The following is a 57671-nucleotide window of genomic DNA, read 5'->3' as shown; positions in this document are numbered from 1 at the left end:
GTTATATCTCCAACACCAATATTATCTCCAATTTTTATCGGCCTTTCAAAGAAAAGAATTATACCGGATATTGCATTAGAAAAAAAATTCTGTCCGGCAATACCAACAACTATTGCCATTAAACCACCGGTTACAAAGATAGCAGACAAATCAATCTTTAAATAAGGAAGAGCAAGTAAAATACCAACTACAATTATTATAAGCGAAATTACTTTTGACAGACTTTCCTTGTCACTTTCAGGCATCCGGTCAGATATGCGACGTTTTAAATTAACAGAAATTACTTTTGCAATTATTAATGAGGATAACAGTATTAAAAAGAAAATTATCAAATCTGCTGTAGTAAGACCACTTTCTGTTAAAGGATGATAAAATATAGCTGTAACATTAATGCTCAATCAAATCCCCATTCCATCATATAATTTTTTTTCATCACAGAAATATTTCTGGTCATGTAAAGCTCTATTGATTTTTCCATATCAGGAAGTATTGGAAGATTTAAAAATTCTGTTGTGGCGTTATTCTTCTGATATATCTTCATGTGGGCAATCATTGAAACAAGATCTTCTCCATAATACATTTTCATACCATATCCGTCAAACACAGCTTTTGAAACAGAATGAATACTGCTGTCATTGTTAATTATATTAAATTCAAGGACACCTTCCTTTAAAATATCAATTTCAGGGAGTTCCTTGTAAATACTGCTTTTGCTATATCTGACTATATTACCGTCTGTAGGCGTTCCATACAAAGAATATTTAGGATCAGTTCTGGTAAATAAATCAACTATCTCTATATCATTACCGGATTCTAAAAATACGCCTATTTCGATTGGAAAAGTCAGATATAACTTTTCTTCAGTATTTGGAGCAATCAATATTCTGTCAATATCAATTTCCAGAAATCTTGTGATATTTTGTGGAAGATTTACAGGTTCTACAGGATTTATATGTATTTTTCCCTTGTCTGCGGCGATAAGGGTTTTAAATTTTTTTCCGCAACATTCCCGGATATAATTGTAAATTCCATTTTTTTCTGTGACATCAATAGTTATCCCTTCCATTTCAATGTGAAAAGGATAGCTGTATAATCCATACATTGCAAAAAAAGTAGATTTAGATAGATAATAAACTTTGGTAGAGATGAAGAAAAAGTTTAAAAAAATATTGAAATTTATAAGAAATCTAATATAAATAATTGAAATACTGAAAAAAGATAAATATTTCACATTTTTTTTTATAAATAAACTTTCACAAAAAAACTTCCAAGGATAAAAACTTCCCGGTAGAACATAAAAGATGAAACTAAAGCAAAATAGAACTTTAAACATAAAAAAACTAACAAAAAAGACTTTCTCTTTCAAGAACAATTGCAGCGTTAGATGTTTTCCGAGAACTCGCGTATCTCAGTACCGCATCTGACGTAAACGGGCTTAACTGCCGGGTTCGGAATGAGTCCGGGTGTTGCCCCGTTGCTGTGGCCGCAATTGAAAACCGGAAGTAAGGACTGAACCTTACGATTCTTATATTTTTTCCGGTGACGGATAAGTATACAACACAATCTAGATTTCGTCTGAATTTTAGCGGTTTTAACCGTATATTACTGAATTATCGGACGTTAGTACCTGTGGACTGAACACGTCGTTGCCTTCGTGCGTACATCCCAGGCCTATCAAGCGGGTCTTTTACCCGTGTCCTTTAGCGGAGTCTCTTTTTAGGCTGGATTTCAAGCTTAGATGCTTTCAGCTTTTACCCCTTATCGCGTAGCCACCCGGCATTGCCCTGTCGGACAACCGGTCTACCAGTGGCGACGACGGAAAGTTCCTCTCGTACTATTTCCGTCTTGCCTTCAGACTCCCAACACTCCATATAGATAGTAACCGACCTGTCTCACGACGGTCTAAACCCAGCTCACGATCCCCTTTAATAGGCGAACAACCTCACCCTTGGCTGCTGCTGCACAGCCAGGATGGAAAGAACCGACATCGAGGTAGCAAGCCGCCGGGTCGATATGTGCTCTTGCCGGCGACGACTCTGTTATCCCCGGGGTAGCTTTTCTGTCGTCAATAGCACTCATCAAAAGCGCGTATTGGTTCGTTAGACCCGAGTTTCCTCTCGCAGATACTTGCTATGCGTATCAGCGTCAGGCCAACTTTTGCTCTTGACACTCTCCTGTGAGTTTCTGACTCACATGAGTTGACCTTGGGGCACCCTTGATATTTTTTCGAGGGTGTGGCGCCCCACCCAAACTGCCTACCTACCGATGTCCTCTCAGAAGAGAGTTAGTGTTACAATAAACCAAGGATGGTGTCTCAGATTGCGACTAACCGTTCCCCACGAGGAACGGATCAACGTCTCCCATCTACTCTGCGCAAGGAATATCGTAACACAACGACAGGCTGCAGTAAAGCTCCACGGGGTCTTCACTTCCCATATGGAGGCCCTAGCCTCTGCACTAGGATAAAATCTTCAACGGACTTGTGTTTGGGACAGTAGGACTCTCGTTAATCCATTCATGCAAGTCGCCAATTAAGCGACAAGGTACTACGCTACCTTAAGAGGGTCATAGTTACCCCCGCCGTTTACAGGTCCTTCGTCCGGTTGTACCCGGTTTTCAGATACCTGCACTGGGCAGGAATCACAGACTATACTAGTCGTTTCCGAGTTGCAGTCTGCTATGTTGTTATTAGACAGTCGGAGTCCCCTGGTCACTGCGACCTGCCCAATCGCTGGGCAGGCACCCCTTATTCCAAAGTTACGGGGCTATTTTGCCGAATTCCCTAAACACAATTAAACCGACACGCCTTAGCCTTCTCAGCTAGGGGCACCTGTGTCAGATCTCGGTACGGTCATCTTGTCCCCTTTTCACGGGTTCCGGGAGTTTGCTTAATTACTTCATCACGCTTTCTCCTAATTCTCACCATTACGGTTCTCCAAAGGATTATACGCTTGAACAGGGCGACAGCCCTGCTAAACATATCCTGAAACGTCAGGATGATTGACAGATGGTACAGGAATATTAACCTGTTTCCCTTTCGCTGTACTCGAATTACGGTACAACTTAGGACCGACTAACCCTCGACTGACGAACATTGTCGAGGAAACCTAGCCCCTTCGGCGGTTGGGATTCTCACCCAACTTTGCTTCTACTAATGCCAGAATTCTCATTTCTACACGGTCCACAGGAGCTTACACCCCTGCTTCTGCCCATGCAGAACGCCTCTCTACGCCATCACATTGCTGTGGTCCGTGGTATCTGTGGTAGGTTTGAGCCCCGTCCATTTTCTGCGCCCTAAATCTCGACTGGTAAGCTGTTACGCACTTTTTAAAGGATAGCTGCTTCTGAGCTCACCTTCCAGTTGTCTTTGACCTAGGACCTCATTTAGTGTTTACACTTAACCTACACTGAGGGACATTAACCACGGTCTGGGTTGTCTCCCTTACGCATTACAAGCTTACCCCGTAATGCGGACTTCCAAGCTTCTACGACGACGGGGAATTCGGAGTTTGACAGCAGGGTAAGGAATTTCTCCCCCAACTCCCACAATCAGTGCTCTACCTCACCGTCTATCTCTGCTCAGGTCATGCTACGGCATGTTTCGAGAGGAACCAGCGGATGCCCGGTTCGATTGGCCTTTCACCCCTATACGCAGGTCACACGAATGATTTGCATATCAATACCGCTTCGGCCCTCCACGCAACTTTCGTCACCCTTCAGCCTGCCCACGCATAGATCACCGGGCTTCGGGTCTTATCCTGCTGACTTCGCGCACTTTTAATACGCCGTCCCATGTATAAACTACGGACTTGTCGCTTTCGCTTCGGCTTCCCGTAAGGTTAACCTCGCCAACAGAATAAACTCTCTGGCCCGTTCTTCAAAACGTAAGTTATGACGCTGGCAATGCACCCCATACTAAAGCCTCGCGACTTGTTCTTTCGGTGCAAAGATCCTTTAACGCCATAACACACAATCACCTGCCAGTTTCAGGCACTTTTAACCACCTTTCCAGGGTTACTTTTCAGCTTTCGCTCACGCTACTATTGCGCTATCGGTTTCGAGGAGTATTTAGTTTTGGAGGTTGATGACCCCCGATTTCACGCGAGAATTCCAACCCGCGCTACTCAGGACTTCACTTATCTAAAGATTGTTATATGTACGGGACTGTCACCCTCTATGGTTTGACGTTTCAGAAAAAATTCCACTTCGAATCTTTAGACGAACAGTGAGCCTATAACACCACATCTCCCGCGTAAGCGGGATTCAGTTTGAACTCTGTCGTTTTCGATCGCCTTTACTAACGACATCTCGTTTGATTTCTCTTCCTCTCCCTACTAAGATGTTTCAATTCGGGAGGTTACCGATTGTTACCAATCATGCCATTAAGGCATAGGATGTCCCATTCGGGGATCTCCGGATCATAGAACCCTTGCGTCTTCCCGGAGCTTATCGCAGCTTGGCACGCCCTTCATCGGCACTCGAACCGAGCCATTCACTGACAGGCTTAATGTAATTCAGCAATTTTTTGTATCGGTTTAACCGCTAAAATCCATTTAACGTCTAGTGTGTTGTATACCTGTGCATGTCGTCAACGAGTCAGTTGCGTCGCGTGCTGACTCTCAGACCTTCCCCGGTAATTCACATTTCCGGGTGCATCGTAAAGCTGAATCGGTTAAAATTCAGCTTAAGTGGACCCAGGGGGATTTGAACCCCCGGCCTCGGCGTTGCAAACGCCGCGCTCTTCCAGCTGAGCTATGAGCCCCTGAACTTTATTCTCTATTTCTGTTGGCATCGACAATTTTACGGTCTATTTAGTAACCAGCTAATGTGTGATCTGTCGTTAGGAGGTGATCCAGCCGCAGATTCCCCTACGGCTACCTTGTTACGACTTAACCCTCCTTGCGAAACCTAGATTCGACTGTAGCAATAACTACAGCCTCATCCAAACCTCACTAAGATGGTTTGACGGGCGGTGTGTGCAAGGAGCAGGGACTTATTCACCGCGCTGTTTTGAAGCGCGATTACTACGGATTCCAGCTTCATGTGGGCGAGTTGCAGCCCACAATCCGAACTTGGGACAGGTTTAGGAGATTAACTACACTTTTCAGTGCCGTTTCTCATTGTCCTGACCATTGTAGCCCGCGTGTAGCCCGGATAATTCGGGGCATGCTGACCTACCGTTGCCCATTCCTTCCTCCTCTTTAGCAGAGGCGGTCCCAACAGTGTCCCCATCATTCCGGAGAACATGCTGGCAACTGTTGGCGTGGGTCTCGCTCGTTGCCTGACTAAACAGGATGCTTCACAGTACGAACTGACGACGGCCATGCACCTCCTCTCAGCTGGTCAAGCAAGGTCTTCAGCCAGGCTATCATTCCGCTGTCTTATCCGGTGAGATTTCCGGCGTTGAGTCCAATTAAACCGCAGGCTCCACCCGTTGTGGTGCTCCCCCGCCAATTCCTTTAAGTTTCAGCCTTGCGACCGTACTTCCCAGGCGGCACGTTTCACGGTTTCCCTTCGGCACCCCAGTGACTCGTGGTCACCAGTACACCTAACGCGCATCGTTTACGGCTGGGACTACCGGGGTATCTAATCCCGTTCGCTCCCCCAGCTTTCGTTCCTCACTGTCGAAGCCGTTCTGGTAAGATGCCTTCGCCATCGGTGGTCCCTCGAGGATTACAGAATTTCACTTCTACCCCCGAAGTACCTCTTACCTCTCCCGGTTCCTAGACTCCCAGTATCTCTTAAACGCCCCACGGTTGAGCCGCGGGATTTCCCAAGAGACTTAAGAGTCCAGCTACGAACGCTTTAAGCCCAATAAAAGTGGTCACCACTCGAGCCGCCGGTATTACCGCGGCGGCTGGCACCGGTCTTGCCCGGCCCTTTCTTCAGATGCTTTTTATACACCCGGACAGCCCGCGTATACGGGCACTCGGGGTTCCCTTATCACAGTTTCCTGCATTGTAAAGTTTTCGCGCCTGCTGCGCCCCGTAGGGCCTGGAATCGTGTCTCAGATTCCATCTCCGGGCTCTTGCTCCCACAACCCGTACCGATTACAGGCTTGTTGGGCCGTTACCCCAACAACTACCTAATCGGCCGCAGATCCATCCTAAGGCGCCGGAACTTTTGATTAAAGAACATTCCAGTATCTCTAACCTATGGAGTATTATCCCCAGTTTCCCGGGGTTATGCTCCACCTTAGGGCAGGTTATCCACGTGTTACTGAGCAGTCCGCCGAGGGTCTGAACCCTCTCGACTCGCATGGCTTAATCGAACCCCGATAGCAGTGACCTCTGGCAGGATCAACCAGAATTAATTATTATTGAAGATACTTTTCACTTCGGCACACTTGTTCTATCGACTTGTATAAACCTGTAAGCTATAAGCTCACATTATTTCAGTTTTTTAAAATCACAAAGGAATTAGCGGTTACTAAATAGATTTCCGCATTGTCAATGCCAACGTCAGAACCGACGCCCCCATCCGGGCGGTTTCGGCTCCCCATCAAGAATTGTGAGATAACATATTGGCGTTATTAGATTATAAAGCCTGTTGTTTGTCTCGCATAAAGTCAGGAAACTCGTAACAGATGACTGAGTCATCTGAACAGTCCACATACTTAATTTATTTTCCGTATATTCGGCGTTTTTTACTTTCAGGCAATTTTAGAGCCTTTTTCACCAGAATACTTCGGCTTTACAAAGTGGTATTTTGTCACATATAAACCTTGTTAAGTTATGGCAGATTTTGTGCGTTTTGGTCACTTCAGGGTGGTGTCAAAAACGCTGATTCGGTCTTTTTCTGGTTCTTTTTATAGGTACGCGCAAATGAGGGTGAAAAAATCTGTTAAAAAAATGAGTCAAAATCCTTCCACCCACAAAAAAATAAAGATAAAAGTCAGAACATTTTGATGTTTAAGAACAAAAAACCGGATATAAATCCTGATGAATTTTTAATTTAAAATTCTTTTCTTTTCAAAAAAGGTTTAAACTGATAATCAAACAATAAATCAGATTGATTTTTTAAGACACTGTTATTTCAAAAAATAATTTAAACCAAAAAGTGATGATAAGTTTATCAGGAATTTTGATTTTTATAGCAAATCAGAGATTTTCTCAGGCCCCTTTACCAAAACACTTACAATATATTAATTAGAAGGGGTATATCAGATGTCATTAAAAGTATTTTACAGGAGAGATAATTGTGAATGAATCAACAGACAACAATTCCTCTGAAAAAGTAATGGTGGAGATAAAAAACCTCACCAAAATATTTGGATCAAAACCTGAAAAGGCAGATAAATACATAAAAGAAGGGCTTTCAAAAAAAGAGATCTTTGAAAAAACCGGTCAGAATGTAGCTTTAAAAGATTTAAATTTTGAAGTTTACTCCGGAGATATTTTTGTTTTAATGGGTCTTTCAGGATGCGGAAAATCAACTCTTCTAAGATGTATAAACCGACTGATAACGCCCGAACATGGACAGATTATAATTGACGGAAATGACATCTCTAAAATCGAAGGAGAGGAACTTTTGAATCTTCGCCGCTATAAAATTGCAATGATTTTTCAAAGCTTTGCACTTCTCCCCCACAAAAGCATCATTGACAATGTTGCATTCGGACTTGAAATTCAGGGTGTTTCTGATGAGGAAAAATATAAAAAAGCAAAAGATGCAATAAAACTTGTCGGCCTTGACGGATATGAAGAAAGCCGGCCATCTGAACTTTCAGGAGGAATGCAGCAAAGAGTCGGGCTTGCAAGAGCGCTTGCATCAGATCCTGACATCTTATTAATGGATGAAGCATTCAGTGCATTAGACCCACTGATACGAGGCGATATGCAGGATGAACTCCTTACGCTTCAGGAAAATCTTCAAAAAACCATTATTTTTGTAACCCACGACCTTGACGAGGCGCTAAAACTTGGAACAAGAATAGCACTCATGAAAGACGGAGAAATTCTTCAGATTGGAAACGCCGAAGAAATTTTGACAAACCCTGCCAACAAATTCGTTGAGAAATTTGTAGAAGGCGTCGATATGGTAAAAGTTCTTTGTGCATCTGATGTCATGAAAAAACCAGAACCACTAATATCCATAGACTCCGGCCCGAACAACGCCCTTCACTTCATGGAAGAATTTGGAATATCCAGTGTATTTGTAGTATCAAAAGGCAGAAAGTATGAAGGACTAATTCTTGCAGAAGATGCGACAAAAGCAAAAAAAGAGGGGAATAAACTTGCAGACATTATCAAAACAGACATTCCGGTTGTAAAAACAACAACCTCCATTGCAGACATAATACCAGTAATGGCAGATTCTCCATACCCTATTGCTGTTCTTGACGAAAACGACAAAATGAAGGGAATCATAATAAAAGGATCTCTTCTGGCAGCACTTGCACGAATGGAGGTGATCTGATATGACAGGTACAGGAATTATTCCTAAAATTCCGCTGGGAGACGGAGTAGAGGCATTAGTTGACGGAATAGACACATATTTCGGATGGCTCCTTGACGCAATAAGCGGATTTATAGACATTTTCATAAAAAGTCTTCAGGCAGTTCTTTTATTCATACCTCCCCTTCTTATGATTCTTATAATTGCGGCATTAGGATGGTATGTTTCCAGGAAAAATAACATCTCAGGAATTCTGATTGCCGCAGGACTTTTTTTAATTTTGAATCTGAATCTCTGGAATGAATCAATGCAGACTCTGGCATTAGTAATTACAGCTTCAATTATAGCTTTAATAATTGGAATTCCCGTAGGAATATGGGCTTCTTCAAGTGATATTGCAAACAGCATAACAAGACCATTTTTAGATTTAATGCAGACAATGCCTTCTTTTGTCTACCTTATTCCTGCGGTTATATTCTTCGGACTTGGAAATGTTCCGGGTGTTATTGCAACCATTATATTTGCAATGCCTCCGGCTATACGCTTAACTAACCTTGGAATCAGACAGGTACCTCTGGAACTAAATGAGGTTGCAGATTCGTTTGGTGCAACATCAAGGCAGAAGCTTTTCAAAGTCCAGCTTCCTGTAGCACTTCCTACAATAATGACAGGAGTAAATCAGTGTATTCTTCTGGCACTTTCAATGACAGTTATTGCCTCAATGATTGGAGCGGCAGGTCTTGGCTTAAATGTTCTTTACGGCATTCAAAGAGTAGATATTGGAGGAGGATTTGAAGCTGGTCTGGCAATTGTAATAATCGCGATTATACTTGACCGAATTACACAAAACCTCATAAAATCTTAGATTTTTCAAATCAGTTATTACTAAATAAAGTCAGGGACATAGGAAAAGGCAGGACAGGATACTTTAATTTCCTGTTCTGCTAAACCGGCATTTTAAGCATAATTATTTATAATAGAATTACTTTAATTGCCAAAATGGACGTGATATAATGACTGAAAAAAGACAAAAATTATTTACAGCAGGAATTGCTCTTCTTTTATCTTTTGTCCTGATTGCAGGATGTACAGGAACAGGAGATGCCCCTGCCGGACAGACTCCAACTGATGCAACACCTACTCAACAGCAATCCTTAGGCGATGTTAAAATCGGATATGTATTATGGGATTCTGAAATTGCAAGTACAAACGTTTTAAAACAAATTTATGAAAAAGCAGGATACGATGTTGAACTTGTAGCAGTGGATGCAGGACCTTTGTATCAGGCAGTTGCTGACGGCAACCTTGATCTGACAATATCCGCATGGCTTCCGGCAACACAGGCAAGCTACTGGGAGAAATACGGAGACAGTATTGATCTTGTAGGACACAACCTGGACGGAGCAAAAATCGGTCTTGTTGTTCCAACATATGTCACAATTGATTCAATTGAAGAGATGAACTCAGTTGCTGATAAATTTGGCAATACTATCACAGGAATAGAGCCTGGTGCCGGAATTATGTCAAACACTGACGATGCAATCGAAGAATATGGTCTGGATTATACAATTCTTTCAAGCAGTAGTGCAGGAATGGCAGCAGAGCTTTCTAAAGCAGTGAAGGATGAAAAATGGATTGTTGTTACCGGCTGGACACCACACTGGAAATTTGCAAGATTTGATCTCAAATATCTTGAAGATCCAAAAGGTGTTTACGGCGGAGAGGAGTTCATTGGCTCACTTGCAAGAACCGGTCTTAATGAAGACAAACCAGGAGTTTATGCAATACTTGAGCGCTTCTACTGGGATGCATCTGACATGGAATCAATAATGTACGATGTTGAATCAGGAATACCTGTAGAAGAGGCTGCTTCAAAATGGATTGAAAACAACCCTGAAAAAGTAGCAGAAATTATTGGATAAAAAAAACAAAACCTTAAAAATCAGACAATCTGATTTTTTTAAGTTTTTTCTCATTTTTTTATCATTTTTTAGAGAGCAATTACGTTTTTTAAAATCAATACAGACCAGGTAATTTAGAATTATTAATTCCGGTTTATTGATTTGGATTTTACAAATTTTAAATTACCATTCCCAGTTTATTGATTTGGATATGCAAATCTGAAATTACTTATTTTGAAAAAAAAGTGTTATTATTGATTTACTAATCCTGTTTTCATCCGGATTTTTATCCGGCTTTACTTGTGCCTTCTTTCAAGTTCGGCTATGACATCTGAAAATTCAACATCAATTGCCTTTAACGCAAGCATAAGGTGGAAAAACAGATCTGCTGCTTCATAGACCTGATTATCATAATCATTATTTTTGGCGGCAAGTATGAATTCTGTTGCCTCTTCACCCACCTTTTCAAGTGATTTGTCAATTCCCTTTCTGTGTGTTAGAATATCAACCACATAACTCTTCTCAGGAGGATTTTCAATACGGGAACAGATTGTCTTCCAGACCTCCTCAAAAACTGATGTATTCATTAATTTACACTTCCCTCAGAATATATAATCTCTCCTATCTCCCTGCCAAAGTGTTTTTGAACAAGAATTCTGGCTTTTTCAATATTGCATCCGCTCTTTCCTATCGCAATTCCAAGATCTGATCTACTTTTAACAAAGATATTGAGCTTTTTGGATTCTTCATCCTCAGCCACATCCACTATATGCGCAGGTTTGAAGATATTTTCGATGAAAGCAAAAAGTTCACCATTCTCCTCAACCATCTCAACTCTTCTGCCAAGAACTTTTTGCATTTTTTTGATATTTACTCCTTCTTTTCCAATTGCAAACCCCATATCACCCTTTTTTATCACATAGATTATCCGATCAAAAGAATCATCTATAATACAGTCCAGAGCGGTGGATTTTGTTACAATTCTAAGCTCTTCTATATATCTTCTCTCTTTAAATCCCATTGTTGAAAGCATTCAAATATCCAGTATTATGGTTAATGTTTGTTTCATTAAATCACTTGGCATATCATCCTCGGGATCTAAAAATAAATTTTGAATTATAAAAAGATGTATTATTAAATACAATATTAGTTACAAACAAAGATCAGCTGAAATTGTGTGTAACCCCTGCGCCCCCCTCCCTGAAATTATCAGGATAAGACTCTTTTATCTCATCAAGCCTTTTTGTGCAGTGTGAAGGGGCAAGATACGGAATTTTTGATAAAGATTTAATGTCTTCATCAGAGACATCATGTAGTCCGCCAATTAAACCGGACACATCTCCTCTTTCTCTTACAAAAGACAATATATTCTTAATATGCGGATGTGAACAGCCGGCTATCACAACAAATCCGCTATCTTTTTTTATAGCAAGTGACTGCTCAATTATATCATCACCTAAAGGCCCTGTTGAAAAAAAGCCCGGCATTATCTCCTCCCATCCGGAAACAATATTTAAATCTGTATTTTTGGAGAGCAAATCAAGAGTTTCATCTGAAAAAGACTCTAAAGCATATGATTTGATACTTGAAGACAAACCTTTCAAAATACCTGCCCCTCCGTTATGATCCCAGTGATCATGGGACAAAAACACCGCCTTTATTTCATCCGGATTTATGCCAAGAAGCGACATATTTTTCCTCAAAACATCCTCTTTTGCACCGGTGTCAAACAAAATACCCGCCTCTTTTATGAAACAGGCAAAACCAAAATCAAAAATAACATCCGGCTTGTTCCCGGCATTGTTGTACACTTCTGTTACAGTAAACATCATGATATATTTGCTGTTTAATTAAGCATTATTGCTGTGATGTTTACAAAAAAACAAAAATTATACAGTAAAAAAGAAGTATAAAGTAAAAAAAATAAAATACAGATGCGTTCTAAAAAAAATCGTGCTCCGTTAAAAAAACATAAGAATCCTTTTTTTTAGGATTTTGAATTTTATTTTCATTTTTTTATTTGTTGTAATTATTTCTTATATTCTTTAGAGTTTTTAGTTTTTAGTTTTTAGTCTTTATTTACTGTTGTCCGGTCTTTATTTAATCAGAAACTATTCTGCCGCCTCTGAAATTTCAAGCTTGTCACAAATTATATCTAAAATCCCGTTTTTGATATTGCTGACGCTTTGGCCTGCCTGGACCATGCACGGAAGTCTGATTGAATTTTCACTTTCATCAAAACATATACGTACAAACTCGGGCTGGATATCAATGTAAGGCTTTGTGATTACATCCGAAGGCAGTTCTACTGTCACATAAACCTTCTCAGGACCTTCCATCACCTCATATTCCAGATCATCCTCATTGCCTGACTGGCCGTCCATCTGGAAAATACGCGGCTCTTCGCCATGTCCTGAAATAATTGTGCACCCTACAAAACGTGCGTTCTCATCAAGAGGGAGACTGCTGATTATATCTTCCATCACTTTTGCAAGGTTTTTAAATACGTCGTCGTTTGGTTCATTTGCCATATAATTCACACACCCTGTAAAGGTTGCCTGTTCGCTCCACAATACCTTTGGCTGTTAAGCCTTCCAAAACATCAAAAAGCTCCTTTCCGGGAACTTCTAAGAACTCTTCAAGAGAGACAATATCCATCTCATAACTTGCAAGCGCAAGTACCAGATTTACCTCTGTCTCACTATCTAATAGTCCTTTGCAGGAGACTTTTAATTCCCTTATTTTTTTGTCGATGTCTCTTTCTAAATACTCAAGATCAGATATAAGATTTGCCCTTGAATCCATCAATTCCTGAATGCTTTTTATCTTATCTACTGTGCGCCCGATTATATCGGTATTCTGGAGAATTTCAGATGGTATTTTAGCTCTTACACTTTCAAGATCAATCATTATCCGAAAATCTTTTGAAAGATAGTAATACTTCCTTCTGTTGATATCACTCCTGAATTCTAAAATGTCTTCCCTCTCCATCATTGAGAGATGCTCAATAACAGCTTTAGGGCTAAGCATAAGTCTGTCTGATATTTCAGTAACAAAACAGGGTTTTTGCCTTAAAAGCTGTATTATTCTGCGGCGATTTTTATTTCCGAGAATGTCAAGCAGGCGGGAGACATCATCACCCTCCAGCATATATACCTAAAGTTAGTATATATCTTATAAAAAGATATTTAATTGGACAGCCTGTAATTAGGCGCCTCATCAGTTATCAGAATATCATGCGGGTGGCTTTCCACCTGTCCTGCAGATGTTATTCTGATAAACTTTGCTTTTTCTTTCATATCCGCAATTGTTGAAGATCCTGTATAGCCCATAGCTGATTTAAGGCCGCCGACAAGCTGATATATGACCTCAGAAACTGATCCGACATAAGGTGTTGCACCCTCAATTCCCTCAGGAACATATTTATTCTGCCCAATGTCCTTCTGGAAGTATCTGTCGCTTGAATGACCTCCTGTCATTACTCCAAGTGATCCCATTCCGCGATACTGCTTGTATCTTCGACCTTTGATAGCAATTACACGTCCTGGTGCCTCATCTGTTCCTGCAAACAAACTTCCCATCATAACACAGTCTGCACCAGCGGCAATTGCTTTTGCAACATCACCGCTGTATCTTATGCCGCCGTCTGCAATTACAGGTATATCCATCTTTGACGCAACTTCAGCAACTGATGTAATAGCTGTAATCTGTGGAACACCAACACCCGCAACAACCCTTGTTGTGCATATTGACCCAGGCCCGATTCCAACCTTTACTCCGTCAACAAAATCACAAAGCTCTGCCGCCGCTTCACCGGTTGCAATATTTCCTGCAATAACATCGCAGGAGACAGTCTCCTTCATCTTTTTAACTGATTTTACAACATTGAGATTATGCCCGTGTGCACAGTCTGCAACAAGTGCATTGCATCCTGCCTTATCAAGCATCCGGGCTCTTTTGATGTCAAACGGACCTACTGCCGCTGCAACCATCAGATTGCCATTTTTATCCAGATTTGCGTTTGGATACTGTTGTCTTTCCAGGAGATCCTGCATTGTAATGATTCCTATAAGACTGTTTTTAGAATCAACAACAGGAAGACGCTCGACCTTATTTGCATACATAACCTCAAGCGCATCCTCAATTTTAATTGAATCATCAACTGTAATCGGGCTTTTTGTCATTACATTTCTGATATTTTCAGAAGAACGCGAAGGAGCAATACCACGGAGATCACGGCGTGAGACAATTCCGATGATTTTGCCGTCATCCATAACCGGAAGTCCGCCAATATTTCTCTCCTTCATCATATAATCGACATCAGAAACGGTTGCATCAGATTTTACTGTTAAAACATCTCTTTCTATAAAGTCTCCTGCCTGCTTGACAAGTGTTATCTCCTCAACTTCGCGTTCAGGAGAAAGATTTCTATGGATGACTCCGATACTGCCGGCGCGTGCAAGTGCAATTGCCATTCCAGACTCTGTGACAGTATCCATTGCGGCAGATACGAGAGGAATTGATAATCTGATATTCCTTGAAAAACGTGAATAGACATTGGCCTCACTCGGCTCAACGGACGATGCAGCCGGAACTAGCAAAACATCATCAAAGGTGTAACCGGTTATCATGTCCAGTTTTTCTTTATACATATAGTATATTCACCTGACCAGAGTCATAGCCTTTTGCACAAGACTCTCTTTTATAACCGCACTCCTGTCGCCTCCGCAGACCATCCCTCTGACACCAATTATCTCAGGATCTATCTTTTTTAGCAATTCAAGGTCGTCAAACTTAAGAGAACCTGCAAGCGCGGTTTTAAGACCCAGTTCACGGTTTTTGTTTGTGAATGCAGTAAGCTCATCTTCGTTTAAAAAGTCAAAAAGTCCTTTTCCATCCTTTACTGCAGTATCAATCATTGCAATATCAGCGCCGGCCTTCTGTGCAAGCGGTGCCATATCAAAAGGAGAGATTGAGTCAACCCTGTCATAATCCGCATAGGTTGCAATAACAACTGTCTTTTCAGGGAACTTCCACTTAACAGCTTTAGTAACAGCTTTTATGAATTCAAGAGCATTATCATCCCCTTTGAACATCAGGCCTACTTTTACAAAATCAGCACCGGCACATGCCGCGCCAAAAGCACCCTGTGATGCACTTCCGGGAAGAAAACTATAATCACCAATTGCAGCGCTGACAGGCTTTTCTGTCATGCTTTTTATCTCAGAAATAACCCAGGGGAAATTTGCTCCAAGAGAGCCTTCAGAGGGTTTTTTCACATCAATTATGTCAGCGGAAAGCGCAGATTTTGCTTCCTCAACGCTTGCCGGACTAACTAACAAATCCATACTTATTTTTTGTCATTTCACATAATTAGTGATTATTATATCAACACTAAATCTGCTGAAGACAAAAAAACCACATATTTCACCCAGATTTCAAATTTAGATACATCTCCACTTTTTTCTTTGTTTTTATAGTGTCTGATAAAAAAAGTCTGTAAGAATTAAAAAACTGCGCAGAAAAATGTGCGGCTGACAGGCATTAAAGCAGTTTTAGTAGTTGTCATTTTGACAGATAATCATTACATAATTGTCTATCGTTAGAGAATATCACTAAAAAAGCGCAAATTTTGGAGTAAATATGAAAAAAAGAACACGGATACAGATCCGCAATTATTAGTACTTATCAGGAAGAGATCTATAATAGAGAAAAAATAATACAACAATTACGGTGTTTATTTTATGAAAATTTTTCTTGCTGTTGATATTCTAAAAGGAAACGTAGTCCATGGATATAAAGGCCTGAGAAATGATTACCGGCCGCTGGACTGGGGAATTGCCAGTTCAACAGTCCCCTGTGAATATCTAAAAGAGATGAAGGCAAAGAATGTTTATTTAGCCGACCTCGACAGAATTGAAGGAACAGGCGATAACGATAAAGAAATTTTAGCATGCAGGGGAACTGCAGAATCTGCAATTCTGAACAGGGGTGCAAAAAGACCTGAAGATGCAATGCACGAAGACTGGATAAAAAATGTCATAAGCACCGAAACATGCCCAAAAAACCAGCAGGATTTTCCTTTTGAGTATTTCAGCATAGTAATAAAGGACAATCTTACATATCCTGACAAAAAATCCCCGGTTGAATCTTTTCTTGCCTGCAGTGACTGGGATTTTGAAGGAGCAATTGTCATGAATCTCTCAAGTGTCGGATCTGAAGACAGGATGGGCGGACTTGACATTGAAAAAATTAGAAAAGTCTATCCAAAAACACTAATCTACGGCGGCGGCGTCTCGGATATGTCTGATCTAAAAAGACTTTATGAGGCAGGATATGATGGCGCAATTATTGCAACAGCAGTTCATAAAGGCAAAGTTCCTGTTGAAATCCTGGAGGATGGAGAAGTATGCTGGTAACAATAGAAGGAATTGACGGAAGCGGAAAGTCAACCCTTATAAAAGGTCTTATTGAAGAATTAAGTGACATAAGTCCTGTTTTTACACGAGAGCCCGGCGCAACATGGATAGGTGCCCAGGTCAGACGCGGAATAAAGGAAAAAATAGATCCGGTTGCAGAAGCCCTTTTGTTTGTCGCAGACCACGCCGCACATCTGGATACGGTAATCAGGCCTGCATTGAAAGATAAAAAAATAGTCATATCTGACAGATATACAGATTCGAGATATGCCTACCAGTCAGAGACATTAAAAGGTCATCTAAAAGACCCGAAAAAATGGCTTTCTGACATTCACAACGACTGGACAATAATTCCGGACATCACTTTTCTTCTTGTTTTGCCTGTTGATGAATCACTAAAACGAATACAGGCAGAAAGAACAGACAGTGAACACTTTGAATGCAAAAGCGTTTTGGAAAATGTTCAGAAAAACTACCTTGAACAATCAGAAAAAGATCCGGTGCGTTTTGTAATTATAGACGCATCAAAAGACAAAGATGAGATATTGAAGTTTGTATCAGAAATCATCCGTCAAAAATTATCTAATTAAATCCAAATTTCAGGACAAATTATTAAAGAGTTGTTTTTCAATGGCTAAAGAAAAAATACTAATTACCGATGATGAAGTATCAAATGCAATTAAAATCAGAAATCTGCTTAGGAATAATAATTACGAAATTTCAGGCCTTAGCGTTGACGCCTTTGATACTATTCAGCAGGCAGGCGCAAACAAACCCGACCTTGTAATAATGCGGATAGGAATCTCAGGAAGTGCAGGAATAATTGATGCGGCGTCAAAAATCATTGAAAACTACAAAATACCTGTCCTTTTCATCATTGGTGAGAGTGACCTTGAGGTTTTGGAGATCGTTAAAAAACTAAACAACCCTGTTGTAGTTTTAAAGCCCTTCACAGACGAACAGATACTAAAATCAATAGATTTAGCAATAAACAGGCATAAGGCAGAGGAAAAATCGCGTATAAACAAGACTTCTGCAAACACAGATCCAGCTGAAACCGGCCTTATGGAAATTCCTGCGGCGGCAATTACTATAAACAAAAGGGGAGCTGTCACAAGAATAAATAAAGAGATGGAGTTTTTAACAGGCTTTAACAGAAACAAACTTATTGGGAGGAAATTTTTATCTCTAATTGATACTGAGGATGAATCTGAAAGAGAGGATGATGAAGTCTGTGTCTGGCCGGATAAAGTGCTCTTAAAAAAAGCTGACGGGAATTCACAAAAAGTATCTGTCCTCTCAGGATTCATAAAATCTTATGGTGATAATTTCGATGAGCAAATTCTGATTTTTAAAAAGGAAACAGGAGAGGTAAGTTTTGCCTCAAAAGATATCGATGTGATTTTTACCAAGGTTTTAAATTCACTTGATGACATCGTGTTTGTAATAAGCAATAAAATGGAGATTACTCATTACAACCAGAAATTCTTTTCATTTGCAAGGCGTCTTTCAATCAGCAAACTTCAGCTTACAAAACCTGCCTATGAAATTCCCCAGTTTTCAAAAATTGCAAGTGTAAATATTTATGAAGAGCTTTTTAAGAATGGAAAAGAGGTTAAGCACATCAGAAAATACGGCAATGATAAAGAAACCACATACATGCTCTTCCATTTCATTCCGCTTGAGACTGACGGCATTATTTCTCATATGATAACTGTTATGCGAGACATTACCGAAATTGAAGAGTCAAGACAAAAATCAGGTGCTATTCATGATGAATTTCTGAAAAACAGTACACTTATGAAGAATATTCAGTCATCCATGTCTGATATAAGGACAGCTCTATATCAGATTGTCAAATTTGTTGAAAAGAACCCTGAAAAATTAAGAGATCCGGCATTCAAGCAGGTTGCTGTTCTATCCAAAAATGCCGAGAAGAAGCTTATTATCTTCGACAGACTCTGGTCCAGATACGAAACACAGCTTAATATGATTCAGATGAATGTAAAATATAAATTCAACAAAAAATAAAATCCGGATTGTTTATACTAATCCCGTCTGAACTAATTTACCATGAAAACCAAATTATGATTTTCATGAAACAGTGCATGAAAACTTTTTTTTCATGAACGTTTTTTTCAATAATTGACTGAATAAAATTATCCGAATCAATAAATCTCTGAATTATTAAAAATTTGTGAATTATTTAGAAATTCTGACAGTTTTAATTATTCCATCTCGGAAGTGTTGTAAGATAGCTTTCAACCATCACTTTTGCCTTATCAAGAGGCATTTTCAGGTGTTCTGCCATCATCGGTGCATATTTTGACACTGCCTCCTCTTTGGTAAGTTCCGGCTCTGTGAACTCACCCTCCTGGTAGCAGTATGTGCAGTATCTTGTCGATTTTGACCCGTCATTTTCAGTTCCAAACTCGCTTTCCTCCTTCATCGGCATTCCACAGCTTTCGCATGACGGAATTTCAAGTCCGGCCCATCTTTTGAGGACAAATAGTTGCTCCTTTGCGAAGTTTACTGCATTTTCAGAAGGTATCTCAAACATCTGAGACATAATGGCGCCGCCCTTTTTCGCCATCTCATCAATTGTTATTTCAGGTTCTGTATATGCACCATTCTGGTAGCAGTATGTGCAGTAATCCTCTGATCTAGAACCGTCTTTTTCAGTTCCAAAGTCGCTTTCCTTTGCCATCGGCATACCACAGCTCTGGCATGTTTTTGCTTTTTCCATATTATTTCACCTTTAATATTATCAGCAGAAATCATATCTGCCGTATTTTTACTATTTTCATTTAGGGTATTATTAATTCTCTGCGCAGGGTGTGAAAGTAAATTTTCTCTCACACAGATTCCCAAATTTCCGGAGTCCATGCAGGATCTGTGATGCTCAGGATTTTTGCAGTTTTCTCACCGGAATTTCTATAGCCTTTGCTTTGGTTTGCGGGAATGTATGCTGCATTACCGGCTGTAACACTTACAGGAATTCCGCCAGGTGCGTAAACCTCAATTTCACCTTCAATTACGCAGATTAATTCACTTGATCCTCTGAGATAATTTTCTTCCGCAACTCCGCCGGGGAGAAGTTCTGCATAGGCAACGCTGTATTCAAAAGGCAAATTCATATAGGGCATTAATGCAGGATTTGCAATTGAATAAATCATCATATCTGAGCCGATGTCCCATTCAATGCCTTTTTTCGGGTTTTCTATTACAATAGGGACTTCGTTTGTTGTGACATCAATATTCAATAGTTTATCACCGGTTATTTCAGATTTACCTGAATATGCAGGATCTATAAGAGTAATATATACCAGCTCTTCATTTCCTGATGATTTTACGGACTGTAATACATTTTTTGGAAGAATGACAGATTCTCCGGCTTTTATAGAAACGGTTGTGCTGTCACATAAAATCTCAGCTGTGCCTTTTGTTACAAAGATGTACTCAGATCTGTTCATCTGTCTGTGAAGAGGTGTCATATTGCCAGGGGAGATTGTCATATAACCGATGCTATAGCTCATAACAATATCTTCAGGGTGATATTCTCCTTTTAACTCTCGGAAATTAACCTGGGAATCATAGCATAGCCTGCCCTCATCTTGTGACATCGGATATACTGCCATAAAAGTTCTATGATATTCTGAATAATCACAGCCGGAGTCATCACCGCTTATTTTATCAGCATTTTCGTATTCAGCTTCTTCCTGTGAAATCTGCGTTGTACACCCGGCTGTAATGCAGATCAAAACCAAAATTAAGGAGAGAAATTTATACATTTGTATTATTTTCTCCATGAATGAAAATAAAGAAGATTGTCTGAAAGGGTTTAGTCGTTAATTGTTATCATCAGCTGGTTTTGAAATTTGACTATATCTGAATCAAATATCAGAACTGACAACTCAAAATTAAGCTAATTATTTTCTTTTTATTGAGTTTAATAAATCTTCATCTATTACATATCTTTCATCGACCGCCTGAAGTAATCCATCGTGAATAGACTTTTTTGAATAATAAAGAGAGGTTATAACGCCTGCATCCTTTGCAGCCTCAACTGCCGGAACGAAGTCGCTGTGTCTCCTGTAACAAGAATTGCATGGCCTATCTGATGAGCCCAAGCTTAGCCTGACCCGCTCCACAGCAAGCAGGATATCTACTCTTTTCTGCTCAAAACTTCCATCGCTCTTTTTACTCAGTTTTCCAAACCGCATCTGAAATCCCGGCTGTTTTTCTACAGAATCTCTAAACCTGCAATAATTGGCATATCTCTTTTTATCCTCATTAGTAGGCGGCTCGCTCTGGTAAGGCATACAATCATAAAAATATGTCCTGAGGCGCTCTCTATCCTCACATGCAAGATCGCAAAATTTCATGAAATCTATCTTTGTTCCATTGAGAACAATCTTGGATATATACCCGTTATCTGTAAAAACAGCTACACGGTCTTTCATCTAAATAAATAATATACAAACACAAAAGAAGAAACTATCGTCCCGTTTTCACAGAACGATAGCGAATATAACAATATAGGTAAATAATCGCCGCCAAAATAATCTATTAACCAAATTTGCCAGTTAGAGTTCAATTACCCTAAAGATACTGTCCACTATTTCTACTCGATTTTTTCAAATTTTTGTCAGGAAATGGAATTTGACAGTTGGCCATTTTACTACTTTAAAATCATGAAATACCCCACTCATAGAGTAAAATCTTGGTATTTATGGAGTCAAAATTCGAGTGAATGTACTTTTTTGTCTTTCTTTTTCACAAATCAATGATAACTGTCAAATTTGATAATGATTTACCATGAAAGACCTAATACAAATCGAGAGCAGTCATATCATCATCAATATCATCAGGATATTTCAGGCTGATTACTTCTGAGCCGTCAGAAAGGATATCTCCAATCTCAAGCCACATATCATCACGAAACTCTGCCTTTTCAATCTTTCCGCCGGGACGTTTTAGTGTTACAAGCATTTTTCCTCTTTCTTCTTTTAATAATCTCTCATATCAATATGTGCAGGGATAATTTTTTTGGTGATTATAACGATGATCTGGAAGATAAATAGCATTGTCTGAAATATTCCCCTTTTTTTTGATTATTTTTTTGCCGTTTGCAAATTCACTTCAGGCCGCCGAATCAATATTGGTAAATAATCGCCGCCAAAATAATCTATTAACATATGGCGACGAACAACAACGAGATTGAGACCCGGCTATGGGCGGCTGCGGACCAGCTCTGGGCCAACTCGGATCTGAGACCTTCGGAATACTCAATACCTGTTCTCGGACTTATCTTCCTGCGGTATGCGGATCTTAAGTTCACTCTTGCAAAGGATGAGATTGAAAAAGAAAGTAAGGGTTCAGGACGCCGTACTATCGGAAAACAAAACTATCATTCAAAGGGCGTCCTTTTCGTTCCGGAAACGGCACGCTTCTCATATCTTCAGAAACTCCCCGAGGGCGAGGACCTGGGCACTGCCATAAACGCGGCGATGAAACAGATAGAGACTGAAAACGAAGAGTTAAAGGACGTTCTTCCAAAGAGCTACAACAGAATTGAAAATACAACACTTGTCGAACTCTTAAGAATCCTCTCTACAATTCCGGCGATGGAGGGAGATGCGTTTGGTAAAATATACGAGTATTTCCTCGGCAAGTTCGCGATGAAAGAGGGGCAGAAGGGCGGGGAGTTCTTCACGCCAACAAGCCTTGTAAGACTGATTGTAAACATTCTTCAGCCATATCACGGAAGGATATTTGACCCGGCTTCAGGCAGCGGCGGAATGTTTGTTCAGAGCGCCAGATTCGTTAAAAACCACAAGCACGATCCCGGAAAGGAACTCTCTGTCTTCGGTCAGGAGAGAGGGGCGGAGACAATACGACTTGCCAAGATGAACCTTGCAGTCCACGGACTCTCGGGCGACATCAAACAGGGCAACACCTACTATGAGGACTTGCACAAGAGTTTCGGACGCTTCGATTTCGTGATGGCAAATCCGCCTTTCAACGTCTCCGGTGTTGACAAGGAGAGGATAAAGGACGACCCGAGGTTTTCGCTTGGAACACCTTCGACTGACAACGCAAACTATCTCTGGATTCAGCTATTTTACCACTCGCTGAATGAGAAGGGAAGAACAGGGTTTGTGTTGGCAAACTCCGCTGCCGATGCACGCGGCGCAGAACTTGAGATAAGAAAGAAGATTATTGAGTCAGGAGCGGTTGATGCGATGGTTGCGATATCGCCAAACTTCTTCTACACCGTAACACTGCCATGCACCCTCTGGTTCTTTGACTGCTCAAAGACGGACACAGAAAGAAAGGACAAAGTCCTCTTCATCGACGCAAGACACACATTTGTTCAGGTTGACCGGGCACATCGTGAGTTTTCACCGGAGCAGATTGAATTTCTGGCAAACATAGCAAGACTCTCACGCGGTGAGAAACCCGAATACATTCAGGGCAGCGAAGACTTAACAAAAGAGCACTTCCCTGACGAAAAATACCATGACATCCCCGGACTGTGCAAAATAGCGACAATCACAGACATAAAAGAGCAGGGCTGGAGTTTAAATCCCGGACGGTATGTAGGAATCGCCGCAAGAGAGGATGACGGTTTTGACTTCAAAGTGCGCCTTGAGGAGTTAAACGAGGAGTTTGAGGTTTTAAATACAGAGGCGGGGGAGCTTGAGGCGAGGATTTCAGAGAATGTGGCAAAGCTTCTGGAGATCTGATACAGATTTGTGAAGGATATTAAGGGGGATAATAATGACAAAGAAGATGCCTGACACAGAAATAACAACGGCGGGGAACATTTCACAGGAATCACCTGCCCTTATTGACGATCTCAGAAGGATTATTGATGAGGCAAGAGGCCGTGTTGCAGTTGCGGTAAACTCTGCCATGACTCTTCTTTACTGGCAGATTGGAAAGCGGATTAATGAAGAAATTTTAAAGGGAAACCGTGCTGATTACGGTGAGAAAATTGTTGCCACACTGTCACTGCAATTGATGGCAGAATACGGACGCGGGTTTTCACAGAAAAGCCTCAGGCATATGATCAGGTTTGCCGAAGTCTTCCCTGATGAAAAGAATGTCTCAGCACTGATGAGACAATTGATTATATAATTGCAAATTTTTTTTTTAGATTGTCAAAAGTACAAAGGTGAATTGTGGAAAAGAAAATTCAGGACAAATGGATTCCTCAAAAACTTGAGGAACTTGGATATGTTAGCCGAGGAAGATCCAAAAATCGTCCAAGAAATGATCCAAAATTATATGAGGGCAAGTATCCTTTTTTTCAAACAGGAGATATAAAGAGAGCCAATCTGTATCTAAGCGAATATTCTCAAACATATAATGAAAAAGGATTAGCTCAAAGCAAACTTTGGCAACCTGGAACTCTATGTATTACTATCGCAGCAAATATCGCTGAAACTGCAATTCTAAAAATAGAAGGATGTTTTCCAGATAGTGTTGTTGGCTTTATTCCGGACGAGAAAAAAGCAGATATTCACTATATAAAATATTATCTTGACACGATTAAACTTCAAATTCAAAATGTTTCAAAAGGTACAACACAAGACAATCTCAGTTTAGAAAAATTAAGAATTTTTGACATTCTCACCCCACCACTCCCAACCCAGAAAAAAATCGCTGCAATCCTCTCCGCCTACGACAACTTAATCGAGAACAACACCCGGCGCATTAAAATCCTTGAGGAGATGGCGCAGGCGTTATACCGGGAATGGTTTGTGGAGTTTCGTTTCCCCGGGCATGAGGATGTTGAAATGGTTGATGATGGTTGCGGGAGGATGATTCCGGAGGGGTGGGAATACTCAAAACTCGAAGATGTCTGTACAATCATCATGGGTCAGTCCCCCAAATCAGAGTATTACAATGAAACTGGTGAGGGATTACCTTTTCATCAGGGAGTTACAAATTTTGGGCCAAGATATCCTTCAGACAAAATTTATTGCACCATTTTGAAAAGAATTGCCAAAAAAGGTGACATACTATTTAGTGTTCGTGCTCCTGTTGGAAGACTGAATATTGCAAATAATAGGATAATTCTTGGAAGAGGTCTTAGTGCCATTAGGAATAAAAACGGAAACCAGATTTTCACTTATTATCAATTAAAAGAGATATTCAAAGAGGAGGATATTATTGGTGGAGGCACTATTTTCAAGGCTGTTACAAAAGAAGAAATCCAAAATGTAAAATTCCTTCAGCCATCGAATATTATTCTCAACAAATTTGAAAGAATTGTGAGCCCTATTGATTCAATGTTGGATTCACTTTATTCTAAGAATCACAATCTTACTCAAACCCGCGATCTTCTCCTACCCCGGCTTATTGAAGGTGAGGTTGATGTCTCAGAACTTGATATTGCAGTTGCAGAAAACAACGGTGAATAAACGAATAAAATCACCACATTTATATAATCCTGAACAAATCTCTTTTTAACTTTATAAACTCCCTGATAATCCGCGAATTAAGGAAAACAAGTTATCTAAAAAAATGCCTGCCACACCCAGCTACTCCGAAGACTCACTCGTCGAAAAACCGGCAATAAAATTACTCGAAGAGCTCGGCTGGCAGTCGGAGAACTGTTTTGATGAAACTTTCTCACCCAAAGGGGGAAGCTTAGGGCGTGAGACAAAATCAGAGGTCATCCTTACAAAAAGGCTCATTCCCGCACTTGAAAAACTAAACCCGAAGCTTTCAAAAGAGGCACTCTCTCTTGCAGTTGAGGAGATTGTCCGCGACAGGGAAAAGATGAGTCCTGTTGCCGCTAACAGGGAAGTATACGAACTCTTAAAAAACGGAATCAAGGTTACTTTCAGGGATGATAAGGACGGTTATGCAACAGAAACTGTAAAAATAATCGACTGGAAAGAGCCTTCAAACAACGACTACTTCCTCGCATCACAGTTCTGGATAACAGGCAGTCTCTACACACGACGAACCGACCTTTTAGGGTTTGTAAACGGAATCCCGCTTGTCTTCATAGAACTAAAGGCAAGCCATAAAAATTTAAAATCCGCATTTGACGGAAACTTAACCGACTATAAGACAGCGATACCGCAGCTCTTCTGGTATAACGCTTTAATAATACTCTCAAACGGCAGCGAGAGCAGAATCGGAAGCATAACCTCGGCATGGGAGCACTTCTCCGACTGGAAACGGATAAACTCGGAAGGTGAGACAGGCATTATCTCACTTGAGACCATGATTCGCGGAACCTGCGATCATGAAAGACTCCTTGACATAACAGAAAACTTCACGCTTTTTACAGATGTCCGCGGCGGAGTCGTAAAAATACTTGGAAAAAACCACCAGTATTTAGGGGTCAACAACGCCATAGAATCCCTCGGCAAAACTCGGGAGAACAAAGGAAGGCTCGGCGTATTCTGGCACACGCAGGGGTCCGGTAAAAGCATCTCGATGATCTTTTTTACGCAAAAGATTCTTAGGACTGTTCCCGGCAACTGGACGTTTCTGGTTGTCACCGACCGCCAGGAACTCGACAATCAGATATACAAAAATTTTGTGAACTCCGGCGCAATAACAGAAAAAGAGGCGCAGGCATCAAGCGGCGAAAACCTGAAGACTCTTCTCTCAGAAGATCACCGCTATGTGTTCACCCTAATTCAGAAATTCAGGACAGAGAAAGGTGCAGTCTACCAGAAGATATCAGACCGCGATGACATAATCGTGATAACAGACGAAGCCCACCGCTCCCAGTATGACACATTCGCACTTAATATGCGAAACGCCATTCCAAACGCTGCTTTCATCGGTTTTACAGGAACACCGCTTTTAGTCGGCGAAGAGAAGACACGCGAGGTATTCGGCGACTACGTAAGCGTCTATGACTTCAGGCAGTCCATAGAAGACGGAGCAACAGTTCCCCTCTACTACGAAAACCGCCGCCCCGAACTTCAGTTAATAAACCCCGATCTCAATGAGCAGATGTCAGCAATCATCGACGGGGCTGACCTTGATGAGGAACAGGAAAAGAAACTTGAGCGGGAATTCGCAAGGGAATACCATCTCATAACAAGAGACGACCGGCTTGAGAAGGTCGCCGAAGATCTGGTTGATCACTTCATGGGCCGCGGCATCCGCACAAAGGCGATGGTCATCTCAATTGACAAGGCAACCGCAGTCAGAATGTATGACAAGGTGAAAAAATACTGGAATCTCTACATTGACAAGCTAAAAGTAAAAGCCAAAACATCAGACGGTGAAGAGCTCGCAGGACTTCTTGACACCATATCATACATGGAAAAAACCGACATGGCTGTTGTTGTCTCACAGTCGCAGAATGAAATCCCCGAGATGCAGAAGAAAGGAATCGACATAATTCCCCACCGTAAAAGAATGGTGAACGAGGATCTCGATAAGAAGTTCAAGGATCCAAAAGATCCCTTTTCCATCGTATTCGTCTGCGCAATGTGGATTACCGGATTTGACGTCCCGTCATGCTCAACAATCTATCTTGACAAACCGATGCAAAATCACACCTTAATGCAGACTATCGCAAGGGCAAACCGCGTCTTTCCGGACAAGGAGAACGGTCTGATAGTCGACTACATCGGAATATTCAGAAACCTGCAAAAAGCCCTTGCAATCTATGCACCCGGACGGGGTGAAGGCGGCGAACTCCCTATTGGTGATAAAACAATTCTTGTCGAAAAACTAAGGGAGGCAATCGCAAAAACCCGCTCTTTCTGTAAAGATCTGGGTATCGACATTGATTCGGCAATCAGAAATGACGAATTCAATCTTATCAAAACACTGGATGAGAGTGTGGATAAGATCTTAATTAATGACGAATCAAAAAACCAGTATCTCTCCCACGCCGGCACAGTATCCCGGCTGTTTAAGGCGATAAAACCTGACCCCGCAGTAGGTGAACTTCAGCCGGTCTGCAACTTCATTCTTGTACTTGCCGAAAAGATAAGATCACTAAAACCCATCGCAGATATCTCGGAAGTTATGGAGAAAGTCGAAAAACTTCTCGACAAATCAACATCTGCAAAAGGATATGAGATAAGAGAGGGAAAGGCGGTTTATCTTGCAAATCTCAATGTTGAGGAGCTGCAAAAACGGTTTAAAAAAGCTCAGCATAAGCGAACAGAGGCGGAAATTCTGAAAAATATCCTTGAACAAAAGACCAGGGATATGATCCGGTTAAACCGGACAAGAATGGATTTTCTCAGAAAATTAATGGAGATGATTGACGCCTACAATAACGGCAGTAAAAATGTTGAGGAATTCTTCGATGACCTCTGCAAATTTACGGAAGAGTTAAACGAAGAAGAGCAGAGGAGCACACGCGAAAACCTCTCGGAAGAAGAGCTGACAGTCTTTGACCTTCTTATAAAACCGGAGATGAAACTTTCCAAAAAGGAAGAGGCTGAGGTTAAAAAAGTCGCAAAAGACCTCCTCCTGACAATTAAACAGAACAAACTTGTTCTTGACTGGCGAAAACGTCAGCAGTCACGGGCCGAAGTCAGGGTATGTATAGATGAGATTCTTGATAATCTGCCACGGGCATACACTCCCGAAATCTACACACAAAAATGCGACATAATCTATCAGCACGTTTTTGACTCATACTCCGGTGAAGGAACACTTATTTACCAATAAAACCTCATCACTGCCCTAAAACAAAAACCCTGCGGCAAGAGGGAATGTCAGCATGCTGAGCAGATATGTCGCAATCACAATTCCTGCGCCAAGGCTCCCGTCACAGCCGTACCTGTCAGCATATACAAGAGCAATAGCACCAGAAGGCGCCAGGGCCAAAAGGAGGAGAATCCCGCAGGAAACTTCAGAAAAACCTGCAAGACCCGCCCCAAATATCACAAACAAAGGCTGCAGAATCATCTTTACGCTGAAGACCAGCAGGGTTAAAGAGAGAATCTCCCTCAATCCCTGAGGTTTTAGCATAAATGCAAGAGACGCCAGGATAAGAAGCTCAAGTGACTCCCCGATAACCGAAAATACACCTACAAAAAGACCGTCAAATATTGCTTTTGCCTCAGGAAAGGCAACGGGCAGAATTACTGAGATAATAATGCCAAGAAGAAGTGCAATCAATACAGGACTTATGAGAAATTTTTTAAAGACATCATAAAAGCTCTCGCAGCTCCCCTCATCCCTTCCAAAATAAGCAGCCACCAATATTCCAAATAATGAAAAAGGTACAGCAACGCCAACAAGCCCCTCAATCATTACCTCAGAAAATGCCATACTCTGTGTGCCATAATAAGCGCCGACCAAAGGCGCTGAAAATGTCGTTGTGCTTCCAAAAGAGGAAATAAGAACAATTGTACCGGTTTTTTTTCTTGAAAGCCCTAAAAGGCGGCACCCCGCATATGCAATGATGCCGCACAGAAAAATTGCCACCATCAGTATTGCAGACTGAAAAATCCATTCAAAACTAAAATCCCTTGTTAAAAGTCCGGAAAAGATGACTACAGGAAACACAAGCTCAGTCACAAGCCTGTCAAACACTTCCCTGTAATCATCAGAAAAGACACCTTTTTTCTTTAAATACAGGATTAAGAGCACAATTGCCAGAAAAATCAGAATTAGCTGAATATGCAGCATGACAATATCTGTCATAAGAGACTCTCCCACAAACTCCGGTCTGTCTTGCATTTGTCATCAGTCGTTATCGTCAGCATTTTTTTCTCCTCAGGATACCTCAGCTCAATCAAACAAGCAACATAATAATTACAGGAATTGTAGCGAGACTTATCAGATACGTTGCTATCACCATGACAGATGCCACATTTCCGTCGCATCCATACCTGTCTGCAAGAACCGCCGCAATAGCGCCGGCAGGCATAGAAGCTTCAATTACAAGAACTTCAAGGGGAATTCCATTAAGACCTGCCGCTCCTGATCCAAAAAATACAATGAGAGGCTGAATAATAAGTTTTAAAACTCCAACCATCAGAAGAACCGGAAGAATAAGGCGCAGTTTAACCGGCCTGAGCATAAGACCAACAGATATTGCAACCATCATTTCAAGACCGCTGATAAAATAACCCGACAGTGTCCCTACAAACCATGAACCCATAATACCGGAAAAAAAACTTACCTGTGAGAAGACAATGCCTAAAACAAAGGCAATAAACATAGGCATTTTTAAAAGATTTTTTATGACCGGCACAAGATCATGCCGGTTCATCTTTTCGCTGCTGCCAAAATATATCAGCACCAATACGCCGACCGTAATTGTCGGAACAACAACTCCAAGCTCACCTGCCATAATTCCAAAGGACATTGCTTCGCTGTCCATACCGTAGGTCTGACTAATAAGAGGATATGCAAGTGTGGATGTGCACCCTACACCGGATATTACAACAACAGCACCGGTAAGCTTATCAGAAAAACCAAGTAGCCGGCAGAATATATAGCTTATAAGCCAGCAGACAAGGGCTGAAAAAAACATTACTACAGCTGCAATAATATGATCTATGTGTATTGTGCTTACAGCAAGCGTTGAGAATATTGTTACGGGAAGTATAAGCTCTGTTATAAATCTGTTGAATATCTTCTGGTGTGAATCATCAAAAACACCCTGTCTTTTAAGAAACTGGACAAGAATTACAAGGAGAAAAAAGACAGCAACAGACTGAAGAAAAAGACCCAGATTTTCGATTAGCTTTTCTCCCCCCAAAAATAATTAATAAAGAATCATTATACCAAATAATAAATATTTTTAAATTATCCTGAAAATGCATCATATTATCCGCACATTTATCCCTAAATATGAATCCTCTGTTTTCTAAATTTTAAGAATAATTTCATCATAAAGTGACCACATCTGTCTTTTCCCCCCGCAAAACTGTAAAATACAGGAAATCAAATGGTTTTTTTTAACCAGTACAGGAGGATATTCTTCTCATTTTTTTTCTTGAAATTTTTCTCTTACATAACCATACTCCCTTTCAGGAAGAAACCCGCTCTGCGTCACTCCGGGTCATTTCAGCCCTCCTTATATCCCCCAAATTATTCTGCGCCGGATTTATGAGCAAGGCAGATACGGCGCAGTCACCGGCTTTACTTCAGAGTTAAGTGGCCCGTTCTCACATGCCTGAGATTGACATTATTATTTTTACAGCCGGCGCGTCGCATAGCCTGCCACAGGGAAAAATTAAGGGTTAAATTAAACTTTTTCAGGAAAAATTTATTTTAAAAACAGCGCCTTTCACCGCCAGCCTTCATGATAAAGGCATTTTAGCCAATATATCCTGATTCATTTGAATTCTCTCAGGAAATGGTAATAAAAAAAAAGTAGAATTATTTAATAAGAAGCTCACTTTATCTTTTTCTCAAGCTTCTTTAATTTCTTTTTTGCCGCCTTACTACCCTCTGAAGCCTGCTGTGAGAGTACTTCTGCTTTTGCTTTCTTTACTTTGTTTAGCTTTCCCAATTGTTTTTTACTTGCCGCCGACATTTTATTTAATCTCGCTAGCCTCAAGGCTGTTTCACTTATCTTTATTCCTTCCTATAAAAACCCGCCTATAGTAATTCCGGACGAAAAAAATTGAAATTTTTATATCTTTTTCTGGACTGTGACGATTACATCGTCTGAAATAGTTAAAACATCAACAGTCTCTCCTGCAACACTGTATGAAAACACAGGCTCATAGGAGTTTTCCAAAACATCTGCCTCTGAACCGTCAACCAAAACAGTCTTTGGAGGATTTATCTTCTCATCATCAGAGAGTGCCCTTATTGCATTCATATAAGAATTTGCCTGTTTTCTGAATACAGGACCGATTATGCCGAAATTGAACTTTACATCAGATACAGATTTGATAAGCTTTGGCTTTTCGCACTTCCATTCAAGATTTGCATTAAGCGCCGATGCCGCATCTCCGCCGTCATTTATCTCATACGGAGTATATACAACAACATGTCCAAGCAAAGCGTTTAATGCAAGCCCCTCATCGTGTTTATAACGGCGCACTTCAGAGACAACCTTTACCAAAAGCTCACCCTGCAAACGTGCATCCTCATCCTCATACTCAAAATCAACCCAGGATTCTGAGTGAACACTTTTTCCTGTAAGAATTGTGTAGCATTCTTCTGAAAAGTAAGGTGTAAACGGAGAAAGCATCCTGCAAAGAGCATCAATTGAAGTTCTAAGGGCAAAAAGAGCACTGCCGCGTCCTGTTCCGTCACCGTAGAGGCGTCCCTTTACAAGTTCAATGTAATTGTCAGCGAAAATCTCCCTTGCAAACTCACGGATACTAAGAATTGCACCTGCAAAGTTATATGAATCCATACACTCAGTAACTGTTTTTTCGGTTGATGAAAGTTTGTCCATCAACCATCTGTCTGCGAGAACAGATGCCGAATCATCCTCAGGTTCGCCTTTTTCAAGCTGCATTAAAACAAAGCGGCAGATATTCCACATCTTTGTCTGGAAACGTGCCGCCGCAATAACATCATTCCAGCTAAATACAATATCCTGGCCTGTTGCCGCACCGGACGCACTCCACTGGCGGAATGCATCAGCACCGTGCTTTGCAATGACTTCTTCAGGAGAGATGATATTTCCACGGCTCTTTGACATCTTAAAACCATCATCACCAAGAACCATACCATTGACCAAAATCTCATCCCAGGGTTTTTCTCCTGTGATTGCGCCTGCGCGAAGAATTGTATAAAATGCCCATGTTCTGATAATATCATGACCCTGCGGACGAATCTGTGCAGGGAAAAGCGGAGGAACACCTGAGCCGTCCCAGCCGGTGATGTTTAAAACTGAAATCGATGAATCCATCCAGGTATCAAGGACATCCTTCTCGCCTGTAAATTCGGTTGAACCACACTTTGGACACGGATTTTCAGGCATATCTGATGTCGGGTCAACCGGAAGTAAAGACTCATCCGGAAGAATAACCTCACCACATTTATTGCAGAACCATACCGGAATCGGAGTTGCAAAAATTCTCTGCCTTGAGATGCACCAGTCCCACTCCATCTGGGATGCCCAGTTTTCAAGGCGTGATTTCATGTGCTCAGGTGTCCAGTTAATCTTGTTTGCATTCTCTAAAATATCGTCATTGTGAACTTTTACAAACCACTGGCGCTCTGATAAAATTTCAATTGGTGTTTTACATCTCCAGCATGTACCAACACGCTGTTCCAGAGGCTCCTGGCGCTTTAGTATGCCCTCATTTTCCATATCAGACAAAATAGCCGCACGACAATCGGTTGAACTCATACCTGCGTATTTACCGGCAATTTCTGTCATTTTGCCTGTAAGTGTAATTGCACATCTAAGATCCAGTTTGTGCTTTACCCACCAGTGAACATCCTGCTTATCACCAAAGGTACAGATCATTACAGCACCGCTTCCAAAAGACGGATCAACAGCCTCATCTTTTATGATTCTTACATCGTGCCCGAAGAGTGGGACCTTCAGGGTTTTTCCTGAGAGGTTTTTGTATCTCTCGTCATCAGGATGAACTGCAACCGCAACACATGCCGCTAAAAGCTCAGGGCGTGATGTTGCAATCTCAACACCGTCAAAATCAAAGAAATTTAGTTTGGTAGTTCTGTCTTCGTATGATACTTCTGCAAAAGCAATCGCAGTCTCACAGCGTGTACAGAAATTTACCGGATGCTCACTCTGGTAAATATCGCCTTTTTTATACATCCGAAGAAATGACAACTGGGTCTTTTTGTAATACTCAGGCATCATTGTTATGTATTCATTAGACCAGTCGTTTGAAAAACCACAGCGCCACATGGTTTTTCTCATTTTTTCGATGTTTTGAAGAGTAAGTTCACGGCACATCTTCCGAAACTCATCTCTTGGAACATCGTTTTTGGTAATATTGTTTAATTCTTCAACCTTAACTTCGGTTGGAAGACCATGGCAGTCCCAGCCCTGCGGAAACATGACATTAAAGCCACACATTCTTTTATAGCGCGCAATAAAGTCAATATAACACCAGTTAAACGCATTTCCGATATGGAAATTTCCTGTAGGATAAGGCGGCGGGGTATCAATTATAAACTGCGGTTTTTTGGAGCTTCTGTCAAAATAATAAGACTCCTTCTTCCACGTATTCATCCACCGCTCTTCAACCTCTATTGGATCATAAGTTTTTGGGATTTCCTTTGGCTGAGACATATTCCCTTAAATTTTGTCTCTTTTAAGACATATAATTGATTGAAAAAAACATGAAAATGTGACCTGTAAATTAACAGAGATATATAAGGAAAAATAAGCCATTAAAAGTTAGAAAAAACATCCATCTGCTTTTACCGGAGTGAAAAAAACTTTATTTCAGCCACATATGGTTTAAATTAATTATTATGAAGTTACATAAACTAATCTGAATTAATATGATATTCCGGAGAGACATGTGGATTGTTCTTGCTATTTCAGTAGCGGCAGTAATTATCTCTCCATATATTCAGCCGCCATGGCTTCTTGCAGTTATTACAATTCTTATAAGTGCTCTTTTCTACGCAATAAGAGATGCAAAATACCCCGCAATAGGAATGAGCATTGTTGCAATATTATACGGGGCAGGACTTGTCTCCCTGATGGTCTTTTTGGGAACAATAACTATTGTGATGATGGGAGAGGCGGCCTCGCGGATTATGGCTGACAATAAATACAGGATATATGTTCATATTCTGGTAGCTTCGGTCTCTTCTGTTATCGTAATGCTCTATTTAAACTACACAAATATTTTGATTCCACTTACAGGTCTGATTGTAGCTTTGATGCTCAAATCAGTTCTTAAAAAAAGAGAGGATTCAATAATGCTTGAGTGCATCGGCGCTTCAATGACGATGTATTTGTTTGAAGACATAAGCTACACTGCGAATACAAATCTCATAATTCTTGCAATAATCATTTCATTTGCTTTTGGAATTTTATCTTACAAGATGAAAGCCGCAGATATGTCCGGCCTTTTCAGTGCCGCACTTATGGGTATCTTAATTATTGTCTTCTCTGACATCACATGGTTTTTTGTGATGCTTGCATTTTTCATACTGGGTTCAGGATTTACAAAGTTTAAGTATGAAAAGAAAAAAAGAGAAGGTGTTGCTGAGTCACGCGGAGGTGTACGCGGATTTTTAAATGTTTTTGCAAATGGTCTTGTCTCTCTTTGCGCCGCAATTTTATTTGGAATCTACCAGGACCCTCTCTTTTCTGCAATGTTTATTGGCAGCATTTCTTCAGCGATGGCTGATACAACAGCAAGCGAACTTGGAATGCTTGGAAAAACACCACGCCTGATTACTACATTTAAAAAAGTTCCAAAAGGAACAGATGGAGGAGTCACTCTTTTTGGCGAAGCCGCGGCAACAATATCGGCATTTATTTTGTGTATGGTTGCGTACGCACTTGGAGTTGTAACCTTTGAAATAGCACTATTTGGTGTTCTTGCAGGGTTTGTCGGAACAAATGTTGACAGTTTTATCGGTGCAACTCTTGAAAGAAAAGGGCTGATTCACAACACCGGAACAAACTTCCTCTGCACTCTGTCCGGAGGAATCTTTGCAATGCTTCTCTATATTCTCTGATTCTTAATTCTTTTTCCTTCTTTTTCTGATCCTCAATTTATGATTTTCATTTTCAGATTCTTCTGTCTTACATAAAAACGTCCATGATAATTTTTTTCATGTAAAACCCCCATGATGAGCTTTTTTCATCACACAAAAAAGTGATGATAAGTCTATCAGGAATTTTAGACTTTCATAACAAATGAAGACATGATTTGCATGAAACTTAATCAGGAAAAATTGTTTAATTAACGTCATTGTTTCGTTAACGTCATTAATAAAATTATAAAAAAAGAAAATTATAAAAAGAAAAAATGAATGAAAATTGAATGTAACGTTCAATTATTCATTTTTGAAAAAAAATCTCAAAATTTGCTATGCAGATAAAAATCTGTTATGAAAAAAAATGGATGATAACCTGACTTTGCCAGTTGGTCTTTCAAAGTGCATTATTCCCCAAAATATCAAAAATAATCGTTATTGAATTTAACAGTTGGGACATATTTGCATGCAAAACATCAACTTTATTTTTATAATGCCAAAGTCATTTAGAATTTAAGCTCAGAATGATGCTATTTTTGGTAACATTTTCAAAAATTCCTGGAACTGTCAAATTTAATTCTTGCACAATACAATGAATTTGAGTGATGTGGCAAACTTAGGATGATAAAAAAATGGATGATAAAAAATTAGTATTTATACCATCTTCCCTTCTCATCGTATTCTCCCAAAGGCTCTTTAGAAACAGGAGTGATTTTAGAGTCTTTTAGATGATCACGATAAAATACGGCTTTATACGGAAGGAAAAAGACTGTAAATACAAATGCTCCAAAAAATGTCATAACAGCGGTAATTAAAACCCCATACTCGCCAAGCATTTCCCTGACTGCATCAGGATTGGTCGCAAAATTGTTGATCTCCTCCTCACTCATCGAAAGTAAAGGTTCGAACTGACTTGCAAGTATTCCTGACCACAACAGCGAAAAGCCTGTGAATAAGATGAACAATATCAGCACTGTTAAAAGATAAAATCCAAAAATCGGAACTGTTCTTGAATATGAAACCTCAAAACTTCTTCTAATGCATTCAAATACCTTTTTATCCTCAAATATAGCCGCGGTATCATAAAAAAATACAAACAAAAGAACCGGTATCAGGATAACAATAAATGAAACTGACATTAAAAGCATGCCTGACGCTCCTGACATTGTACCGGGCAGTGCAAGCACTAAAATAAACACAAAAAAAACTGCTGTTATAATAACTGTTGGCAAAAGAACACGGAAATATCCTGAAATCCCCTCTTTCAAATAATTCTTAAAAGAGTAGTCTTCACCTTTTATTGAGCCGTATGTTGCCGCTAAAAAAAAAGGCAACATAAGCAGTCCAAATACCAAAAGCCTTTCAGCATAAAATGCACCAGCTGTACCTAAAAATGCAAGATAAACTAAAGAAGCGCAAAATAAACCTGAAAATACTCCTGAAAGCCACATAACAGGATGTCTGAGCAGTAAAAGCGCTTTATGAAGTGATTGAAATCCCATTTCTAACGATTCCTCGGCATAGCTACAATTTCACGCACCTGAAGAGAGAAATATGATGCCGTGTGCGATGGTTTTATGACACAGACGGTATCACACCCTTCAGCTGTTCCACCGGCGGCAATAATTTCCTCTTCAGGAGAGACAATTCCCTGATCTGCGGCAATAAGAGTGCATTCGACCGCAACCTTAAGGCCAATTGCAACTGTCCTTCTAAGAGTTTCTGCAACAACTTCAGTCCTTGATGACCCGCCAAGCTTTGCATTTCTGGAGATTGCTCTTTCAAGTCCTGAAAGTGCGTGAGTACCTTTGATAATCCTGACACCTTCGGATTCCATCCTTTCTGCCAGGTCTTTTGGAAATTCCCATACTCCGGGCTGTGTAAATCCGACAACGTGAGTTACAACAATTAATTCAATGTCTGTACCGGAAATACTCTTTTGAAACTCAAGCGCTGTTTTTCCACTCGAACTTGCTACAACAACCTTTTTTATTCCAAGCTCCTCCGCCCTCTCAATTGCAAATAATGCCGCATCAGAGGTGTTTTCAGGCCCGGGATTATCAAAATAATATGTGGTCTTTTTCGTATAACTCATGTGTATTTTATTTATACACAGGATTTGATTTAATTATCTGTGAATGTAGGATAAATTATAATGCAAATCATTTATGACTCACATACCAAATAAGAAAACAGACTTTCTAATTTAACACCGGAGGATTACTGTCATGATTAATTTAGCAATAGCCGGAAAACCAAACTGCGGCAAGTCAACATTTTTTGCCGCCGCAACTATGGCTCCTGCAGAGATTGCCAACTATCCGTTTACAACGATAGATGCAAATAACGCAGTTGCATATGTGCGCATAAACTGTGCATGCAAAGAGCTTGGAATTAAAAACTGCCCTGCCTGCAAAGACGGAGTCAGGTTTATACAGATTGGTTTAATAGATGTTGCAGGACTTGTTCCCGATGCCCATAAAGGACGCGGACTTGGAAACAAATTCTTAGATAACCTAAGAGAAGCAGATGCAATAATTCACATAATCGACGCAAGCGGTTCAACAGACGAAGAGGGAAATCCTGTTGATATGGGATCGCATGATCCCACAACTGACATCGGATTTGTTGAGTCTGAGATGAAAATGTGGGTTTATGGTCTGATTGAGAAGAACTGGAGTAAAATTCAGCGCTCGGCACAGCAAAAAACCTATTCAATCGAGGATGCTATTGCCGAACAGTTAGGCGGTCTTGCAATAACTCCTGAACATGTAACTGACGCAGTCAGAATAACGGACATAAATTTGAAAACATGTACAGAAGAAGAGTTAATTGAATTCTGCGGGGCTCTTGTGGAGATTTCAAAACCATTTAGAGTTGTTGCAAACAAAGCCGACTTCGCGCCAAAAGAGCTTATTGAGAAATTAAAGGGAAAAGAGATCTCTTTTTCAAGTGCCGCAGGGGAACTGGCACTTAAAAAAGCCGCAGAAGCAGGTCTTGTCAGTTATGTTGCAGGAGATGCGGATTTTACAATAAATGAACCTGAAAAATTAAACAGTGCCCAAAACGCAGGTCTTGAGGCTATAAGAAAAGTAATGAAGGAGTTTGGCGGCACCGGCGTTCAGCAGACGATAAACGAAATAGTCTTCGATCTTTTGGATATGATTGTAGTATTTCCGGTTGAAGACGAAAATAAGTTCTGTGACGGAAACGACAGGATTTTGCCTGATGCCTTTTTGATGAAGCGCGGTTCAACCCCGCACGATCTTGCATATCAGGTTCACTCGGATATTGGGGATGCATTTTTGTATGCAGTTGATGCAAAGACAAAGATGAGAATTAAAGAGAGCCACGAACTTAAATCAGGAGATGTTATAAAAATCGTCTCCACAAAAAAATAATTATTATCCAACAGGGAAATTTTAAAAATCCTTTTATAAATCCGTTCTAAATTCTTTTTAAATCCTTTCTTTTTGCCTGTCAGCTCCATGTCAGACGTTTTTTTAGCAAAAAACTTTATACGATCCTAATCTAATAATTCACTATCATGGGTGCAGAGATATATCAGGCACAGGTTATCAAAAATTTCTTTGACACAATAACCGGTACCGACAGGAATCTCACCCGAATTTATATGTGCATAGTAAGTCTTGCAAAACTTCGCATGGAAACGCCTGAAAAGGTAGCGTTTCTAACAGATCAGATGCGAAAGAGCAAGCAGAAAAGAGAACTTTCAATAGATATTATTGATTATGTCTGCACATGCGCCGCGGAAATTGATATTCACCATGTCCAGACTGCATTTGGAGTGTCAGAGATTGCCGATATGGCAGACACATTCAGCTCAATCAGTCTGGATTCACTATAACCCGGAACATTTCAAAGCCTATAATCCGGATTTGTGTCAAATCCGTCATATAACTTAATTATTTTTTGTCTTTTTTTGACTTTTTTCTAATTTCCTATTTCTTTTTAAAAAATTGTTGTTCTAATTTTTTCCTGAATATTCCACACTAATTTTTTTCCAGATTTTTTTCTTTTAACCTGCATCAAACTTCATCAATCATATACACATTTATTTTGAAAATGACAAACTACATTATGAATAAAATGAAGACAAAAGCAGTCATTCTCACATTTTCAGTGTTATTAACACTGGTTTTTCTCTCAGGATGTATAGCATCAGATGATACAGGTAAAAGTGCAGAGTCGCTGATTACCGGAAAATGGGTTTCAGATAAGCCTGTTGACACCGCCTCTCTTTCCTATGCCATATCAGACGATCTTAAAAATAACCTTTCATTTACAGAACTCTGGTCATATGAGGGTAACTGGTCATACAACGGAACAACTGATGACGGATATGATGAATACATTGCCGCATACAAAAACGGAGATACATGCAGTTTCTTCACCTCTGATTTAGCTCCCGGACTTTTTGATATAGACGGATATACATACACAAAAGTAAATGAGTCTGAAGTTTCAGGAGATGAGCCAATAACAGGAATATGGATTGATGAAAATTCAGAATATGATTACAAGGCCACATTAGTATTCAATGAAGATAAAACGATGAAAGAAAACTGGGAATACTACGGTTTTGTTGAATATCTGGAACTTTTGGAAAACGGCGATTACAAATATAACCTAACTTACGCGCATGAAGACTGGAATTCAAATGTTTGCGTATCTAAAGCCGGAGATGTCTTTACTGACTCTGAAGGAAACAAATTCCATAAAATCTAATATTTTAAAAATTAAAAAAATCTGATTTTTTCAGATTCTATAAAAACGTTCATGAAATTATCATTTCATGCTAAATGTTTCATGTAAGTTACGAATTAATTTTCATGCAAATTTAATTTTTCAGAGGTAATTGTGGCATATCTACAATAATTGTATCACAACCCCTTAATTTAGAAAGTGCTGATGAAAGACTCTCAGAAAGTTGAGGGTATTCTTCAGATATTTCATTTTGTCTTTCAATTAAAGATGAGATTTTTTTGTTTTTCATAGCACTTTCTTCATTTAGTTTTTCCATTTTCGCTTTTAATGAAGAGAGTTTTTCTGCACTCTGCGACTTTGAAACCGTGTCTTTTAAAGCGGAAATCTCATCTTTAACCTGATTGTATGTATTGCACAACTCTGAAATGCGGATTTTGAAAGCATCAGAATCGGAGAAGAAAAATTCTTCAGACTTGTTCTTTAAAAATCCGGGGTTTTTTCTAATATATTCCTCAATTTTTGGATACAGACCAGAATAAATTTTGTTTATTTTTCCGGCATCCTTAATTTCTCCTGATAAAAGGTATGAATCAAAATCAAACAAAGATTTTGAAAAATCAGATTCTCCTTCCCTTTCAGACGCATAAATTATTTTTCTGAAAACATTTGAAACATCTGCAACTGCGGCTCTGTAGCTGTCTGAAAGTTCACTTTTCTCCTCTTCAAGAACCTTAATTCTCTCAATCTGCCCTTCATACTCCAAAAAATCAGGAGATTTTCTGCAGAGTGTTATTTCTTCAATTATTTTTTCAATTTCATCTTCATTTGATGAAATCTCTGATTTTAATTCATTTATAGTATCAACAGAAGACGAGTATTCAGATACTAAAGACTCAGTTTTTAAAAGTTCTCCTCTAACTGAGACCACATTTGCCTTCTTATCCATTACCGGTTTTAATTCATTATTCAGATTATTTATGGCACGCCCTATTACATCAACAGAGGCTTTAATGTCCTTCATCTCAGCCGGAAATACGATATGTATATATTTCCCCTGACCTCTCATACATTTGCTTACTGCCTGAATAGTTTCAACAAGAGAGGCATAATATTCCTCAGGGTTTTCCGGAAGATTTTGAGGCATTGCTTTTAAAAGGGATGCTGAAAAATTCGGAAGAGACTTTTCTACAACTGTTCTGACTCGGGGGGCAACAACTGAATCATCGGGAATCTTTGCACCGGATATTGAGTCAGCCTTTATTTTAAGATCTTCGATTGCCGTTAGCACCTCTTTCTTCGATTTTTGCGATGCTGCCTCTAATTTTTCTAAATCCTCTTTTTCAAGGTTTTTCAGATACCCTGCGATTTCAGAAAAATCCATCGCAGGCGGTGTTTCTTCCTCTTTTGAAAAGAGTTTCTTAAAAAATCCTGCCATTTTTACCTCAACTAATCTGATTTTAATTTATTTGTTTAATTATATCTATTATGAATACCAAAACAGGCACAGAGCATCATCTTTTTTTCTTTTTATGCGTTTTATGCTTTTTAATCAGTGCCTGAAATTCTGCAGAGACGCTCTACCCCTTTTATCTCCTCTATTACATCAACAACCTGGAGTGGAACAAGTTTCTGCCAGTCTTCACCTTTTAGCATTCTTCTTCTTATCTCAGTCCCGCTATGCGATTCACGCTCATACATATCAGGTGATTCAACAACAATTCCACTTTCAGAGAATAACTGCATAACAAGAGGGTTGCTTGAAAAAACTCTTTTAAAAGGAGGCGCCATGGATGTTACATGTGCAACCCACAAAGAGTTTCTCCTTAAATCCTCAATTGGAATTACATAATAACGACAGGGCAAGTCTTCTAACGATCTTGTAATCATCATAACCCTCTCACCCGCCGTGAAGGGATTGTTAACATCATGACTTAACTGGGCGCTTCCAATACCAATTATTATCTCATCAACCTGACCTGCTATTCTTTCAAGAACTGACTGATGCCCCTTATGATAAGGCTGAAATCTGCCAATGTAAAGCCCTCTTTCTATCTTCATTTATTACCGCCTGCCATGTTTGCAATTAAAGCCGCATAAGCGCCTGCCGTAAATCCGGCATCAATATTTACAACCGTTAAAACCGCACATGACTGAAGCATACTTGCAAGCGCCGCTTCGCCGCCTCCCATGAAACCATAGCCAACGCTTACAGGAACGCCAATTACAGGTCTGTCAACAAGTCCTGCGATGATTGTCGGAAGTGTTCCCTCGCGCCCTGCGCATACTACAAAGGAATGCGCATCCAAAAGATCTTTTACCGCCGGAAAAAGCCTGTGTATTCCTGCCGCACCTGCATCATATGCTGTTTTTACAACACACCCCATCTCTTCGGCAATCACTTTTGCCTCCTCTGCAACACGAATATCTGATGTGCCTGCTGTAATTATTGCGACAACTCCGCCGGTCTTTTCAGGAGGTGGCACATTTGATATAACAACCATCCTGCCTTCACTGTTATATTCATATGAAAACCCTGATTTTTGAGAGAATTCTTTTAAGGCATCAGCCTGTTCCGGCTGAACTCTTGATGCAATGCATCTTCCGGATGATTTTGTTATCTTTTCAACGATTGCCAAAAGATGTTTCATGTCTTTATTTTCAGCAAGGACTACTTCTGGAATTCCGCAACGGATATTTCTTCCAGTATCAATTTTTGCGCACTCGCCAATCATATCAAGGCGGATTCCGCCAACCTTCTCCTCGGCCTCATCAATAGTTATCTCACCGTTTTTGAAACTTAAAAGGACACTTTTAAGTGTTTTGTTTTTACTCATAACAGATAACTAACATATGGTCAGGAGTTGAATAATAATTATTGTCATGGCATACAGTTTTTTTATTTATATAGCCCTTTTTGGAGTGGCCACTGTTTTGTACTTGTGGCTTCGTGATGCAAGAATCTTTTACAGGACCGGATTTAAGGGATACAGAAAGGCGGCCTACTATGGCGTATTTTATACAACACTTTCATTGCTCGGCCTTTTATTTGAATTCCGCGGATATGAACTGGTCGGACTGGGACTGATTCTTCTTGCACTCTACCTTCAGGGAAGAATAGAAAGAGAAAGAACAAAAGTCTGGTCAAAAGATTCAACAACAGCAGACAGGATTCTCGGAAAGGCAGTACTGCATAATACAACAGATGATGATAAAATTTAACAATTTAAAAAATCAGGCATTCCAAATAAAAACCAATAAGAAATAACTGACAAAAACGCAAAAAATACTGTACAAAATAAAGTTACAAAAAATAAAAATACAAAAAATACAAAATGAAGTGAAAAATGAATTGAAAAATATTACAAAATTAATTCCAAAATACAATTTAGAAATTTATCCGGAGAAATACTGATGCTTCAAAAACCAAGAGGAACAAGAGACTTTCTGCCTGAAGAGATGGAACAGAGAAGAGAAATTGAGATGCGCATGAGAAGCGTTGCACAAAACTGGGGCTACCGCGAAATATGCACACCTACCTTTGAAACCCAGGAACTTTATACAATCCGTTCAGGAGAGGGCATAATAAATGAGATGTACGTCTTTGAAGACAAGGGCGGGCGAAAACTTGCATTAAGGCCGGAAGGAACCGCGGCTGTTCTTCGAATGTATGTCAATGAAGCGAAAGTTCTCTCAAAGCCTGTCAGATGGTGCTATCTTTCAGACTGCTATCGTTATGAACGCCCGCAAAAGGGTCGTTACAGACAGTTCTGGCAGTTTGGCGCAGAGCAGATAGGCGCTGACACTCCCGCCGGTGAGGCTGAGATAATACTTCTTGCATATGAAATACTAAAAGCCACAGGTGTCAGATTTACTTTTCATATAGGACACCTTGCACCGATGAAGCATCTTTTATCAGATCTTTCAGATGTACACAGAAAAGATATAATGGCGCTTTTGGATAAGAAGAATTTTGACGGACTTCAAAAATATCTTGAGGAAATAAACGCTGAAAGTCTCTTTGCCTCTTTAAAATCGCTTTTGGAATGCAGAACAATAGATGAGGCACTAAAAATCTGCGGGGATATGCCGGATAAAGAGAGGATGTGTGAACTTATTAAAATCCTTGACAGCCAGAATATTGAATACAGGCTTAATCTTGGTATTGTAAGAGGTCTTGATTACTACACAGGAATGGTCTTTGAGGGCTTTGCAGACAATTTAGGCGCTGAAAACCAGATAATAGGCGGTGGATCATACAGGCTTGCACATCTCTTCGGCGGAGAAGATGTTGCATCATGCGGTTTTGGAATAGGATTTGACCGCGTAATGGTATCAATTGGAGAATTCAATCCGCAAAAACCGCCATTGGTTTCAGTCGTATACACACCTGATGTTTCAGATTTTTCATTCTCAATCGCCAAAATCTTTAGGGAAGCCGGAATTACAACCGAACTAAACCTACTTGAAAGGGGAATCGGTGCACAGATGAAGCATGCCGCAAAGACAGCAGATTATGCAGTTGTAATTGGAAAACGCGAGGCAAAATCAGGAAAAATCACATTGAAAGATATGAAATCCGGCGAACAAAAAGAGCTTTCAGCCGATTCAGCCATCTCCGTTATTAGAGGGGTGAAATAAAAATTGGATTTGGCAGAAGAGCTTGCAACAAAACAGAGAAGTATCAGTGTTGCAGAATTTTTTGAAAAGAATAAGCATCTTCTTGGTTTTGACTCGCCTACAAGAGGCATTATTACAACAATAAAAGAGGCTGTAGACAACTCACTTGACGCCTGCGAGGAAGCAGAGGTGCTTCCTGACATCTATGTCGGAATAAAAAGGACTGAAAAGGACGTTTACAGGATTATTGTTGAAGATAACGGGCCGGGAATTGTTCCAAAACAGGTTCCTTTTGTCTTTGGAAAACTACTCTATGGCTCAAGATTTCACCAGATTAAGCAGAGCCGCGGTCAGCAGGGTATAGGAATAAGCGCCGCAGTCCTTTATGCCCAGCTTACAACAGGCATTCCGGCAACAGTAATTTCAAGAACAGGTCACACATCAAAGGCAAACCGCTTTCTGATTATGATAAAAACCGAGGTTAACGAGCCTCAGGTTTTAGAACAGGAAGAGATTGACTGGGACAGAATGCACGGTACCCGCGTTGAGATTGAATTCAAAAGTTCTCTTGCGGCAAAAAAAAGGCTTCTTGATTACTTAAGATACACTGCTGTTGTAAACCCGCATGCAAGAATAAGGGCTGATATAGACGGTGAAAAATTCAATTTTGAAAGAGGCTCTGATGAAACAATTATTCCCCCAAAAGCAATTGCACCCCACCCGCACGGAATTGAGTTTGGAACACTCAAAAGAATGGCTGAGGCAAGCTCTCTTAAACTAAAAGAATTTTTAATTGAAGGCTTCTCAAGAGTAGGAGATAAAAACGCTGATGAAATAATCGGAATGTCTGGTTTAAAGCCTGACAGAAAAGCACAGGGTCTTAAAACAGAGGAATTAAAAAAGCTCCTTGACGCAATGCAGACTGTTCAGGTACCCCCTCCTCCGGCATCACAATGTTTGTCTCCAATTGGAGAGGATAAAATTGTCGCCGGAATTGATAAGGAATTTCAGCTTGACTTTGTCCGTTCAAGAACAAGAAAAAGCCAGGTTTTTTCAGGCCATCCGTTTATTGTCGAAGCGGCAATCGGGTATGGCGGAAAGCTTGAATCTGAAGGTCCTGCACAAATATTACGGTTTGCAAACCGTGTTCCTCTTCTTTACCAGCAGGGTGCATGCCTTATTACAAACGCGGCATCACAGGTGAACTGGAAGGCATATAATTTATCTCAGCAGGGAATACCAATCGGACCTGTTTTGATTCTTGTTCACGTTGCATCCACAAACGTTCCGTTCACAAGCGAAAGCAAGGATGCTGTCGCGGCTATACCTGAGATAGAAAAGGAAATTATCCTTGTTTTACAAGAGCTTGGCCGCGAGCTTAAAAATTATATATCAAGGCGTGATAAAAACAAACAACAGGAAGAAAGAGCCCGTGCAGTATGCTCTATCCTTCCGGATATCGCAGAAAAGGTTGCAGATATTGTTGGAAAGCCGGTTCCTGACACCACATCCCTTGAAGCACAGATTATGAGAAAGGTAGTTGTGAAAAAAAAGGTCTCCAATGGAAAAGTTTTAATTTCTGTCAATAACTACACAAAACATCCGGCATCTCTTACAATATACAATATGTCTGAGGATTCGGCATCTGATGCAAAGCCAAAGCCTGATTTTGTTGACAAAATAGGCGATGAATATAATAAGCTCTGGAAGGTTGAAATTTCGCCTGAAAGTTCATGGAAAACTGAATATTCAGGAAATTCACACGGAACTGTGAGTGTCCGTGGAGTTGAGGAAAAACTGCTGGTTGTGGTGGATATAATATGAGCAAAGAGGACAAGGACAAAATCGCAGATGAAAAATTATTGGATATTGCCAATAAGTGGTATCAGCAGATGCAGAATGCATCAATACCATATATTTCGCTTCCGACACGTACAAAACACAATATCGAGTATGATGAGGATTCTGAAGTCTGGAAGTATGGCGATAAAGAGACACTTCGTGTTGCAAATTCATCAAAGGGTGCCGTTCATCTTCTTAAAATGGCATATGTAGTCGGGTTTTTAAAACAGCAGTTGAAAGAAAACCGCTCATCAACATTAAGGGAGATGTATTACATCTCAGAAGGCTGGAAGAAGGCTAAGTTTTCAGCCCAGGATGAGTCAAACCATCTTGTTGAGGATTTGGAGATTATTACCGAACTTTCAAGAGAATCTTTTCACTTAAGGCCCGAAGATGACGGAGCAACAATATACGGGCCTCTTAAAATTCGTGAGAAGACACGCCGCGGTGACCGCGATATGCACTGCCAGCAGGATGTGGGAGAGGGAGGATATCCTATTCCAAACAATGTTGATAATCTTGAGTTCATCGGACATGATGCAAAATTTGTGATTGCAATGGAGACCGGCGGTATGTATGCTAGGCTTATGGAGAACGGTTTTGACGAGGATTACGATGCTGTTCTTGTTCACTTAAAGGGCCAGCCGGCACGTTCGACAAGAAGGGTTTTAAAGCGCTTGAACCAGGAGCTTAACCTTCCTGTTGTTGTGTTCACAGACGGTGATCCATGGTCTTACAGGATTTTTGCAAGCGTTGCATACGGCTCTATTAAGGCGGCGCATATGTCTGATACGCTTGCAACGCCAGGGGCACAGTTTATAGGAGTTCAGCCATCAGACATCAGCAACTACAATCTTCCCTCAGACAAGCTGACAGAAGGAGATATTGCAGCGCTAAAGGCTGAGCTTTCTGACCCGAGATTTGATACCGAGTACTGGAGATCAGAGATCAATCTTCAGTTAAAGATGGGCCTTAAGTCAGAACAGCAGGCGTTTGCGGCACGGGGCCTTGATTTTGTAACGAAGGAGTATCTGCCGGCGAGGCTTAGTGAGATGGGGATTTTATGAAATTATTGTATCATACAAACATTATTATCCTCGATTAATATCTAAATACAGCATAATATACTGGTGATTGAAATGAAAGATAACCTTCTGAATTTTACTGTTCTTATTGAGCAGGATGAAGACGGGATGTATGTGGCAAAGGTTCCGGACATTCCCGGGTGTTACACGCAGGGAAATACCATAACACAGGCAATGGAGAGGATAGAGGAAGCAATTCATGCCTGTATTGATACAGGAGAAGATCTGACAGAGATTGTACCTATGAAATTTATCGGCCTCCAACAGATCGAGATTAAGGTTAAGGCATGAGCAGACTTCTTCCTGTTACGGGAAAGCAGATGTGCAGAATACTGGAAAGTTTGGGATTTGTAAAAATTCACCAGTCCGGCAGTCACGTCCGTTATATTCATCCGGACGGAAGAAGAACGGTAGTGCCTGTCCATGAAAATGAAAAGCTTGGCATTGGCCTTACAAAAGAGATAATGAAACAGGTGAAGCTATCGCGCGAAGATTATGAGGAGATGAGGCAGAATGTCTGATTTTGTAACGAAAAAGTATCTGCCGGCGAGACTTAGTGAGATGGGGATTTTATGAAGCCTGATTATACTCTTGGTCTTTTTGCTAATTTATATCCCAGATATGAAGGCGATAGCAGGGGTATATTTGTCAAAAGGATGGTTGACTCTCTTGAAGAAAAAAATGTGAAGGTCATAAAAGCTGTAAAAAAAAGTGCTTCTCCTTTTGCATATTCTACTTTTTATCTGGATTCTTTTGTAAATTCTCTCAAAAAAGATGTTGATATTTTTCAGGCTGAGTATATCCCCCACAGTTCAATTATTCCGGCTTTAATGAAATCAAAAAAACCACTTATCTTGAAATTTCATGGCGATGACGGGCTGATATATCCTTATAAGAATCATTTTAACAGAGCTCTGTTCAATTTATCAGTTAACAGGGCTGATCATATAATAACATGCAGTGAGGCTTTGAAAACTTCACTGATTAATTTGGGTGTTGAATCTGAAAAAATCACTCCAATTGCAAACGGTGTAGATACTTCTGTCTTTAAGCCTATGAACAAAGAACATTGCAGAGAGTCCTTTTCATTGGATAAAAATGCTACAATCTGCCTATATGCCGGAAGAATTCATCCAATGAAGGGAATTTTTGATCTTATTGAAGCTGCAAAATTAAATCCTGATGTAACTTTTATATTTGGAGGACCAGGACCTGTTCCAAAACACCCGTCAAACTGTTTTTTTTTAGGTGATATTTCTCCTGAAAAAATGCCTATATTAATGAACGCCGCAGACTTTCTGGTTTTGCCAAGTCATTCGGAGGGACTGGGTCTGGTTCTTCTGGAAAGCCTTGCATGCGGAGTTCCTGTTATTGCTTCAAATGTTGGAGGTTGTCCGGAGATCATAACAAATAAAGATTCAGGCATTTTAATTCCTCCAAAAAATATTAAATATCTATCTAAAGCAATAAAATATTATGATGAAAATTTTAATTTGAGAAATAAAACAGGAAAAACTGGAAGAGAATACGTTTTAGAAAACTATGATAATGAAAAATTAAATAAAAAATTGATGTCAATCCATTTAAAGTTGATAAATCTTTAGCTTACATTCCGCAGCAAAATTTTGGGAAATAATATTTTTCATAATCCCTGCCCATAAGCCTTAAGATCTTCCACAACTCCTCTTCCATGTTTGTAATTACGATTTTAGTCTGGCCTTCAACACTGAACCTAAGTTCACGAACTCTCCTAAATCCAAAGAACACCCACTTCAGCGTCGGCCTTTCTGTCTGCTTATTAGTCTGGCTGGTCACAGTCTCTTTGGAATCCTGCAGTTTCTTTCTCAATTCAAACTCCACGAGGGAATATATGAACAGACAAAGTACCATAATCATTGCCAGAGCCTGAATTCTGGACTCCTTTTTTAAAAATACCTCTCCAATTCTAAATGACTTATCCTTAAGGAATCTAAAACCCCGCTCAACCTTGTATTGATTCTTGTATTCACTGAGCAATGTATCAGGATCCATTTTATCATCATTTGTTGCCAGAATGAACCTTCCTAACTTACTCTTCTCCGTTTTCACAAACTCTGGATCGTGTTCAATTTCAGCCCGAATTTTATAAACCTGAAATAAACACTCATCTTTTTTTGGTCGTCCTTTCTTCCCGTCATTCCGCTTTGAGACTGGACAGACTTCAATTGAAGAATATCTGTATCTTCTCCTCTCCGAGATCCATTTTTCAGCCTCCTGAAATGCATCTGCCTCACAAGCAAATTCACGTGCTTTCATCTTTTTAAGAGATTTCGTTTCATCTAAAATATTTTTCTGAAGCATTATCTCATATTTTTTAAGCTTCTGCTTTTGCATTTCATTTGAGCTGTACAGAACCCATTTTTGTTTTATACCTGCATAATCTGAGATCTTTTCTGCATATGAATATCTATTATCTTCACATTCCTGTAAAGTTTCATCCAAGCTCAGGAATTCTTTCGCCTCTCCAATCGAGTTTGTAACTCTGCTTATCCAGAAAGTGTGATCGCCCATCTCCTGAAGATTTGCCTTAGTGTAAAAGGCATTATCGGCAATATGGTAGACTTTATGAGATGAAATAAGATTTTTCCTCAGTTTATCTATCATCTCAATAATTGCTTTTTTATCTGATTCATTACCTGAAAATGTCTGGAGAAAGACTGGAACTCCCCGATTATCTGAAGCCATTCCGAGTACAAATCGTTTGAGATCGTTTCTGCCGTCTTTAGGATGACCAAATGTTATCTCCATATTCCGTGAATCGAAATTACTATCATAGTCCCCGTAAACGCTAAAATTTGTAGTATCCACATGAATACAGTGGATTCCATAATCATCCTTCAGCAGTCTTTTTATCACAATTTGATTGAATAATTCAGTAGGTCCATATTCATAGATTCTATCGAGAGTCCGTCCCAGTGTATCATCATTGAAATGCCCGGGTTCAATTCCTTTACCAAAGAAACGCTCTGTTGGAACGTCTTTGAAGAACACAGGATGAAGATAAAGCCGCCTGTCAATGAATGCCAGACCGTTAATAACAAGTGATTTTACAATCTGACCATGAGTGACAATATGTGATTTTGTTTTAGGAATAAGTTCGTCGATGAGCTCACCGATTTCAAGCTTGTCATAAGCACCGGCAACAAGACCATAATGAGCAAGTGATGTGTTTGAACCCTCTATGAATCCATCTATTGAAGGCATATTATACGTTATTTCCTCAAAGTACAAAGATATTGCGGTTGAAAATTAAAAATATGGTTCGAAATGGTGCGGATGGTGAGTCTTGAACTTTTCTAGACCATCATCAAAGAAGAACAACTTAACTCAAAAATTTTACATGCGGACGAAAAATGGCTTAAATTCGAATAAAAAAAACCTCAGGTTACGTTTATATCCTAAGTTTGCCACATTATTCAAATTCATTGTATTGTGCAAGAATTAAATTTGACAGTTCCAGGAATTTTTGAAAATTTTACCAAAAAATAGCATCATTCTGAGCTTAAATTCTAAATGACTTTGGCATTATAAAAATAAAATTGATTATTGCATGCAAATATGTCCCAACTGTCAAATTCAATAACGATTATTTTTGATATTTTTGGTGTACTGTCCTGAAATTATTTCGCATTGCTTATCTTCGAAAAAAGAATCCCTTAAATGTGAAATTATCGCCTAAAAAGGTCAAATTGATTATTAATCAGAAAAAGAAGGGGGTGAGCAGTACCGAAATTGCGAATGTTCAAAAAGTCACTCCCAGGAGAGTTCAGCAAATCTGGAAAAAATTCTGTGATGCAGGGGAGATTCCAGTAATTGGTAAAAACATTGGAAGACCTTTAAAAAATCTGACAGACTCAGAAAAAGAACTAATCAGTTCAACATATTCAAGATATAAGTTTGGAGCACTTTATCTTGAAAAAATCATCCAATTTGAAAAAGGGATGAATATATCACATAATAAAATCCATTCTCATCTACTGAAAATGGGAGTTGTAAAAACCTCTGAGAAAAAAAGGAAGCAAAGAAAATACTGCCGATATGAAAGAAAACATTCAATGTCGGCGGCCCATATAGACTGTCACTATAATCCAGAACTGAGTCTTCAGATATGTGCCATTATAGATGATTCTTCCAGGATGATACTTGCAGCTGAGGAATATGTATCATCCAATGCAGAAAACACAATTAAAACGGTTTCAACCATGATTAAAGATTATTGTACCATTTGTCCACTTCGTGAATTAATCATGGATCATGGAAGTGAATTTGGTGCACACCGAAGAAACTCTGATGGATCATGGGACAGTGAGTTTAAGCAATTCCTGACTAAACACAATATTCTTCCAATTCTGGCACGAGTAAAGCATCCTCAGACAAACGGAAAGATAGAAAAGTGGTTTCACACCTATCAACGATTTAGGAGTGAGTTCGATTCGCTTGAAGATTTTATCATGTGGTACAACAACAGGCCACATGGGTCATTAAATTTTGATGAATTAGAAACCCCTGAACAGGCTTTCTGGAGAAGACTCCCAGAAGAAGCTAAAATGGGAATTACAGTAAGATTATTCAATTTGTGAGGTGTGATTAAAATGTCAGTATATAAATACCCAAAAAGGCGAAATAATTTCAGGACAAAACGGTGATATTTTTGGGAATAATGCACTTCAAAAGACCAAGTGGCAAGTTCAGGTTATATCAGTTGAATATGTAAAAATGTTCTTTAGAATTTAGAGATATATTCCAACCTCCAGAAAAAAGGGTTGCAGGACAGCCAACTTCTCATTAAGCAATAATAAGCTAAATAATTACAATAGAAAAATAAATATTCTCACATATTGAATTGGTATTAATGAATGATATGACAGAATCTTTGAACAGTGAAAATATTGATGATTTCTATAATAAAATAGAAAATGTAGATTCAAAAAATTACAAAAGGGTTTTGTTCTCAAATGTACAAATTTATGGAACAAATCAATATTTGGGAGGTGCAAAACTGCCACACAGGTTCTATGGAAAACTCGCCGACTACTGTTTGGAAAAAATAAAGATATCTGTGTTTCCTCATTTGGAAGCAGTGTGTTTGAGTATAAAGAGAAGTATATAAATTTATATAATATTTTGGCCGATGAAAAATCTCTCAAAACTTTACTCTGTATTTTAAAGCATCGAATCGACGGGAATTATACAACACTACATGCTGAAAGTGATTTTATATTCAACCAATACTTTGATAAAAAAATTATTAAGCTCTCCGAATTTGAAAAATTTGTAGATTGTGGAGGATTTATTGGAGATACAACAGAGATGTTTATCAACCATGTTACAAATTTTTCTAAAATTTATTTTTATGAACCACAATCTGATAATTTTAATAAAGCGTCAACCTATCTTTCCTCATGGGAAAAAGATGTGTTTGATAAAATAATTCTTCGTAATGTTGGTGTTGGTAAAGAAAACGCTCTACTGAAAATTAAAGCGAATGGTGCAAATTCCACGATTTCTTCGGAAAAAGGCTGTGAAATTGAGGTGGTTTCCCTTGATAATGATATCAAAGAACCAATTTCATTCATCAAAATGGATATTGAAGGCTCAGAATTGGATGCTCTAAATGGTGCAAAACGGCATATCATAGATGAAAAGCCAAAATTAGCAATTTGCGTATATCATAAACCAAATGACCTATGGGAAATTTCCGAATTAATTTTAGAAATGAATCCATCATATAAACTCTATTTGAGACAATACAAGTTAGATGACGGAAATAATCCATATGAATCTGTCCTTTATGCAATATAAGATCCTGACTTTGTCAGTTGAAAATAAATTAAATATGATAATTTTTTACCTGTGCCGATAATTAAAAATTAATGAATACAAGTCACTAAAAATCCTGCCTATAAATTTTTTGAAGATACTGTCATTGCAGATGTATTTACTTTTTATTTCATCTGATTCTTCAACACATACATCATGAATATTAGTAGTTTTACTCAGTGAATGATATCTGAATCCTGCAAGATTTTGATTTATCCACAATGGTTTTTCAAATTTTAGAAATTTGAGGAATAATTCATAATCAAAGCTAAAACGAAGATTTTTATCAAATCCACCAACAGATAGAAATAATTCCTTTTTCCAGAAGGTAGATGGCTGCATAACAAAATTACCCAGATAAACCATATTAAACATGTTTATTGGAAGATATCTTGGCTGGTCACTCTTTGGATTTGAATACTCATCAACAAAAACAGTTCTTCCGGTTAACCACCCCGAATCCGGATTTTTAATAAATTCTTTTGCGACTTTAAAGAATGCCCCGGGGTAATAAATATCATCAGAATTTATGTAAGCCACTATATCTCCGGTAGCCATTTCAATCCCTCGATAAATTGCATCTGCCTGACCATTATCCGGCTCACTTACCCAGAAATCAATATATTCATCATATTTTTGGATTATTTCAACACTATTGTCTGTAGAGCCTCCATCAAGAATAATATATTCTAAATTTGGATAATTTTGAAGAAGAACAGAGCGCATAGTTTCTTCTAAGAAGCTGCCCTGATTGTAACTGGGAGTTATTATGGAGATTTTTGGCCATTTTAAAGATTCATCTTCATAATACAAAGAAGATGAATCTTCTGTCCATGGCCATCCGGTTTTATCTGAATTGGAAGGAGTAATCTTAATAGTAGAATTGCTGTTCATGTTAATACTAAATTTATTTGCTGTTCATTCATAATTTATTATTTCATAATAGAAAATTTTCTAAAAAACATTTTTAGACAGTATTACTAATTTATTGTAATGTATCTTCATAAACTTTTTTTGTTTCAAGAGCTGTTTTTCTCCACGAAAATATTTTTAATTGCTTAAATCCTTTATCAATTAAATCACTCCTATAATTCTCATCTGAACAAACGCACTTAACGCCTTGCATAATTGACTCTGAAGATTCTGGATTAATATAACAGGCTGCATCTCCTCCAACTTCAGGAAGAGAACTGGAACTACTTAATATCACAGGACAACCACATGAAAAAGCTTCCAGCACAGGAAGTCCAAATCCCTCATATAACGAAGGAAAAATAAATGCCATCGCATTTAGATATAATTTGCATATATTTGAATCATTAATATCGACATAATGAATCTTGTTTATTATATCCAATTTTTTAAATAGAGATATTTCATCGGGAGTGAAAAACCCACCCCCCGCACAAACAACATGTTTTTGGGCCATGATAAGGTATTCAGCTATACATTTAATAAAAAATTGAAAATTTTTACAACCGGATCTTTTACCAACAAATAACAGGTACTCAAAACTAAATTCCTTTTCAACTGAAAATGAGTCTTTTTCTTGTAATTTTGTTATATTTTCAAGAGGATTTCCAAGATATACTACACGAATTTTAGAATCATCTGTTCCATAAAGATCTATAATATCCTTTTTAGTACTCTCTGAAATTGAGATTATTGAAGTTGCATTTTGTATTAGCTTTTTTTTCCAAAGACTGACAGGATCTTTTTTTGAAAACGATTCAGGATATAATTCATGAATCATATCATAAACTGTTAGCACATATGGTCTTTTTTCAATATATTTCAGAAAATACGGATCATAGTATGTCGGGTGAAATAAGTCATAATTACTCTTTTTTAGCATTCGTATTGATTCAGAATTGTTAATTTGAATCAAATTCAACAAATCCACGTTACATTTTTTTTGAATATAAGGAAATACTTTTGAATTGCAGAGATATTTGCTTGGATTAGACCAATATTTATAAAGATTTTTTCTGGATACAAGATTTTCATTGTTTGAATGCCTTATGCCAATATTGAAATTCGTATCAGGTATAAATGTGAATTGATCCATTAATTCACAAAAATATCTTGAAATGCCTCCATACTTTTGAAAAGAAAATACCTGGTGATCAAATAATACTTGCATAATAATCTATTCAACCAATTTATCAGCAAAACTACAGTAATGATTTAAGAAATTTTCTCTGGTATGATATTTTCTTGCATAAAGCCATGAATTAAGAGACATTGCCCTAAGTTCATCTGCAGGTTTTGTGGATAAATTTATAATAGAGCATAATATCTCTTCAATGTTATTGTTTTTAAGTATAATGCCTGAATTATTGCTGACACTAACTCCGGATTCATAACTGATAACCGGAATCAGGCCTGCATGCATACAAGTAACAACACACCCTGACTGACCTTCAGAGCATGAGGGGAATATCAATGCAGCTGTATTCTTTATGACAGCCAGAAAAATATCACTTCTTACATCAACAAAGCCTAATGTATGAATATTCGGCAAACAATATAATTCTTCATAATATGCCTTTTCGAAATCCTTCTCTTTACTAACATTTCCACAAACAGTGAGATTATAATCCGGCAATTCCCGAAACACATCCAGTACCAGATCCAAACCCTTATGTACCATCCCAGAACTTCCAAACCAAAGATAGTTTTTATTGATTTTACTAAAATCCTTCTCAAAGAGGGGATATTCTATTGTTGTTGAAAGAGGAATTTCATATAGCTTCTTTCCGAATTCTGAGAATGTTCCTTTAGTAAATTCATTTCCCAGAATAGTTGCACAATCAGCAAATTCAATACCACGACTAGGGGGCACCTGACTTCGTGGGGCTAAAGAAAAATTTTTTCTATCCTGCAAATTAGATAATCTGATTTTTTCAGCACGATTCTGAAATTTCCAATATGCACCGGTAATATGCAATATTTTTTTGCAGTTCTTTCCAAGCTGCGAAGACAGACGCTCCATGTTTGAATGGATATCTATAAAAATTGAGTAATTCTTTTTTGGCTTAAAATAATTGTTATCATAATCTATGATATCCACATTATAACCATGATCAACCCATGTTTGAGCAATTTGAAGACACTCCCATTTATTAGTATGCGACAAAAATTCTAAGGAATTTTGATCTATCTCAAAAGGCCGTGTGATATATGATAATAACACATTCTTATCACTCTTTACAGGTGCAAATAGAGAGACCACATCATTACCCGTCATATGCTTATACGACAATACAATTTTTCGTTTTATATTATCTACCGATATCATTTTGCTTACAATTGTTCATAGATTAGATCTTATTTTTATATTAAACTCTTTTTGTAACAGTTCACCTTTGTGATATCACAAATCCATTTCATATTTTGAGGGTCATTTTATCTTAAAATAATTCATGTGAAATAATTTCTAGACAATACATATACTACACCAGCTAAATTTATTGAAAATTAACTCAAAGATTCTCAAAAGAAAATCGACTATACTATTACTATATGTATCAACACAAAAATAAATAATACCAAATTGCGATGGTAAAATCAGATGATAAAGATAATAGCCAATTACTCAAAAAAACTATTAAAACTGGTTGTTTTAAATAATCACTTTATTTTTCATACTATTATGAATATATTCAGATTTTCGGGTATTATTCATATAAAATTTTCAATGGTTTTAAAAAGAATACTCATACTCATTTCTACCAAAAATAATATTGCACCGATACATCATCAAAAAGCTAGTGAATACATTGAAGATAATAAAATGTTTTGTGATCACATTGAGATATATCCGGAATCTAAAATATACAATAAAAAACCACATACAATTGAAAATAAAATACACTGGGTATTTGAAGAAGAATATTGCATAAATACACCTTCTGTATTCATTATAAAATTGGAAAATGGACGAGTTTTTGGAAATGAAGGAATTATTGTAACAAAAGACAATATTGTATTAGAAGATTTTTCAACACCAATTAGAAAAGATCCTGGAGAATCAAATATATTCAAAAAAATTTTTCTTCCCAGTCCGGAATATATTGATGGCAAAGTAGCCATTTTATCATCACAAGTAGGTCAGTATTTCTTTCATTGGTTATTTGATGTCTTACCAAAAATATACATTCTCAAACAGTGTGGCTGCCATCCAGACAAAATTATTGTTA

51 protein-coding genes, 1 tRNA gene and 3 rRNA genes (2 of these 55 cut by a window edge) are annotated in these 57671 nt (G+C 39.1%); 25 read left to right on the top strand and 30 right to left on the bottom strand.

The window, feature by feature from the left end; all coding sequences use genetic code 11:
* From L1994_RS01920 to L1994_RS01895, 6 genes are all read right to left on the bottom strand, one after another.
* Nucleotides 1-398: the 5' portion of a mechanosensitive ion channel family protein gene (locus tag L1994_RS01920; protein ID WP_278100011.1), read on the bottom strand. Its footprint begins 475 nt before the window's first position; the window shows 398 of its 873 coding nt (coding positions 1-398); the start codon lies at nucleotides 396-398; the stop codon falls past the left edge of the window.
* Nucleotides 395-1102 (bottom strand): DUF432 domain-containing protein, encoded by a 708-nt coding sequence (locus L1994_RS01915; RefSeq protein WP_278100010.1) that lies wholly within the window; start codon nucleotides 1100-1102, stop codon nucleotides 395-397. The genes L1994_RS01920 and L1994_RS01915 overlap by 4 nt, the downstream gene beginning before the upstream one ends.
* A 267-nt stretch (nucleotides 1103-1369) precedes the next feature.
* Nucleotides 1370-1491: ribosomal RNA gene (gene rrf, locus L1994_RS01910) — 5S ribosomal RNA — on the bottom strand.
* Nucleotides 1492-1601: 110 nt separating this feature from the next.
* A 23S ribosomal RNA gene (locus L1994_RS01905) occupies nucleotides 1602-4522 on the bottom strand.
* 167 nt (nucleotides 4523-4689) lie between these two features.
* Nucleotides 4690-4762, bottom strand: a tRNA-Ala gene (locus L1994_RS01900).
* 80 nt (nucleotides 4763-4842) lie between these two features.
* Nucleotides 4843-6310 (bottom strand): 16S ribosomal RNA (locus L1994_RS01895).
* Together the 16S, 23S and 5S rRNA genes with 1 tRNA gene alongside form the textbook arrangement of a ribosomal RNA operon.
* 890 nt (nucleotides 6311-7200) lie before the next feature.
* Between L1994_RS01895 and L1994_RS01890 the strand changes: the two genes are divergently transcribed.
* From L1994_RS01890 to L1994_RS01880, 3 genes are all read left to right on the top strand, one after another.
* The gene (locus tag L1994_RS01890; protein ID WP_278100009.1) at nucleotides 7201-8418 is read left to right on the top strand and encodes a quaternary amine ABC transporter ATP-binding protein; all 1218 of its coding nucleotides are present in this window, start codon (nucleotides 7201-7203) and stop codon (nucleotides 8416-8418) included.
* 1 nt (nucleotide 8419) lies between these two features.
* Nucleotides 8420-9262, top strand: a complete 843-nt coding sequence (locus L1994_RS01885) for an ABC transporter permease (protein ID WP_278100008.1) — start codon at nucleotides 8420-8422, stop codon at nucleotides 9260-9262.
* A 148-nt stretch (nucleotides 9263-9410) separates the two neighbouring features.
* A complete protein-coding gene (locus tag L1994_RS01880) occupies nucleotides 9411-10319 on the top strand; it encodes a glycine betaine ABC transporter substrate-binding protein (protein ID WP_278100007.1) in 909 nt (302 codons plus the stop codon).
* A 275-nt stretch (nucleotides 10320-10594) separates the two neighbouring features.
* Here the strand turns inward: L1994_RS01880 and hisE are convergent, their stop codons facing one another.
* From hisE to L1994_RS01845, 7 genes are all read right to left on the bottom strand, one after another.
* Nucleotides 10595-10885 (bottom strand): phosphoribosyl-ATP diphosphatase, encoded by a 291-nt coding sequence (hisE, locus tag L1994_RS01875; RefSeq protein ID WP_278100006.1) that lies wholly within the window; start codon nucleotides 10883-10885, stop codon nucleotides 10595-10597.
* A complete protein-coding gene (locus tag L1994_RS01870) occupies nucleotides 10885-11331 on the bottom strand; it encodes a NusA-like transcription termination signal-binding factor (protein ID WP_278100005.1) in 447 nt (148 codons plus the stop codon). Before L1994_RS01870 ends, hisE begins: the two co-directional genes overlap by 1 nt.
* Nucleotides 11332-11461: 130 nt before the next feature.
* Nucleotides 11462-12130 (bottom strand): MBL fold metallo-hydrolase, encoded by a 669-nt coding sequence (locus tag L1994_RS01865; protein ID WP_278100004.1) that lies wholly within the window; start codon nucleotides 12128-12130, stop codon nucleotides 11462-11464.
* A 279-nt stretch (nucleotides 12131-12409) separates the two neighbouring features.
* Nucleotides 12410-12829, bottom strand: coding sequence for a heat-shock protein Hsp90 (locus L1994_RS01860; RefSeq protein ID WP_278100003.1), 420 nt, complete (start codon nucleotides 12827-12829; stop codon nucleotides 12410-12412).
* Nucleotides 12819-13448, bottom strand: a complete 630-nt coding sequence (locus L1994_RS01855) for an ArsR/SmtB family transcription factor (protein ID WP_278100002.1) — start codon at nucleotides 13446-13448, stop codon at nucleotides 12819-12821. The genes L1994_RS01860 and L1994_RS01855 overlap by 11 nt, the downstream gene beginning before the upstream one ends.
* A 38-nt stretch (nucleotides 13449-13486) precedes the next feature.
* Complete coding sequence (gene guaB, locus L1994_RS01850) at nucleotides 13487-14950, bottom strand: IMP dehydrogenase (protein ID WP_278100001.1); 1464 nt, start codon at nucleotides 14948-14950, stop codon at nucleotides 13487-13489.
* 9 nt (nucleotides 14951-14959) lie between these two features.
* Nucleotides 14960-15646: a (5-formylfuran-3-yl)methyl phosphate synthase gene (locus L1994_RS01845; RefSeq protein WP_278100000.1), complete on the bottom strand. Its 687-nt coding sequence runs from the start codon at nucleotides 15644-15646 to the stop codon at nucleotides 14960-14962.
* 396 nt (nucleotides 15647-16042) lie between these two features.
* On the opposite strand from L1994_RS01845, the gene L1994_RS01840 reads away from it, so the two are divergent.
* From L1994_RS01840 to L1994_RS01830, 3 genes are read left to right on the top strand one after another with little or no spacing between them, the layout of a single operon-like run.
* Entirely contained in the window at nucleotides 16043-16717 is a 675-nt protein-coding gene (locus tag L1994_RS01840) for a HisA/HisF-related TIM barrel protein (protein ID WP_278099999.1), read from the top strand.
* The gene (gene tmk / locus L1994_RS01835; protein WP_278099998.1) at nucleotides 16708-17307 is read left to right on the top strand and encodes a dTMP kinase; all 600 of its coding nucleotides are present in this window, start codon (nucleotides 16708-16710) and stop codon (nucleotides 17305-17307) included. The genes L1994_RS01840 and tmk overlap by 10 nt, the downstream gene beginning before the upstream one ends.
* Nucleotides 17308-17347: 40 nt before the next feature.
* On the top strand, nucleotides 17348-18748 hold the full coding sequence (locus tag L1994_RS01830; protein WP_278099997.1) for a PAS domain-containing protein: 1401 nt from the start codon (nucleotides 17348-17350) through the stop codon (nucleotides 18746-18748).
* Nucleotides 18749-18941: 193 nt separating this feature from the next.
* On the opposite strand, the gene L1994_RS01825 is transcribed toward L1994_RS01830, so the two are convergent.
* The 4 genes from L1994_RS01825 to L1994_RS01810 all read right to left on the bottom strand — a co-directional run bounded on the left by L1994_RS01825 (nucleotide 18942) and on the right by L1994_RS01810 (nucleotide 21709).
* Nucleotides 18942-19463: a zinc ribbon domain-containing protein gene (locus L1994_RS01825; protein ID WP_278099996.1), complete on the bottom strand. Its 522-nt coding sequence runs from the start codon at nucleotides 19461-19463 to the stop codon at nucleotides 18942-18944.
* 109 nt (nucleotides 19464-19572) lie between these two features.
* Nucleotides 19573-20484 (bottom strand): cupin domain-containing protein, encoded by a 912-nt coding sequence (locus tag L1994_RS01820; RefSeq protein ID WP_278099995.1) that lies wholly within the window; start codon nucleotides 20482-20484, stop codon nucleotides 19573-19575.
* Between the two features lie 162 nt (nucleotides 20485-20646).
* A complete protein-coding gene (locus L1994_RS01815) occupies nucleotides 20647-21180 on the bottom strand; it encodes a PIN domain-containing protein (protein ID WP_278099994.1) in 534 nt (177 codons plus the stop codon).
* A 364-nt stretch (nucleotides 21181-21544) separates the two neighbouring features.
* Nucleotides 21545-21709, bottom strand: coding sequence for a hypothetical protein (locus tag L1994_RS01810; protein ID WP_278099993.1), 165 nt, complete (start codon nucleotides 21707-21709; stop codon nucleotides 21545-21547).
* 206 nt (nucleotides 21710-21915) lie between these two features.
* On the opposite strand from L1994_RS01810, the gene L1994_RS01805 reads away from it, so the two are divergent.
* The 4 genes from L1994_RS01805 (at nucleotide 21916) to L1994_RS01790 (ending at nucleotide 28390) form a co-directional block, all read left to right on the top strand.
* Entirely contained in the window at nucleotides 21916-23466 is a 1551-nt protein-coding gene (locus L1994_RS01805; RefSeq protein ID WP_278099992.1) for a type I restriction-modification system subunit M, read from the top strand.
* 34 nt (nucleotides 23467-23500) lie between these two features.
* Nucleotides 23501-23860, top strand: coding sequence for a DUF1016 N-terminal domain-containing protein (locus tag L1994_RS01800; RefSeq protein WP_278099991.1), 360 nt, complete (start codon nucleotides 23501-23503; stop codon nucleotides 23858-23860).
* Between the two features lie 44 nt (nucleotides 23861-23904).
* Nucleotides 23905-25149, top strand: a complete 1245-nt coding sequence (locus tag L1994_RS01795) for a restriction endonuclease subunit S (RefSeq protein ID WP_278099990.1) — start codon at nucleotides 23905-23907, stop codon at nucleotides 25147-25149.
* A gap of 103 nt (nucleotides 25150-25252) precedes the next feature.
* Nucleotides 25253-28390 carry a type I restriction endonuclease subunit R gene (locus L1994_RS01790; protein WP_278099989.1) on the top strand — a complete coding sequence of 1046 codons (3138 nt, stop codon included), beginning with the start codon at nucleotides 25253-25255 and terminating at the stop codon, nucleotides 28388-28390.
* Nucleotides 28391-28405: 15 nt separating this feature from the next.
* Here L1994_RS01790 and L1994_RS01785 read toward each other — a convergent pair whose 3' ends face one another.
* From L1994_RS01785 to L1994_RS01770, 4 genes are all read right to left on the bottom strand, one after another.
* Nucleotides 28406-29407: an AEC family transporter gene (locus L1994_RS01785; RefSeq protein ID WP_278099988.1), complete on the bottom strand. Its 1002-nt coding sequence runs from the start codon at nucleotides 29405-29407 to the stop codon at nucleotides 28406-28408.
* A 55-nt stretch (nucleotides 29408-29462) separates the two neighbouring features.
* Complete coding sequence (locus L1994_RS01780) at nucleotides 29463-30434, bottom strand: AEC family transporter (RefSeq protein ID WP_278099987.1); 972 nt, start codon at nucleotides 30432-30434, stop codon at nucleotides 29463-29465.
* Between the two features lie 639 nt (nucleotides 30435-31073).
* On the bottom strand, nucleotides 31074-31214 hold the full coding sequence (locus L1994_RS01775; protein ID WP_278099986.1) for a hypothetical protein: 141 nt from the start codon (nucleotides 31212-31214) through the stop codon (nucleotides 31074-31076).
* A gap of 99 nt (nucleotides 31215-31313) precedes the next feature.
* On the bottom strand, nucleotides 31314-33908 hold the full coding sequence (locus L1994_RS01770) for a valine--tRNA ligase (protein ID WP_278099985.1): 2595 nt from the start codon (nucleotides 33906-33908) through the stop codon (nucleotides 31314-31316).
* Nucleotides 33909-34123: 215 nt separating this feature from the next.
* Between L1994_RS01770 and L1994_RS01765 the strand changes: the two genes are divergently transcribed.
* A complete protein-coding gene (locus tag L1994_RS01765; protein ID WP_278099984.1) occupies nucleotides 34124-35317 on the top strand; it encodes a TIGR00297 family protein in 1194 nt (397 codons plus the stop codon).
* 668 nt (nucleotides 35318-35985) lie between these two features.
* Here the strand turns inward: L1994_RS01765 and L1994_RS01760 are convergent.
* Together L1994_RS01760 and L1994_RS01755 are read right to left on the bottom strand one after the other, a co-directional pair.
* Nucleotides 35986-36840 carry a DUF7847 domain-containing protein gene (locus tag L1994_RS01760; RefSeq protein WP_278099983.1) on the bottom strand — a complete coding sequence of 285 codons (855 nt, stop codon included), beginning with the start codon at nucleotides 36838-36840 and terminating at the stop codon, nucleotides 35986-35988.
* 2 nt (nucleotides 36841-36842) lie between these two features.
* A complete protein-coding gene (locus tag L1994_RS01755) occupies nucleotides 36843-37433 on the bottom strand; it encodes a pyruvate kinase alpha/beta domain-containing protein (protein ID WP_278099982.1) in 591 nt (196 codons plus the stop codon).
* 133 nt (nucleotides 37434-37566) lie between these two features.
* Between L1994_RS01755 and L1994_RS01750 the strand changes: the two genes are divergently transcribed.
* From L1994_RS01750 to L1994_RS01740, 3 genes are all read left to right on the top strand, one after another.
* The gene (locus tag L1994_RS01750; RefSeq protein ID WP_278099981.1) at nucleotides 37567-38739 is read left to right on the top strand and encodes a redox-regulated ATPase YchF; all 1173 of its coding nucleotides are present in this window, start codon (nucleotides 37567-37569) and stop codon (nucleotides 38737-38739) included.
* A gap of 146 nt (nucleotides 38740-38885) precedes the next feature.
* Entirely contained in the window at nucleotides 38886-39206 is a 321-nt protein-coding gene (locus tag L1994_RS01745) for a hypothetical protein (protein ID WP_278099980.1), read from the top strand.
* 242 nt (nucleotides 39207-39448) lie between these two features.
* Nucleotides 39449-40087 (top strand): hypothetical protein, encoded by a 639-nt coding sequence (locus L1994_RS01740; RefSeq protein ID WP_278099979.1) that lies wholly within the window; start codon nucleotides 39449-39451, stop codon nucleotides 40085-40087.
* Between the two features lie 112 nt (nucleotides 40088-40199).
* On the opposite strand, the gene L1994_RS01735 is transcribed toward L1994_RS01740, so the two are convergent.
* From L1994_RS01735 to larB, 3 genes are all read right to left on the bottom strand, one after another.
* Nucleotides 40200-41501, bottom strand: a complete 1302-nt coding sequence (locus L1994_RS01735; protein WP_278099978.1) for a hypothetical protein — start codon at nucleotides 41499-41501, stop codon at nucleotides 40200-40202.
* A 110-nt stretch (nucleotides 41502-41611) separates the two neighbouring features.
* Nucleotides 41612-42118 carry a nicotinamide-nucleotide adenylyltransferase gene (locus L1994_RS01730; protein WP_278100786.1) on the bottom strand — a complete coding sequence of 169 codons (507 nt, stop codon included), beginning with the start codon at nucleotides 42116-42118 and terminating at the stop codon, nucleotides 41612-41614.
* A 2-nt stretch (nucleotides 42119-42120) separates the two neighbouring features.
* Complete coding sequence (gene larB / locus L1994_RS01725; protein WP_278099977.1) at nucleotides 42121-42900, bottom strand: nickel pincer cofactor biosynthesis protein LarB; 780 nt, start codon at nucleotides 42898-42900, stop codon at nucleotides 42121-42123.
* A 46-nt stretch (nucleotides 42901-42946) separates the two neighbouring features.
* Here larB and L1994_RS01720 point away from each other — a divergent pair, with 46 nt between their 5' ends.
* The 7 genes from L1994_RS01720 to L1994_RS01690 all read left to right on the top strand — a co-directional run bounded on the left by L1994_RS01720 (nucleotide 42947) and on the right by L1994_RS01690 (nucleotide 49214).
* A complete protein-coding gene (locus tag L1994_RS01720) occupies nucleotides 42947-43285 on the top strand; it encodes an ABC transporter permease (RefSeq protein WP_278099976.1) in 339 nt (112 codons plus the stop codon).
* 192 nt (nucleotides 43286-43477) lie between these two features.
* Complete coding sequence (hisS, locus tag L1994_RS01715) at nucleotides 43478-44704, top strand: histidine--tRNA ligase (protein WP_278099975.1); 1227 nt, start codon at nucleotides 43478-43480, stop codon at nucleotides 44702-44704.
* A gap of 3 nt (nucleotides 44705-44707) precedes the next feature.
* Nucleotides 44708-46507, top strand: coding sequence for a DNA topoisomerase VI subunit B (locus tag L1994_RS01710; protein ID WP_278099974.1), 1800 nt, complete (start codon nucleotides 44708-44710; stop codon nucleotides 46505-46507).
* Nucleotides 46504-47592: a DNA topoisomerase IV subunit A gene (locus L1994_RS01705; RefSeq protein WP_278099973.1), complete on the top strand. Its 1089-nt coding sequence runs from the start codon at nucleotides 46504-46506 to the stop codon at nucleotides 47590-47592. Before L1994_RS01710 ends, L1994_RS01705 begins: the two co-directional genes overlap by 4 nt.
* 72 nt (nucleotides 47593-47664) lie before the next feature.
* Entirely contained in the window at nucleotides 47665-47901 is a 237-nt protein-coding gene (locus tag L1994_RS01700) for a type II toxin-antitoxin system HicB family antitoxin (RefSeq protein WP_278099972.1), read from the top strand.
* Nucleotides 47898-48131 carry a type II toxin-antitoxin system HicA family toxin gene (locus tag L1994_RS01695; protein WP_278099971.1) on the top strand — a complete coding sequence of 78 codons (234 nt, stop codon included), beginning with the start codon at nucleotides 47898-47900 and terminating at the stop codon, nucleotides 48129-48131. Before L1994_RS01700 ends, L1994_RS01695 begins: the two co-directional genes overlap by 4 nt.
* A gap of 51 nt (nucleotides 48132-48182) precedes the next feature.
* Nucleotides 48183-49214: a glycosyltransferase family 4 protein gene (locus L1994_RS01690; protein ID WP_341275798.1), complete on the top strand. Its 1032-nt coding sequence runs from the start codon at nucleotides 48183-48185 to the stop codon at nucleotides 49212-49214.
* A 1-nt stretch (nucleotide 49215) separates the two neighbouring features.
* Here L1994_RS01690 and L1994_RS01685 read toward each other — a convergent pair whose 3' ends face one another.
* On the bottom strand, nucleotides 49216-50853 hold the full coding sequence (locus tag L1994_RS01685; RefSeq protein WP_278099970.1) for an IS1634 family transposase: 1638 nt from the start codon (nucleotides 50851-50853) through the stop codon (nucleotides 49216-49218).
* Nucleotides 50854-51311: 458 nt separating this feature from the next.
* Here L1994_RS01685 and L1994_RS01680 point away from each other — a divergent pair, with 458 nt between their 5' ends.
* The 3 genes from L1994_RS01680 (at nucleotide 51312) to L1994_RS01670 (ending at nucleotide 53451) form a co-directional block, all read left to right on the top strand.
* The gene (locus tag L1994_RS01680) at nucleotides 51312-52229 is read left to right on the top strand and encodes an IS481 family transposase (protein WP_278099969.1); all 918 of its coding nucleotides are present in this window, start codon (nucleotides 51312-51314) and stop codon (nucleotides 52227-52229) included.
* Nucleotides 52230-52501: 272 nt separating this feature from the next.
* Nucleotides 52502-52759 carry a hypothetical protein gene (locus L1994_RS01675; RefSeq protein ID WP_278099968.1) on the top strand — a complete coding sequence of 86 codons (258 nt, stop codon included), beginning with the start codon at nucleotides 52502-52504 and terminating at the stop codon, nucleotides 52757-52759.
* A gap of 14 nt (nucleotides 52760-52773) precedes the next feature.
* Complete coding sequence (locus L1994_RS01670; protein WP_278099967.1) at nucleotides 52774-53451, top strand: FkbM family methyltransferase; 678 nt, start codon at nucleotides 52774-52776, stop codon at nucleotides 53449-53451.
* Nucleotides 53452-53496: 45 nt separating this feature from the next.
* Here L1994_RS01670 and L1994_RS01665 read toward each other — a convergent pair whose 3' ends face one another.
* The 3 genes from L1994_RS01665 to L1994_RS01655 form a co-directional block, all read right to left on the bottom strand.
* Entirely contained in the window at nucleotides 53497-54282 is a 786-nt protein-coding gene (locus L1994_RS01665) for a glycosyltransferase family 2 protein (RefSeq protein WP_278099966.1), read from the bottom strand.
* 172 nt (nucleotides 54283-54454) lie between these two features.
* Nucleotides 54455-55612, bottom strand: coding sequence for a glycosyltransferase family 4 protein (locus L1994_RS01660; RefSeq protein WP_278099965.1), 1158 nt, complete (start codon nucleotides 55610-55612; stop codon nucleotides 54455-54457).
* 6 nt (nucleotides 55613-55618) lie between these two features.
* Nucleotides 55619-56719, bottom strand: coding sequence for a glycosyltransferase (locus L1994_RS01655; protein WP_278099964.1), 1101 nt, complete (start codon nucleotides 56717-56719; stop codon nucleotides 55619-55621).
* A gap of 324 nt (nucleotides 56720-57043) precedes the next feature.
* Here L1994_RS01655 and L1994_RS01650 point away from each other — a divergent pair, with 324 nt between their 5' ends.
* Nucleotides 57044-57671, top strand: the start of a protein-coding gene (locus L1994_RS01650) for a glycosyltransferase family 61 protein (protein WP_278099963.1). 629 nt of this gene lie beyond the right edge of the window; only the first 628 of its 1257 coding nucleotides appear in the window; its start codon is at nucleotides 57044-57046; the stop codon falls past the right edge of the window.

The organism is Methanomicrobium antiquum (assembly GCF_029633915.1).
Classification (GTDB): Archaea; Halobacteriota; Methanomicrobia; order Methanomicrobiales; family Methanomicrobiaceae; genus Methanomicrobium; species Methanomicrobium antiquum.
This window is presented reverse-complemented; position numbering and strand designations above follow the sequence as displayed.

What these genes read in the sequence shown, in the direction of transcription:
- L1994_RS01675 (WP_278099968.1), top strand. Translation starts at nt 52,502, where the DNA reads ATGAATGATATGACAGAATCTTTGAACAGTGAAAATATTGATGATTTC.
- L1994_RS01655 (WP_278099964.1), bottom strand. Translation starts at nt 56,719, where the DNA reads ATGACGGGTAATGATGTGGTCTCTCTATTTGCACCTGTAAAGAGTGAT.
- L1994_RS01755 (WP_278099982.1), bottom strand. Translation starts at nt 37,433, where the DNA reads ATGAGTTATACGAAAAAGACCACATATTATTTTGATAATCCCGGGCCT.
- L1994_RS01750 (WP_278099981.1), top strand. Translation starts at nt 37,567, where the DNA reads ATGATTAATTTAGCAATAGCCGGAAAACCAAACTGCGGCAAGTCAACA.
- L1994_RS01660 (WP_278099965.1), bottom strand. Translation starts at nt 55,612, where the DNA reads ATGCAAGTATTATTTGATCACCAGGTATTTTCTTTTCAAAAGTATGGA.
- L1994_RS01760 (WP_278099983.1), bottom strand. Translation starts at nt 36,840, where the DNA reads ATGGGATTTCAATCACTTCATAAAGCGCTTTTACTGCTCAGACATCCT.
- tmk (WP_278099998.1), top strand. Translation starts at nt 16,708, where the DNA reads ATGCTGGTAACAATAGAAGGAATTGACGGAAGCGGAAAGTCAACCCTT.
- L1994_RS01700 (WP_278099972.1), top strand. Translation starts at nt 47,665, where the DNA reads ATGAAAGATAACCTTCTGAATTTTACTGTTCTTATTGAGCAGGATGAA.
- L1994_RS01810 (WP_278099993.1), bottom strand. Translation starts at nt 21,709, where the DNA reads ATGCTTGTAACACTAAAACGTCCCGGCGGAAAGATTGAAAAGGCAGAG.
- hisS (WP_278099975.1), top strand. Translation starts at nt 43,478, where the DNA reads ATGCTTCAAAAACCAAGAGGAACAAGAGACTTTCTGCCTGAAGAGATG.
- L1994_RS01865 (WP_278100004.1), bottom strand. Translation starts at nt 12,130, where the DNA reads ATGATGTTTACTGTAACAGAAGTGTACAACAATGCCGGGAACAAGCCG.
- L1994_RS01815 (WP_278099994.1), bottom strand. Translation starts at nt 21,180, where the DNA reads ATGAAAGACCGTGTAGCTGTTTTTACAGATAACGGGTATATATCCAAG.
- L1994_RS01825 (WP_278099996.1), bottom strand. Translation starts at nt 19,463, where the DNA reads ATGGAAAAAGCAAAAACATGCCAGAGCTGTGGTATGCCGATGGCAAAG.
- L1994_RS01740 (WP_278099979.1), top strand. Translation starts at nt 39,449, where the DNA reads ATGAAGACAAAAGCAGTCATTCTCACATTTTCAGTGTTATTAACACTG.
- L1994_RS01840 (WP_278099999.1), top strand. Translation starts at nt 16,043, where the DNA reads ATGAAAATTTTTCTTGCTGTTGATATTCTAAAAGGAAACGTAGTCCAT.
- L1994_RS01735 (WP_278099978.1), bottom strand. Translation starts at nt 41,501, where the DNA reads ATGGCAGGATTTTTTAAGAAACTCTTTTCAAAAGAGGAAGAAACACCG.
- L1994_RS01770 (WP_278099985.1), bottom strand. Translation starts at nt 33,908, where the DNA reads ATGTCTCAGCCAAAGGAAATCCCAAAAACTTATGATCCAATAGAGGTT.
- L1994_RS01685 (WP_278099970.1), bottom strand. Translation starts at nt 50,853, where the DNA reads ATGCCTTCAATAGATGGATTCATAGAGGGTTCAAACACATCACTTGCT.
- L1994_RS01690 (WP_341275798.1), top strand. Translation starts at nt 48,183, where the DNA reads ATGAAGCCTGATTATACTCTTGGTCTTTTTGCTAATTTATATCCCAGA.
- L1994_RS01870 (WP_278100005.1), bottom strand. Translation starts at nt 11,331, where the DNA reads ATGCTTTCAACAATGGGATTTAAAGAGAGAAGATATATAGAAGAGCTT.
- L1994_RS01800 (WP_278099991.1), top strand. Translation starts at nt 23,501, where the DNA reads ATGACAAAGAAGATGCCTGACACAGAAATAACAACGGCGGGGAACATT.
- L1994_RS01785 (WP_278099988.1), bottom strand. Translation starts at nt 29,407, where the DNA reads ATGCAAGACAGACCGGAGTTTGTGGGAGAGTCTCTTATGACAGATATT.
- L1994_RS01830 (WP_278099997.1), top strand. Translation starts at nt 17,348, where the DNA reads ATGGCTAAAGAAAAAATACTAATTACCGATGATGAAGTATCAAATGCA.
- L1994_RS01845 (WP_278100000.1), bottom strand. Translation starts at nt 15,646, where the DNA reads ATGGATTTGTTAGTTAGTCCGGCAAGCGTTGAGGAAGCAAAATCTGCG.
- L1994_RS01765 (WP_278099984.1), top strand. Translation starts at nt 34,124, where the DNA reads ATGATATTCCGGAGAGACATGTGGATTGTTCTTGCTATTTCAGTAGCG.
- L1994_RS01695 (WP_278099971.1), top strand. Translation starts at nt 47,898, where the DNA reads ATGAGCAGACTTCTTCCTGTTACGGGAAAGCAGATGTGCAGAATACTG.
- L1994_RS01855 (WP_278100002.1), bottom strand. Translation starts at nt 13,448, where the DNA reads ATGCTGGAGGGTGATGATGTCTCCCGCCTGCTTGACATTCTCGGAAAT.
- L1994_RS01880 (WP_278100007.1), top strand. Translation starts at nt 9,411, where the DNA reads ATGACTGAAAAAAGACAAAAATTATTTACAGCAGGAATTGCTCTTCTT.
- larB (WP_278099977.1), bottom strand. Translation starts at nt 42,900, where the DNA reads ATGAGTAAAAACAAAACACTTAAAAGTGTCCTTTTAAGTTTCAAAAAC.
- L1994_RS01705 (WP_278099973.1), top strand. Translation starts at nt 46,504, where the DNA reads ATGAGCAAAGAGGACAAGGACAAAATCGCAGATGAAAAATTATTGGAT.
- L1994_RS01790 (WP_278099989.1), top strand. Translation starts at nt 25,253, where the DNA reads ATGCCTGCCACACCCAGCTACTCCGAAGACTCACTCGTCGAAAAACCG.
- L1994_RS01720 (WP_278099976.1), top strand. Translation starts at nt 42,947, where the DNA reads ATGGCATACAGTTTTTTTATTTATATAGCCCTTTTTGGAGTGGCCACT.
- hisE (WP_278100006.1), bottom strand. Translation starts at nt 10,885, where the DNA reads ATGAATACATCAGTTTTTGAGGAGGTCTGGAAGACAATCTGTTCCCGT.
- L1994_RS01885 (WP_278100008.1), top strand. Translation starts at nt 8,420, where the DNA reads ATGACAGGTACAGGAATTATTCCTAAAATTCCGCTGGGAGACGGAGTA.
- L1994_RS01805 (WP_278099992.1), top strand. Translation starts at nt 21,916, where the DNA reads ATGGCGACGAACAACAACGAGATTGAGACCCGGCTATGGGCGGCTGCG.
- L1994_RS01745 (WP_278099980.1), top strand. Translation starts at nt 38,886, where the DNA reads ATGGGTGCAGAGATATATCAGGCACAGGTTATCAAAAATTTCTTTGAC.
- L1994_RS01775 (WP_278099986.1), bottom strand. Translation starts at nt 31,214, where the DNA reads ATGTCGGCGGCAAGTAAAAAACAATTGGGAAAGCTAAACAAAGTAAAG.
- guaB (WP_278100001.1), bottom strand. Translation starts at nt 14,950, where the DNA reads ATGTATAAAGAAAAACTGGACATGATAACCGGTTACACCTTTGATGAT.
- L1994_RS01915 (WP_278100010.1), bottom strand. Translation starts at nt 1,102, where the DNA reads ATGTATGGATTATACAGCTATCCTTTTCACATTGAAATGGAAGGGATA.
- L1994_RS01860 (WP_278100003.1), bottom strand. Translation starts at nt 12,829, where the DNA reads ATGGCAAATGAACCAAACGACGACGTATTTAAAAACCTTGCAAAAGTG.